General features: G+C 69.4%; 38 protein-coding genes. 23 read left to right on the forward strand and 15 right to left on the reverse strand.

The window, feature by feature from the left end; translation table 11 throughout:
* The coding region (gene hisF, locus ABSF49_RS02765) for an imidazole glycerol phosphate synthase subunit HisF (protein ID WP_424111099.1) at positions 1-765 on the forward strand (765 nt) is incomplete at its 5' end.
* A gap of 179 nt (positions 766-944) precedes the next feature.
* On the opposite strand, the gene ABSF49_RS02770 is transcribed toward hisF, so the two are convergent.
* Both ABSF49_RS02770 and ABSF49_RS02775 read right to left on the reverse strand, forming a co-directional pair.
* On the reverse strand, positions 945-1,553 hold the full coding sequence (locus ABSF49_RS02770; protein ID WP_424111100.1) for an SCO family protein: 609 nt from the start codon (positions 1,551-1,553) through the stop codon (positions 945-947).
* Between the two features lie 105 nt (positions 1,554-1,658).
* The gene (locus ABSF49_RS02775) at positions 1,659-2,144 is read right to left on the reverse strand and encodes a MarR family winged helix-turn-helix transcriptional regulator (protein WP_424111101.1); all 486 of its coding nucleotides are present in this window, start codon (positions 2,142-2,144) and stop codon (positions 1,659-1,661) included.
* A gap of 204 nt (positions 2,145-2,348) precedes the next feature.
* On the opposite strand from ABSF49_RS02775, the gene ABSF49_RS02780 reads away from it, so the two are divergent.
* The gene (locus ABSF49_RS02780; protein WP_424111102.1) at positions 2,349-3,974 is read left to right on the forward strand and encodes a long-chain-fatty-acid--CoA ligase; all 1,626 of its coding nucleotides are present in this window, start codon (positions 2,349-2,351) and stop codon (positions 3,972-3,974) included.
* A gap of 98 nt (positions 3,975-4,072) precedes the next feature.
* On the opposite strand, the gene ABSF49_RS02785 is transcribed toward ABSF49_RS02780, so the two are convergent.
* Positions 4,073-4,585, reverse strand: coding sequence for a hypothetical protein (locus ABSF49_RS02785; protein ID WP_424111103.1), 513 nt, complete (start codon positions 4,583-4,585; stop codon positions 4,073-4,075).
* A gap of 126 nt (positions 4,586-4,711) precedes the next feature.
* On the opposite strand from ABSF49_RS02785, the gene rimP reads away from it, so the two are divergent.
* From rimP to truB, 6 genes are all read left to right on the forward strand, one after another.
* Positions 4,712-5,470: a ribosome maturation factor RimP gene (rimP, locus tag ABSF49_RS02790; RefSeq protein WP_424111104.1), complete on the forward strand. Its 759-nt coding sequence runs from the start codon at positions 4,712-4,714 to the stop codon at positions 5,468-5,470.
* Positions 5,460-7,076, forward strand: coding sequence for a transcription termination factor NusA (gene nusA, locus ABSF49_RS02795; RefSeq protein ID WP_424111105.1), 1,617 nt, complete (start codon positions 5,460-5,462; stop codon positions 7,074-7,076). Before rimP ends, nusA begins: the two co-directional genes overlap by 11 nt.
* A 19-nt stretch (positions 7,077-7,095) precedes the next feature.
* Entirely contained in the window at positions 7,096-7,773 is a 678-nt protein-coding gene (locus tag ABSF49_RS02800; protein WP_424111106.1) for an RNA-binding protein, read from the forward strand.
* Between the two features lie 36 nt (positions 7,774-7,809).
* Positions 7,810-10,473: a translation initiation factor IF-2 gene (gene infB, locus ABSF49_RS02805; protein WP_424111107.1), complete on the forward strand. Its 2,664-nt coding sequence runs from the start codon at positions 7,810-7,812 to the stop codon at positions 10,471-10,473.
* 126 nt (positions 10,474-10,599) lie between these two features.
* Positions 10,600-11,010 (forward strand): 30S ribosome-binding factor RbfA, encoded by a 411-nt coding sequence (gene rbfA / locus ABSF49_RS02810; RefSeq protein ID WP_424111108.1) that lies wholly within the window; start codon positions 10,600-10,602, stop codon positions 11,008-11,010.
* Positions 11,007-11,960 (forward strand): tRNA pseudouridine(55) synthase TruB, encoded by a 954-nt coding sequence (truB, locus tag ABSF49_RS02815; protein WP_424111109.1) that lies wholly within the window; start codon positions 11,007-11,009, stop codon positions 11,958-11,960. The genes rbfA and truB overlap by 4 nt, the downstream gene beginning before the upstream one ends.
* Positions 11,961-11,966: 6 nt before the next feature.
* On the opposite strand, the gene ABSF49_RS02820 is transcribed toward truB, so the two are convergent.
* On the reverse strand, positions 11,967-13,589 hold the full coding sequence (locus ABSF49_RS02820; RefSeq protein ID WP_424111110.1) for a hypothetical protein: 1,623 nt from the start codon (positions 13,587-13,589) through the stop codon (positions 11,967-11,969).
* Between the two features lie 43 nt (positions 13,590-13,632).
* On the reverse strand, positions 13,633-14,928 hold the full coding sequence (locus ABSF49_RS02825) for an adenylosuccinate synthase (protein WP_424111111.1): 1,296 nt from the start codon (positions 14,926-14,928) through the stop codon (positions 13,633-13,635).
* Positions 14,929-15,139: 211 nt separating this feature from the next.
* On the opposite strand from ABSF49_RS02825, the gene ABSF49_RS02830 reads away from it, so the two are divergent.
* Positions 15,140-15,859 (forward strand): DUF2076 domain-containing protein, encoded by a 720-nt coding sequence (locus tag ABSF49_RS02830; protein ID WP_424111112.1) that lies wholly within the window; start codon positions 15,140-15,142, stop codon positions 15,857-15,859.
* A 20-nt stretch (positions 15,860-15,879) separates the two neighbouring features.
* On the opposite strand, the gene ABSF49_RS02835 is transcribed toward ABSF49_RS02830, so the two are convergent.
* The 3 genes from ABSF49_RS02835 to ABSF49_RS02845 all read right to left on the reverse strand — a co-directional run bounded on the left by ABSF49_RS02835 (position 15,880) and on the right by ABSF49_RS02845 (position 18,026).
* A complete protein-coding gene (locus tag ABSF49_RS02835) occupies positions 15,880-16,593 on the reverse strand; it encodes a L,D-transpeptidase (protein ID WP_424111113.1) in 714 nt (237 codons plus the stop codon).
* Between the two features lie 111 nt (positions 16,594-16,704).
* The gene (locus tag ABSF49_RS02840; protein ID WP_424111114.1) at positions 16,705-17,514 is read right to left on the reverse strand and encodes a HesA/MoeB/ThiF family protein; all 810 of its coding nucleotides are present in this window, start codon (positions 17,512-17,514) and stop codon (positions 16,705-16,707) included.
* A 47-nt stretch (positions 17,515-17,561) separates the two neighbouring features.
* Positions 17,562-18,026 (reverse strand): GNAT family N-acetyltransferase, encoded by a 465-nt coding sequence (locus tag ABSF49_RS02845; RefSeq protein WP_424111115.1) that lies wholly within the window; start codon positions 18,024-18,026, stop codon positions 17,562-17,564.
* 51 nt (positions 18,027-18,077) lie between these two features.
* Here ABSF49_RS02845 and ABSF49_RS02850 point away from each other — a divergent pair, with 51 nt between their 5' ends.
* The 14 genes from ABSF49_RS02850 (at position 18,078) to ABSF49_RS02915 (ending at position 33,453) form a co-directional block, all read left to right on the forward strand.
* Complete coding sequence (locus ABSF49_RS02850; protein ID WP_424111116.1) at positions 18,078-18,683, forward strand: RBBP9/YdeN family alpha/beta hydrolase; 606 nt, start codon at positions 18,078-18,080, stop codon at positions 18,681-18,683.
* A 68-nt stretch (positions 18,684-18,751) separates the two neighbouring features.
* The gene (locus ABSF49_RS02855; RefSeq protein WP_424111117.1) at positions 18,752-19,942 is read left to right on the forward strand and encodes an acetyl-CoA C-acyltransferase; all 1,191 of its coding nucleotides are present in this window, start codon (positions 18,752-18,754) and stop codon (positions 19,940-19,942) included.
* Between the two features lie 91 nt (positions 19,943-20,033).
* Positions 20,034-20,381, forward strand: a complete 348-nt coding sequence (locus ABSF49_RS02860; protein WP_424111118.1) for a YciI family protein — start codon at positions 20,034-20,036, stop codon at positions 20,379-20,381.
* Positions 20,369-21,622 (forward strand): RNA polymerase sigma factor, encoded by a 1,254-nt coding sequence (locus ABSF49_RS02865; RefSeq protein ID WP_424111119.1) that lies wholly within the window; start codon positions 20,369-20,371, stop codon positions 21,620-21,622. The genes ABSF49_RS02860 and ABSF49_RS02865 overlap by 13 nt, the downstream gene beginning before the upstream one ends.
* A 77-nt stretch (positions 21,623-21,699) precedes the next feature.
* On the forward strand, positions 21,700-22,641 hold the full coding sequence (locus tag ABSF49_RS02870) for a CehA/McbA family metallohydrolase (RefSeq protein WP_424111120.1): 942 nt from the start codon (positions 21,700-21,702) through the stop codon (positions 22,639-22,641).
* Positions 22,642-22,721: 80 nt separating this feature from the next.
* A complete protein-coding gene (hslV, locus tag ABSF49_RS02875; protein WP_424111121.1) occupies positions 22,722-23,288 on the forward strand; it encodes an ATP-dependent protease subunit HslV in 567 nt (188 codons plus the stop codon).
* A gap of 4 nt (positions 23,289-23,292) precedes the next feature.
* Positions 23,293-24,600 (forward strand): ATP-dependent protease ATPase subunit HslU, encoded by a 1,308-nt coding sequence (gene hslU, locus ABSF49_RS02880; protein WP_424111122.1) that lies wholly within the window; start codon positions 23,293-23,295, stop codon positions 24,598-24,600.
* A 21-nt stretch (positions 24,601-24,621) separates the two neighbouring features.
* A complete protein-coding gene (locus ABSF49_RS02885) occupies positions 24,622-25,155 on the forward strand; it encodes a glycine cleavage system transcriptional repressor (RefSeq protein ID WP_424111123.1) in 534 nt (177 codons plus the stop codon).
* A 114-nt stretch (positions 25,156-25,269) separates the two neighbouring features.
* Positions 25,270-26,658 carry a class II 3-deoxy-7-phosphoheptulonate synthase gene (locus ABSF49_RS02890; protein ID WP_424111124.1) on the forward strand — a complete coding sequence of 463 codons (1,389 nt, stop codon included), beginning with the start codon at positions 25,270-25,272 and terminating at the stop codon, positions 26,656-26,658.
* Between the two features lie 171 nt (positions 26,659-26,829).
* A complete protein-coding gene (locus ABSF49_RS02895) occupies positions 26,830-28,572 on the forward strand; it encodes an NAD+ synthase (protein WP_424111125.1) in 1,743 nt (580 codons plus the stop codon).
* A 79-nt stretch (positions 28,573-28,651) separates the two neighbouring features.
* Positions 28,652-30,274, forward strand: coding sequence for an ABC-F family ATP-binding cassette domain-containing protein (locus tag ABSF49_RS02900; protein ID WP_424111126.1), 1,623 nt, complete (start codon positions 28,652-28,654; stop codon positions 30,272-30,274).
* A gap of 29 nt (positions 30,275-30,303) precedes the next feature.
* Positions 30,304-31,593 (forward strand): amidohydrolase family protein, encoded by a 1,290-nt coding sequence (locus ABSF49_RS02905; protein WP_424111127.1) that lies wholly within the window; start codon positions 30,304-30,306, stop codon positions 31,591-31,593.
* 241 nt (positions 31,594-31,834) lie between these two features.
* Complete coding sequence (locus ABSF49_RS02910) at positions 31,835-32,656, forward strand: tetratricopeptide repeat protein (protein ID WP_424111128.1); 822 nt, start codon at positions 31,835-31,837, stop codon at positions 32,654-32,656.
* A gap of 29 nt (positions 32,657-32,685) precedes the next feature.
* Positions 32,686-33,453 carry a hypothetical protein gene (locus ABSF49_RS02915; RefSeq protein WP_424111129.1) on the forward strand — a complete coding sequence of 256 codons (768 nt, stop codon included), beginning with the start codon at positions 32,686-32,688 and terminating at the stop codon, positions 33,451-33,453.
* Positions 33,454-33,478: 25 nt separating this feature from the next.
* On the opposite strand, the gene eutC is transcribed toward ABSF49_RS02915, so the two are convergent.
* The 7 genes from eutC to ABSF49_RS02950 form a co-directional block, all read right to left on the reverse strand.
* Positions 33,479-34,294 (reverse strand): ethanolamine ammonia-lyase subunit EutC, encoded by an 816-nt coding sequence (gene eutC / locus ABSF49_RS02920; protein ID WP_424111130.1) that lies wholly within the window; start codon positions 34,292-34,294, stop codon positions 33,479-33,481.
* A 2-nt stretch (positions 34,295-34,296) separates the two neighbouring features.
* Positions 34,297-35,676, reverse strand: coding sequence for an ethanolamine ammonia-lyase subunit EutB (locus ABSF49_RS02925; protein WP_424111131.1), 1,380 nt, complete (start codon positions 35,674-35,676; stop codon positions 34,297-34,299).
* Between the two features lie 240 nt (positions 35,677-35,916).
* Entirely contained in the window at positions 35,917-37,989 is a 2,073-nt protein-coding gene (gene rpoD, locus ABSF49_RS02930; protein ID WP_424111132.1) for an RNA polymerase sigma factor RpoD, read from the reverse strand.
* 83 nt (positions 37,990-38,072) lie between these two features.
* Positions 38,073-39,986 (reverse strand): DNA primase, encoded by a 1,914-nt coding sequence (gene dnaG / locus ABSF49_RS02935; protein ID WP_424111133.1) that lies wholly within the window; start codon positions 39,984-39,986, stop codon positions 38,073-38,075.
* 98 nt (positions 39,987-40,084) lie between these two features.
* Positions 40,085-42,931 (reverse strand): EAL domain-containing protein, encoded by a 2,847-nt coding sequence (locus ABSF49_RS02940; protein ID WP_424111134.1) that lies wholly within the window; start codon positions 42,929-42,931, stop codon positions 40,085-40,087.
* A 73-nt stretch (positions 42,932-43,004) separates the two neighbouring features.
* Positions 43,005-43,598, reverse strand: a complete 594-nt coding sequence (locus ABSF49_RS02945) for a GNAT family N-acetyltransferase (protein ID WP_424111135.1) — start codon at positions 43,596-43,598, stop codon at positions 43,005-43,007.
* Positions 43,599-43,607: 9 nt separating this feature from the next.
* Positions 43,608-44,741 (reverse strand): M16 family metallopeptidase (locus ABSF49_RS02950; protein ID WP_424111136.1); only part of this gene is annotated, 1,134 nt, incomplete at its 5' end.

Raw genomic sequence — 44,741 nt, forward strand, 5'->3', positions numbered from 1 at the left:
CGCGTCATCCCCTGCCTCGACGTCAAGGACGGCCGCGTCGTCAAGGGCGTCCAGTTCGTCGACCTGCGCGACGCCGGCGACCCGGTCGAATGCGCCGTCGCCTACGACAAGGCCGGCGCCGATGAATTGTGCTTCCTCGACATCACCGCGAGCCACGAAAACCGCGGCACGCTGATCGACGTCGTCCGCCGCACCGCCGCAGTCTGCTTCATGCCGCTGACGGTCGGCGGCGGCGTGCGCAAGCTCGACGACATCCGCAACTTGCTGCTCGCCGGCGCCGACAAGACGTCGATCAATTCCGCCGCCGTCGCCGACCGGCGCTTCGTCCAGGCCGCAGCGGAGAAGTTCGGCAGCCAGTGCGTCGTCGTCGCCATCGACGCCAAGCAGGCGAAAACGCCGCCGGGCGCGCCGCCGCGCTGGGAAATCTTCACCCATGGCGGGCGCCGGCCGACCGGCATCGACGCGATCGACTACGCGCGCGAAGTCGCCGAACTCGGCGCCGGCGAAATCCTGCTGACCTCGATGGATCGCGACGGCTCCAAGCTCGGCTTCGACATCGCGCTGACCCGCGCCGTCGCCGACGCGGTGACCATTCCGGTCATCGCCTCCGGCGGCGTCGGCGACCTCGACGATCTCGTCGCCGGCGTCAAGGAAGGCCACGCTAGCGCCGTGCTGGCGGCGTCGATCTTCCATTTCGGCGAATTCACCATTCGCCAAGCCAAGGAACGCATGGCCGCGGCCGGCGTTCCGATGCGGATGGACTGAAGCGGCGCACTCACGAACGTCATGGCCGGGCTTGACCCGGCCATCCACCCCGAGATGCAGCCGCTCTCCGTCGGACGCACGCCGCAATTTCAGACCTCTTGGCGGCCTCCTACGGCTTCCGCGCCTGGATGGCCGGGTCAAGCCCGGCCATGACGCTGGTGATGGCGTTAACGCTAAGCCTAGAGATACGCCGACAGCTCCTTCGCCGTGTCCTCCGCCGGCCGCTGCAGGTCGAGCGATTCGACGAACAGGCCGCTCTTGTCCATCAGATAGACGACCGACGAGTGGTCCATGCTGTAGCCGCCGTCGCTCTGCGGCGGCCCTTTGCGCGCGTAGACGCGATAGGCCTTCTCCGCCGCTCCGATCTGTTCGGGCGAACCTGACAGGCCGACGAAGCGCTTGTCGAAACTGCTGACGTAATCGGCCATCGTCGCCGGGCTGTCGCGCTCGGGATCGACGGTGACGAACAGCACGGGGATCGGGGCGTCGGGGATCTCGCGTAGCGCGTCGGCGATGTCGGCGAGCGTCGAGGGGCAGACGTCGGGGCAGTGGGTGTAGCCGAAATAGACCAGGAACGGATGGCCCTTGAAATCGGCGTCGGTCACCGTCTTGCCGCCCGCGGTCTGCAACGCGAACGCGCCTCCGATCAGCGCCGTCGGGTTGCGCGCCGGCCTGGCGGCGAGATAGACGCCGGCGGCGACCAGCGCCACGATCGCGACGACGACCGCGATCACGCGCGGCGATCGTCCGTGTTTGCCGGGTCCGCCGCCCGCCTTGTCAGCGCTCAATCGCTCTCTCCTGTCGAGGGTCCCTGACGAACCCGACGCCGCGCGGCGGGCAAACCGCCTCCGACGACTCTTGCGGCGGCAATGGGGAAATCGTGTGGCGAGGATTCAGCCCGAGGCGACCGGCGTCCGCCCCGCCGTCTCGCGCTCGCGATAGGCGCGCACCAGATCGCGGGTGGCGATCAATAACGTCTCGAACTCGGCGATTTTCTCCGACGGCAGCCGACCGAGCGTCGCGGCGATCAGCGCGTGCTGGACGGCGATCGCCTGCCCCGCCGCCGCGCGCCCCTCCGGGGTGAGATAGATCGCGTATTGGCGGCGGTCGGCGGCGGTCGAGCGGCGTTCGACCAGACCCGCCCGTTCGAGTCGGTCGAGCAGCCCGGAAATGTTGCCCTTGGTGACGTAGAGTCGCTGCGCGAGCTCCTGCTGGCTGATCCCCTCCGCTTCGGTCAGCGTCGTCAACACGTCGCATTGCGGCACCGACAAGCCGATCGCGCGCAAGCGTTCGGCGACCGCCGACTGGATACGGCTTTCCAGCCTGAGGAAGCGAAACCAGACGCGGATCGCGCGGTCTTTCGATTCGTCGTCGGCCATGCGGCTCCATCTCCGGCGGCGTTTCGCCGGCTCTCGCGGCGGCAGACTACAGAGGCGCGCCTCGGCCGGCAATTTGGCGGGCGACCTCGACTTAAGTCGCGCCGGCGCGACTGGCGCGCCTCCAGCGGCCATGGTAATAGCATGGAAATTAAGGACAACCGCGCGCCGCCGGCTGCGAACGCGCGCCGAAAAGGGAGGACTGCGATGCTCGGGCTGATGCAAGATTGGCCGTTGCTGATTCACAAAATCATCGATTTCGCCGCCCTGCAGCACCCGCGTCGCGAGGTCGTCAGCCGCCTCGTCGAAGGCCCGATCCACCGCACCAACTACCGCGAGCTGCGTCGGCGCGCGCTCAAAGTCGCGCAGCGGCTCGAGCGCGACGGGATCAAGCTCGGCGACCGCGTCGCGACGCTCGCCTGGAACAACCACCGCCATCTTGAAGCCTGGTATGGGATCGCCGGACTCGGCGCGATCTACCACACCGTTAATCCGCGCCTGTTCCCCGACCAGATCGCCTGGATCATGAACCACGCCGAGGATCGGCTGGCGTTCGTCGATCTCACCTTCGTGCCGCTGATGGAAGCGCTGGCCCAGAGGCTGCCGACGATCGAGCGCTACGTCGTCTTCACCGACGCGGCGCACATGCCGGCGACCAAGCTCAAGAACGCCGTCGCCTACGAGGACTGGATCGGCGAAGTCGACGGCGACTTCCGCTGGGCCGAGTTCGACGAGAACACCGCCGCCGGCCTCTGCTACACCTCCGGCACCACCGGCAATCCCAAGGGCGTGCTCTATTCGCACCGCTCGAACCTGCTGCACTCGCTGATCAGCGCCGGCCTCGACTGCCTGCCGGTCGGGGCGAATTCGACGGTGATGCCGGTCGTGCCGATGTTCCACGCCAATTCCTGGGGCCTCGCCTTCACCGCGCCGATGCGCGGCGCGAAGCTGGTGATGCCGGGGGCGCGGCTCGACGGCGCCTCGGTCTACGAGCTCCTGGAGACCGAACAGGTCGACTTCACCGCCGCCGTGCCGACGGTGTGGCTGATGCTGCTCGCTTACCTGCAGAAGGAAGGCAAGAAACTCTCTTCGCTCAAGTCGGTGGTGATCGGCGGCGCGGCCTGCCCGCCGTCGATGATCCGCGCCTTCGAAGAGGACTACGGCGTCGAAGTGCGCCACGCCTGGGGCATGACCGAGATGAGCCCGCTCGGCTCGGTCGGATCGATCAAGCCGATGCCCGCCGGCGCGACTCCCGACGAGGTCTTCGCTTGCAAGGTCAAGCAGGGCTGGGCGCCGTTCGGCGTCGAGATGAAAATCGTCGACGGCGAGAACAACGAACTGCCGTGGGACGGCAAGCGCTTCGGCCGGCTCAAGGTCGCCGGCCCGGCGATCGCCAAGGCCTATTTCAAGGAGGAGCGCAGCATCCTCGACGACAGCGGCTTCTTCGACACCGGCGACGTCGCCACCATCGATCCCAACGGCTACATGCAGATCACCGACCGCGCCAAGGACGTGATCAAGTCGGGCGGCGAATGGATCTCGTCGATCGACATCGAGAACCTCGCCGTCGGCCACCCCGATGTCGCCGAAGCGGCGGTGATCGGCGTCGCCCATCCGAAATGGGACGAACGGCCGCTGCTGATCGTCGTGCCCAAGGAAGGCAAGCATCCCAATACCGCCGAAGTGCTCGGCTTTCTCGAAGGCCGCATCGCCAAATGGTGGATGCCCGACGACATGCAGACGGTCACGGAAATCCCCCACACCGCCACTGGCAAGATCAACAAGCTCAGGCTACGCGAGGCGTTCAAGGACTACAAGCTGCCGACGGGGTGAGCCGACGGCGGTCGCATGTGCAAGCGCAGGCCTTGTAGGCGCGGTCGGTGACCGCGCCCGGACGCGGCCAGCGGCCGCGTCTACAATCGACGACCGTTTCAGCGGCCGCGGCGCAGGACGATCGAGGCCGAAGCGAATCCGCCGCCGGCGGTGGTGATCGCCAGCGACTGGCGCGCGCCGCGGGTGACGACGGAGGCCTCAGCCGAGAAACCCTGGCCGCGCGCCGCGAGCTCGAATCGGCCAGGGCCGCCGGCGCCGGTGACCCCGCCCTGGACTTGGCGCGTGAGTTCCCGCCAGGCGCCGAGGATCGCGCCGTTGGTCTGGTCGAGTTCGATGCGGAAGGCGAACGCCTGCCGCGGGCTGGAGCAGTCGAGCGCCTGGTCGAGGTGGTCGCCGCCGCCGCTGACGGCGTAACTTGCGTGGCAGCGCAGCGGCGTGGACGAGCCGTCGCTGAACTTCGCCGCGCCTTCGCCGCGCCTTCGCCGCTCCAGGCGCCTTCGAGCCCGGCGAAGATTTCGCCGGCTTGGGCGAACCTCGCGCCCGCCGCCGTCGCCAGCAGGAACGCGACGACCGGAAGGACCGCCGCGCCTGACATCCGTTTCTTGTTGCATTCGCGCATGTCTTCGCCTATATGAAGCAGGCAAGAATTCTCATAGCTCCTGATCAGTGATGATGAGGAGAGATTTTGAGAGTGGGCCCCGGCCGGGACCCGCTCTTTTTTGTTGCCGCAAGGACCCATGGACCGAATCTCCGCGTCGAATGCGCCCGCGCCCGAGGAAGCGCTCGACGAGCCGCGGCTGATCGCCGAGAGCGGCCTCGCCCTCCGGATCGGCCGCCGCGCCGAGCCGACGCTGCGCACGCTGGGCCTGCGCCTGGTGCGGGTCAAAGTGTCGGCCGCCGAGAACGCGACGGTGCAGATCATGGCCGAACGACCGGACGGAACGATGACCATCGACGATTGCGAGCGCGCCAGCGACGCCCTGTCGCCGCTGTTCGACGTCGAGGAGCCGGTCGCCGGCGCCTATCGGCTGGAGATTTCCTCGCCGGGCATCGACCGGCCGCTGGTGCGCGTCTCGGATTTTCGCCGCGCCCTCGGGCACGAGGCGAAGATCGAAATGGCCGTCCCGGTCGACGGCCGCAAGCGCTTCCGCGGCGCTCTCGAGGCGGTCGAGACGCGCGAAGCGGGGCCGGTCGCGCGGCTCACCCTGCCGCCCGGCGAAAACGGCGAGGCGGCGAGCGTCGATCTCGCAATCGCCGACATCGGCGAAGCGCGGCTGACGCTCACCGAAGACCTGATCCGCGCCACGCTGCGGCGGGAGAAGGCGGCGAAGAAACAAGCCAAGGCGGCGCGTTCGGGCGCGGCGGCGAAAGCCGCGCCGAGAAGCGCGGCCAAAACCCCGCGCCCGAGCGGCGCGCCAACGAAACTGAAGGAATGCCGCGACCCGGCGGCCGATAGCGCCGCGGGCCGGACCGAAGGAGAAGACGATGGCCGTTAGCGCCAACAGACTCGAGCTCTTGCAGATCGTCGACGCCGTCGCGCGCGAGAAGTCGATCGACCGATCGATCGTGCTCGCCTCGATGGAAGACGCGATGCAGAAGGCGGCGCGCTCGCGCTACGGTCAGGAGACCGAGGTGCGCACCGAGATCAACCCCAAGACCGGCGAGATCCGTTTCTCGCGCCTGCTGCTGGTCGTCGATCAGGTCGAGAACGACTCGACCCAGATCACCCTTTCGGAAGCGCAAAAGAAGAACCCCTCGGCGCAGATCGGCGACTGGATCGCCGAATCGCTGCCGCCGTTCGACTTCGGCCGCATCCCCGCCCAGGCCTCCAAGCAGGTGCTGGTGCAGAAGATCCGCGAGGCCGAGCGCGACAAGCAGTACGAAGTGTTCAAGGACCGCATCGGCGAGATCATCAACGGTCAGGTCAAGCGGGTCGAATACGGCAATGTCGTCGTCGACCTCGGCGGGGCCGGCGGCGAAGCGGTGGTCCGGCGCGACGAATTGATCCCGCGCGAGATGTTCCGTCCCGGCGACCGGCTGCGCGCCTTCGTCTACGACGTGCGCCGCGAAGCGCGCGGGCCGCAGATCTTCCTGTCGCGCACCCACCCGCAGTTCACCGCCAAGCTGTTCGCGCAGGAAGTGCCGGAAATCTACGACGGCATCGTCGAGGTGAGGGCGGTGGCGCGCGACCCCGGCTCGCGCGCCAAGATCGCCGTCGTCTCCAACGATTCCTCGATCGATCCGGTCGGCGCTTGCGTCGGCATGCGCGGCTCGCGCGTGCAGGCGGTCGTCAACGAGCTGCAGGGCGAAAAGATCGACATCATCCCGTGGTCGCCCGACGCGGCGACCTTCATCGTCAACGCGCTGCAGCCGGCCGAGGTGATGAAGGTGGTGCTCGACGAGGATTCGACCCGTATCGAGGTCGTCGTGCCCGACGACCAGCTGTCGCTGGCGATCGGCCGCCGCGGCCAGAACGTCCGGCTCGCTTCGCAGCTCACCGGCTGGGATATCGACATCCTGACCGAGGCCGAGGAATCCGAGCGCCGGCAGAGGGAATTCAACGAGCGCACCAGCGCCTTCATGGCGGCGCTCGACGTCGACGAGACGGTGGCGCAGCTGCTCGCCTCCGAAGGCTTCCGCACCGTCGAGGAAATCGCCTATGTCGACGCGCGCGAGCTCGCCGGCATCGAGGGCTTCGACGCCGAGACTGCCGAAGAAATCCAGGCGCGCGCGCAGGGCTATCTGGCGCGCATCGAGGCCGAGCACGACGAGGCGCGCAAGGCGCTCGGCGTCGCCGACGACCTCAAGGAAATCGACGGCCTGACGACGCCGATGCTGGTCAAGCTCGGCCAGAACGGCGTCAAATCGATCGAGGACTTCGCCGGCTGCGCCAGCGACGACCTGATCGGCTGGAGCGAACGCACCGACGCCGGCGAGAAGAAGTTCGTCGGCTATTTGAGCGAATTCGGCCTGTCGCGCGAGCAGGCCGACGCGATGATCATGGCGGCGCGCGTCAGCGCCGGCTGGGTCGACGAAGCCGCCGTCGCTACGCCCGAAGCGCCCAAAGCGGGCGAGGCGGGCGACGAAGCGCCGGCGAACTGAGCTTAAGGCGAGGCGGCGATTGAGCAATCCCGACGCGATCGAAGACAGCGGACCGGAGCGCACCTGCGCGGCGACCGGCTGGAAAGGCCCGCCCGAGGCGATGCTGCGCTTCGCGCTGTCCGCCGACGGCGTCGTGACGCCCGACATCCGTCGGCGCTTGCCCGGCCGCGGCGTGTGGATCCGACTCGACGCGACGACGGTTCGCCAAGCGGCGGCCAGACAGGTGTTCGCCCGCGCTTTCCGCGCCAAGGCCGAGGCGGCGCCGGGGCTCGCCGACGACGTCGACCGCCTGCTCGAAGCCGACGCGTTGCAGTTTCTGTCGCTGGTCAACAAGGCGGGCCAGATCGTCGCCGGCGCGTTCAAGGTCGAGGCGGCGATCGCCTCGGGCAAGGTCGTCGGCCTTATTCACGCCAGCGACGGCTCGGTCGACGGGGCCCTGAAGCTCGATCGCCAGCTGCGGAGCCTCGAAGGCGAGGCGGCGGCGGCCCCGCGGATCAATATCTTTGCCTCGCGCCAATTGGATTTGGCGCTGGGGAGGACAAATGTGATACATGCAGCGCTCATTGCGGGCGAGGCCAGCATCGCCTTTCTCGCGAAGGCGGAGCGTTTGACGCAATTTCGGACGGGCGTCGCGACGCCTTCGGCGCCGGCGGCCGCTTCCGTCGACGCCGGCGCGGCCGCCGCCCCGTCCGCTTGACCAGACCGACGACGAGCCGGGATTTCGGGAACACGCATGAGTGAAACGAACAACAGCGGCGACAAGACTTTGAGCGCCAACGCGCCGCCGAAACCGACGCTTCACCTGAAGCGGCCGGTCGAGCAGGGGACGGTGCGCCAGAGCTTTTCCCACGGCCGCAGCAAGGCGGTGGTGGTCGAGAAGGTGAAGCGCCGCGTCGTCGGACCGGGCGAAGCCCCAGCGCAGGCCGCGCCGGCCGCCGCCAAGCCTGTAGCGGCGACCGCCGCGCCGGCGGCGGCGACGCCGGTCGTCGCGCCGCGCGGGCCGACCACCGCTGCGACGGTTGCGCCGCCCAAGACCGGCGTCGTCCTGCGCACCCTCACCGAGGAACAGGTCGAGGCGCGGGCGCGGGCGCTGCTCGACGCGCGGGCGCGCGAAGAGGAAGACCGCCGCCGCCAAGAGGGCGAGGCCGAAATCCGCCGCGAGCGCGAGACGCGCGAGCGCGCCGAGCGCGAGGCGGCCGAAGCGCGCCGCCGCGAGGAAGAAACACGCCGCGCCCAGGACGCCGCCTTCAAGCGCCAGTCCGAGGAAGAGGCGCGTCGTCGCCTCGGCGGCGGCGAGCCCGCCGCCACCCCCGCGACGGCGTTGCCGCGCAAAGTCGGCGTCGCCGCGCCAGCCGCTGCGCCCGTTGCAGCCGTCACGCCCGCCGCGCGCCCAGCCGTCGAGGAAGAGGAGACCCGCCGCGTCGTCGTCCGCCGTCCCGGCGTTCTGACCCCCGCCGCCAAGATCATGCTGCCGACCCCGCGGCCGAGCCGCGGCGGCGAACAGCGCAACCGCGGCCGTCTCACCGTCGCCAGCGCCACCTCGGGCGAGGAAGAGCGCATGCGTTCGGTTGCGGCGTTCCGTCGCCGCACCCAGCGCCTCAAAGGCCACGGCCAGCAGGAAGCGAAGGACAAGATCTCGCGCGAAATCGTGCTGCCCGAGACGATCACCGTTCAGGAGCTCGCCAACCGCATGTCCGAGCGCGCCGTCGACGTCATCAAGATGCTGATGCGTCAGGGCCGCATGGTGACCTTGACCGACACGCTCGACGCCGACAGCGCCGAGATCATCGCCGAGGATCTGGGCCACACGGTCAAGCGCGTCGCCGAGTCCGACGTCGAGGATGGTCTGTTCGACCGGCCCGACGACGACGGCGCCGCCGTGCCGCGGCCGCCGATCGTCACCATCATGGGCCACGTCGACCACGGCAAGACGTCGCTGCTCGACGCCATCCGCCACGCCAATGTCGTGGCCGGCGAAGCGGGCGGCATCACTCAGCACATCGGCGCCTACCAGGTGACTGCGCCCAACGGCGCAAAGATCACCTTCATCGACACGCCAGGCCACGCCGCCTTCACCGCGATGCGCGCCCGCGGCGCCAAGGTCACCGACATCGTCGTGCTGGTCGTCGCCGCCGACGACGGCGTGATGCCGCAGACGATCGAGGCGATCCGCCACGCCAAGGCCGCCAACGCGCCGATCATCGTCGCGATCAACAAGATCGACAAGCCGGAAGCCAATCCCGCGCGCGTGACGCAGGAGCTGCTGCAATACGACGTCCAGGTCGAGGCGTTCGGCGGCGAGACGCTCAGCGTCGAAGTGTCGGCGACCAAAGGCACGAACCTCGACAAGCTGCTCGAGGCGATCGCCCTGCAGGCGGAACTGCTCAACCTCGTCGCCGACCCCGACCGCAGCGCCGAGGGCACGGTGATCGAAGCGCGACTCGATCGCGGCCGTGGCCCGGTGGCGACCGTGCTGGTGCAGCGCGGCACGCTCAAGGTCGGCGCGCTCGTCGTCGCCGGCTCGCAATGGGGCCGTGTCCGGGCGCTGATGGACGACAAGGGCGAACCGGTCGAGGAGGCGGGGCCGTCGATGCCGGTCGAGGTGCTCGGCTTCTCGGGCGCGCCGGAAGCGGGCGACCGCGTCGCGGTGGTCGATTCGGAAGCGCGCGCCAGAGAGATCGCCGAATATCGCGAGCGTCAACGGCGCGAGAAGCTCGCCGCGCGCGGCCAGTCGGTGCGCACCTCGCTCAGCGACATGATGACCAACCTCAAGGCGCAGGGCCACAAAGAGGTGGCGCTGGTCGTCAAGGGCGACGTGCAGGGATCAGTCGAGGCGATCACCGCCGCGCTGGAGAAGCTCGGCACCGAAGAGGTCGTCGCGCGCGTCATCCACGCCGGCGTCGGCGGCGTGACCGAATCCGACGTCACCCTCGCCGCTGCGTCGCAGGCGGTCATCCTCGGCTTCAACGTCCGCGCCCACAAGGAGGCGCGCGAGCTCGCCGAGGCGCAGGGTATCGAAATCCGCTACTACAACATCATCTACAACCTGGTCGACGACGTGAAGGCGGCGATGTCGGGCCTGCTCGCGCCGACCCTGCGCGAGACGATGCTCGGCAATGCGCAGATTCTCGAGGTGTTCAACATCTCGAAGGTCGGCAACGTCGCCGGCTGCCGCGTCACCGACGGCGTCGTCCAGCGCGGCGCGCATGTCCGGCTGATCCGCGACAACGTCGTCGTCCACGAAGGCAAGCTGTCGACGCTCAAACGGTTCAAGGACGAAGTCGCTGTCGTCCAGGCCGGCCAGGAATGCGGCGTGGCGTTCGAGAACTACCAGGACATGCGGGTCGGCGACGTCGTTGAATGCTACAACGTCGAGGAGATCCGCCGCACGCTGTGATCGCCGCGCCGCGCCCTGGCGACGGGGCGCGCGCCGGACGCGCGAAGGCGATTCTCGCCTCTTTCGCGCCAGCCTGTCGCGGATGAGCGACAGGCGGGCGCCGCGATCCTGCATTTCAGGCCGCCCATGTCCCGCTCCGAACTCAAACACGCCGGTCCCTCGCACCGCCTCGAGCGAGTCGCCGAGGCGGTCCGTCACGCCGTCGCCGATATTCTGCAACGCGGCGAGATCGCCGATCCGGCGCTCGACCGCCAGGGGATCACCGTTCCCGCCGTGCGCATGTCGAACGATCTCAAGCACGCGACCGTCACGGTGATGCCGCTCGGCGGCAAGAACGCCGAGGCGACGATCGCCGCGCTCCGGGCCAACGCCAAGATGCTGCGCGCGATGGTCGCCCATCGCGTCAATCTCAAGTTCGCGCCCGAGCTGCGCTTCGAGCTCGACCGCACTTTCGCCGCCCATGATGCGATCGACGCGCTGTTGAGGTCGCCGCGCGTCGCGCGCGATCTGCGCCAAGACGACGAGGGCGATCGGTGAGCGAGGACGCCGAGGACGATTCGCCGGCGGTCGCGCCGCGTCCGCAACAATTCCGCCGCCCACCGCGGGTCGATGTCAACGGCTGGATCAATCTCGACAAGCCGGTCGGCGTCACCTCGACCCAGGCGGTGGCGCGGCTGAAGCGCCTGTTCAACGCCAAGAAGGTCGGTCACGCCGGCACGCTCGACCCGCTCGCTTCCGGCGTGCTGCCGGTCGCGTTCGGCGAGGCGACCAAGACGGTGCCCGTCGTCCAGGATGGCGCCAAGGCTTACGCGTTCGTGGTGCGCTGGGGCGTCGAGACCGACACCGACGACGCCGAGGGCCGAGCCGTCGCGGCGTCCGATGCGCGGCCGACGCCGGGCGAGATCGAAGCGGCGCTGCCGGGCTTCGTCGGCGTCATCTCTCAGACGCCGCCGACCTTCTCGGCGATCCGCATCGCCGGAGAGCGCGCTTACGATCTCGCGCGCGGCGGCGAAGCGTTCGAGATCGCGCCGCGGCCGGTCGTCATCCACCGCTTCGCGCTGGTCGCCGCCGAGCGCGACGAAGCGCGCTTCGAGGCCGAATGCGGCAAGGGCGCCTATGTGCGGGCGTTGGCGCGCGACCTCGGGCGGACGCTCGGCTGCCATGGCCATGTCGTCTTTCTGCGCCGCCTGCGCGTCGGGCCGTTCCACGTCGGGGCGGCGACCGGCCTCGAAGCGGCGGAGGCTTCGCCGGAGGCGCGCGCGGCGGCGTTGCAGCCGGTCGAAGCGGGGCTGGCCGAATTGCCGCGCCTCGCCGTCGACCGCAACGGCGCGGCGATCCTGCGGCGCGGGCAAAAGCTGCTGCTGCGCGGCGCGGCGCTGCCGTCGTCGGGCCCGGCTTACGCCTGCTGTTTCGGCGCGCCGATCGCATTCGGCGCAATCGAAGACGGCTATTTCGTCTCGACGCGCGTCTTCAACCTGCCGGCGTGAGCGCTCTCACTTCCACGCCGCCAGCGCGTCGTTGACGATGCGCTCGCCGTCGACGCCCTTCTCGAAGGTCAGCTTGGCGATGCGATCGTCGTTGAGCAGCATCGGGAAGTCGAACCAGCCGCGGTTGGCGATCAGATCGACGTTGTGCGCCAGCTCGGCGTCGCCGCGGTTGAGCCCGACCAGGAAGTAGCTGTCGGAGATCTTCACCCGCACGCCCGACAGCGCATCCTGCGACGGGGGATCGTCGCGGCGCATCATCGGCACCCGCATATCCTTGATTCCTTTGATCTCCGCGCCGTCGGCGAAGGTGACGCGCAGATCGATGGTGTGTGAGGCGGGCAGGCTCGGGTCGGTGTTCTTCCTGAGCGTCATCACCGCATGCATCTTCAGGTCGGGGACGTCCGCCTCGGCCTTGACCGCGACCGTCGCCGGCTGACCGGGCGCAGCCGGGATCGTGCTCCACACCACCGAGCCGAGGCTGACGGCCGGCTTCTGCGGATCGGAGGCGACCGCGACCAGCATCGCGGCGCGCGCGGCGACGGCGACGCCGGGGTTCGCCGCCGGGGGCGCCGCCGACGCGGCGGGAGTCGGCGCGGGCGTCACGGCGGGACTCGCGGCGGCCGAAGGCGTCGCGGCGGGCGTCGCCGCGGCGGCCGGGGTTTCGGTCGCGGGCGGCGATTCGCCCGCAGTCGGGGACGCCGCCGGCGTCGCGCCGCCGCCGCCGACCCGTTCGACGATCTTGGCGGGACTGGCGGTCGCTTCCGCCGTTGGCGTCGCGACGGGCTCCTTGATCGCCAAGTCTTGCGGATTCTGCCGCCACACGAAGGCGAAGACGGCGATCGCCAGCACGACGCAGACCACCAGCGCGGCGACGATCCACGCCGCCGCGCCGCCCCGGGGCCGGTCGAGGCGTCTGGGCGCGCTCGGCCGCAACCCCGCGTCGGCGACGCCGACCGCCTCCGCTCGCTCGAAGTCGCTTGCTTCGACCGGCGGCGCGTAGCCGTCGTCGACGAACTCGTCACCGGCGGGGGGGCCGAGCGGCGATTCGTCGGCTTCGTAGCGGGGCTCGGAGCGGCGGGCGGCGAGCGGCGGCGAATAACGCGCCGCCGGCGCCGGTCTCAGACCCGTCGGCGCCGCCGGCAGCGAACGGGCGGCGGCGGGCGAGGGCGCATAGGACGGCCGCTGCGGCGCGCCGGAGGCGGACAGGCGCTCGGACGACGGCGGCGGGAAGGCCGGACGGGGCGGCGGAATGGGGCGCGCGAGCGGCGTGTCGGGCATCGGAATGCGCACGCCTGGCGGCGGCGCGCCGGCCGACGGCGCCGGACGCGGCGGCGGCATGTAGCTTGACGGTCGCGGCGCGGCCGGGACCGGCGGCGGCGGGCGCGCGCCGGCCGAGGAAGGAGGCGTCGGCGCCGCCGGCGAGAACTGGCCTTCGAGCTTGCCGATCGCCGTCTCGAGCGCCGCCTCTTCGCGCGCGATGTCGGCCTCCGAAAGGGCCGGCCCGAGCGACCGCAACTGGCGCACCAAGGCCTTGCGGGCGCGATCGTAGATCGCCTTGCGCGCCGGCTCGGGCCCCGCCTTCGGCAGATTGGATACGGCCTTCGCCAACAGGGAATAGTAGTCAGCCATCCTTGGGTCCGGTCTTCGATCGCCCGCAGCGAATCGAGAAGGGTTAGTCTTGGAATGGATTGTGCACGAGAATCGTATCTTCCCGCTTAGGACTCGTCGAGAGCAAGGCGACCGGCGCGCCGATCAGTTCTTCGATTCGCCGCACGTATTTGACCGCCTGCGCCGGCAAGTCGGCCCATGACCGCGCCCCGCTGGTGACAGCCGACCAGCCTTCGATCGTCTCGTAGATCGGCTCGACCCGCGCCTGAGCGCCTTGCGACGCCGGCAGGTAGTCGATTTCTTCGCCGTCGAGACGGTAGCGCGAGCAGACCTTGAGCGTCTCGAAGCCGTCGAGGATATCGAGTTTGGTCAGCGCGACGCCGTCGATGCCCGACGTCTTAACCGTCTGGCGCGTCAGCACCGCATCGAACCAGCCGCAGCGCCGCGGCCGGCCGGTGTTGGTGCCGAACTCGGCCCCGCGCTTGCCGATCAGGCGGCCGACGTCGTCGTCGAGTTCGGTCGGGAACGGCCCGCCGCCGACCCGGGTCGTATAGGCCTTGGCGATGCCGAGCACGTAGCCGATGGCGCGCGGACCGAGGCCGGCGCCGGTCGCCGCAGCAGCGGCGACGGTGTTCGACGAGGTTACGTAGGGATAGGTTCCGTGGTCGACGTCGAGCAACGCGCCTTGCGCGCCTTCGAACAGGATGCGCTTGCCGGCGCGACGCAGCTTGTCCAACAGCTCGTAGGTCGGCGCCATGTAGGGCAGCACCTTCGGCGCCGCCGTCATCAATTCGTCCTTGATCGCCGCCGCCGTCGGGGCCGGAAGTCCCATGCCGCGCCGCAACGGCTCGTGGTGGGCGAGCAGGCGCGCGATCTTGCCGTCGAGCGATTCGGGCTCGGCGAGATCCATCAACCGAATGGCGCGCCGGCCGACCTTGTCTTCATAGGCCGGGCCGATGCCGCGCTTGGTGGTGCCGATCTTCACGCCGCCGAAGTCCGCCGATTCGCGAAACGCGTCGAGCTCCCGATGCAGCGCGAGAATGAGCGGAACGTTTTCGGCGATCTTGAGGTTATTTGGCGTCACTTCCACGCCAAGAGCGCGAATTTTGTCGATTTCGTCGATCAAATGGTACGGATCGAGCACGACGCCGTTGCCGATCACCGACAGCTTGCCGGGCCGCACGATGCCCGAAGGCAGAAGCGCAAGCTTGTAGGTTTGGCCGTCGACGACCAGGGTGTGGCCGGCGTTGTGGCCGCCCTGGAAACGCACCACCACGTCGGCGGCCACCGACAGCCAGTCGACGATCTTGCCCTTACCCTCGTCGCCCCATTGGGCGCCGACAACCACCACGTTCGCCATCGCCGAACGATTCCTCAAGTGCGCCGAAACGGAAAACCCCGGCCAGCGACAATGGGCTGGACCGGGGCTCATTGCGCGCATGGACTACGCGATTGCAACCGCTGAGTAAAGCGGCGCGACGCAATCGTCCTCCGCTTCGCCGCCACTTGGAACCCCTCGCGGCGACCCCATATCGTCGCCGCGGGCCGACAGGCTCGACACGGAGAAGTCGATGACCCCCCAAGAACGCCAAGTGCTCGCGGACCTGTTCGAGCGCATCCGCTCAGCCGCGGCCGCTCCGCGCGACGCGGAGGCGGAGTCTTTCATCGCCGAGGCGGTGCGCGCGCAACCCTACGCGCCCTACCTCCTGGCGCAGACGGCGCTGGTGCAGCAGCATGCGCTCGACGCCGCCGCCCAGCGCATCCAGGAGCTCGAGGCGAAGGCGGCGCAACCGGCGCAAGACTCCGGTTTCCTCGGCAATCTCGGCCGCTCCCTGTTCGGCGGCGGCCAGCCGGCCCCGCGGCCCGGCTATGACGCGAGCGCCGATCAGCGCGCCGCGCCGCCGCCTCCGGCCGCGCCCGCCTATGCGCCCCCGGCTGGCCCCTGGGGCGCGCCGCCGCCCGCAGCGCGCGGCGGCGGCTTCCTCGCCGGCGCGATGACTGCGGCGACCGGCGTCGCCGGCGGCCTGCTGGCGGCCAATGCGATCGAGAGCCTGCTCGGCGGCGGCCGCGGCGGCCTGTTCGGCGGCGGTTTCGGCGGCGCGGGGTTCGGCGGCGGCGAGACCGTGGTCAATAACTTCTACGACGCCCCACCGGACGCGGGCGCGGTCGGCGCTTCGCTGCCCGACGCCGGCCTCGATTCGGGCGGCTTCCAGGATGCGTCGGATACCGACGCCGGCCAGGACAGCGGCGGCTTCGACGACGGCGGCTCGGGCGGCGGCTTCGACGTCTAGCGCGCCCCGAGCCGGCGCCTTCAGATGACGATGACCGTCGTGCCGACCCGCACGCGGTTGTAGAGGTCAATCACATCCTCGTTCATCATCCGGATGCAGCCGGAAGAGACGTCGTGGCCGATTGTCTCCGGCTCGTTGGTGCCGTGAATGCGGTAGAGCGACGAGCCGAGATAGAGCGCGCGCGCGCCGAGCGGGTTGTCGGGCCCGCCGTCCATATGGGCGGGCAGGTCGGGCCGGCGCAGTATCATCTGCGACGGCGGCGTCCAGCCCGGCCATTCGGCCTTGCGGGTGATCGTCTTGACCCCCGACCACTCGAAGCCGGGCCGACCGACGCCGACGCCGTAGCGGATCGCGCGTCCGCCCGGCTCGACCAGGAACAGGAACTTCTGCGGCGTGTCGATGACGATCGTGCCGGGCGCCTCGCGGCCGGAATAATCGACCTCCTGGCGACGGTACTCTGCGGCCGGCTCCGACTCTGGCTCGCTCGGCGTCAGCGCCGCGACCTGCGGCGCAGGCTCAGGCGCCGCCGTTTGCTCCGGCGCCAGGACCGGTTCGATCGGCGAGGACATGGCCGGGCGCGCGGCGAACTGGGTCGGTCCGGTCGAACCGGTCAGCAGGAGTTCGATGAAACCGCCGCCAAGCTCGCCATTGGCCGCGGCGGCGGCGCCGGCCGAGAGCGCGAGGGCGGAAACGGCGAGGCAAGCGGCGACAGGCAAAGCAATAACGCGACGCATGACGAACTCCCCGCGCGGCGACGAACGGCGAACAGGGTTAATGTACGCGCGATTCGCGTCGGGCGCCGCGCCGGGCTCGCGCCATGGTTAGAGGAAAGCAACCAAACTTGCTTAACGGGGATTGACCAAGGACGCCGCTTGCGCGCCGTTCAGCGGGTTGGTCTCGTCCCAGCCGTAGGTCAGCGTCTCGAAGCGCATCGAGCGCGTGTCGATCATCAGCAGCCGCCCGACCAGGCCGCGATCGTCGTCGCCGAAGCCGCCGACAATTTCGCGGATCGCCTCCAGCGCCATCAGCGAGCCGAGCGCGCCGGCAAGCGCGCCGAGTACGCCAACCTGGGAGCACGTCGGCACCGTGCCCGGCGGCGGCGCTTCGGGAAAGAGGCAGCGATAGGTCGGATTGGGCTTGCCGTCGGGACCGTTTTGATAAGGCTTGAGCGTCGTCAGCGAACCGTCGTATTCACCGATCGCGGCGGTGACCAGCGGCTTGGCTTCGAAGAAGCAGGCGTCAGAAACCGCGTAGCGCGCAGCGAAATTGTCGCTGCCGTCGAGCACGACGTCCCAGTCGGCGACGAGCGCGCGCGCGTTGGCTTCGTCGAGACGCCGCTCGATCTTGACCACGTCGACATGCGGATTGAGGCGGGCGATCGCCTCCGCGGCGCTGTCGACCTTCTTGCGGCCGACGTTGGCGGTCGCGTGCAGCACCTGGCGATGCAGATTGGAGAGCGAGACGACGTCGTCGTCGACGATGCCCAAAGTCCCGACGCCGGCGCCGGCGAGATATTGCAGCGCCGGCGAGCCGAGCCCGCCGGCGCCGATCGCCAAAACGCGCGCCGCCTTGAGTCTGTTTTGCCCCGGCCCGCCGACGCCGCGCAGCACGATCTGCCGCGAATAGCGTTCGATCTCTTCCTTGCTGAGCTTCATTGCGCAAGTTTACCCGCTGGCGGGGCGGCCGGGCAAATGAGGGGGCCTCACGCCGCGCCGAGCCTCTTGCTCATGTGCGCGACCCGGCCGCCGAGATAAGGCGCCTCGCGCGTGATCGCGTAGCCGAGCCGCCGGTAGAACGCGACATTCTCGACGAAGCGGGCGTTCGTATAGAGCCGGATTTCGCCGTAGCCCATCGCCGCCGCGAGCCGCTCGGCGTGCGCCATCAGCCGCCGCCCGAGACCGCGCCCCTGCCAGGCCGGCGACACCGCGACGTTCTCGATCAGCAGCGCCTCGGGCTCGGCGACGGTTTCGATCAGCGCGACGACGCGCTCGCCGTCGCAGAGAAGGTCGACGCGATGGTCGCGGATCGCGGCGTCGAAGTCGGCGATCATCGGCTTCGGCTCGCGGCCGATGACGGGAACCCATTTCGCATAGGCTTCGCGGGTCAAAGCGCGCGCCGCCGCCGCGTCGGCGGCGGTTGCGCGCCGCAATTCAAAGGCTTCGCTCACGTCCGTTCCTTCGTCCGAGTCCATCCGATTGATAGCGGACCGGCGGCGCGCTTGATAACGTGCCGCGGCTATCTAAGCGAAGAGGGCGGCATGGGCCTCGACGAGCACGTTCTGCTGATCGCGCCCGGCCACGGCAATTCCGGCCCCGGGCACTGGCAGAGCTTACTCGAGCGCGCCCACCCGAACGCCGTGCGCGTCGACCAGTGGAGCTGGAACGCGCCGACCCGCCGCTTGTGGACCGCGGCGCTCGACCGCACGGTCCGACGCGTCGCGGCGCCGACGATTCTCGTCGGCCACAGCGCCGGCGTTGCGACCATCGTTCAATGGGCGGCGCGCTATCCCTCGCCCTCCCACGTCGTCGGCGCGCTGTTGGTCGCTCCGCCCGACATGGAGATTTCTTTGCCCGGCTACCCGCCAGCCTGGGTGCTGCGGCTCGCCGGCTGGGCGCCGATCCCGCGCCAGAAGCTGCCATGGAAGACGCTGGTCGTCGCCAGCCACAATGATCCCTTTTGCGCGATCGACCGCGCGCGCGATTTCGCACTCGCCTGGGGCGCGGAATTCCGCGACATCGGGCCGGCCGGCCACATCAATGCGGCGGCGGGCTACGGACCCTGGCCCGAACTTCCGACGCTGCTCAATTCGCTGATTTCTGGGTGACGCACGGGCCTTGATCCCGCCGCGCGGCGCGGGCAAGCTCCATTGCACTCCAGGCGAGGACGATGAAGATGGCCGCTTCCGACCCGATCGTCGTCGTTGGCGCAGCGCGCACGCCGATCGGCGGCTTTCTCGGCGAATTGAAGGACGCTGCTGCTCCGGCGCTCGGCGCGGCGGCGATCCGCTCCGCGCTGGCGCGCGCCGGTCTCGACGGCCAGGCGATCGACGAGACGCTGATGGGCTGCGTGCTGGCGGCCGGCCTCGGCCAGGCGCCGGCGCGGCAGGCGGCGCTCGCCGCGGGCCTTCCGGTTAGCGTCGGCGCAACCACCGTCAACAAGATGTGCGGCTCCGGCATGAAGGCGGCGATGCTCGCCTGCGACCTTATCGCCGCCAGCTCGGCGAATATCGTCGTCGCCGGCGGCATGGAGAGCATGAGCAACGCGCCCTATCTGCTCGAACGCGCGCGCTCAGGCTACCGCATGGGCCACGGCCGCGTCGTCGATTCCATGTTTCTCGACGGGCTCGAGGACGCCTACGACAAGGGCCGGCTGATGGGGACCTTCGCCGAGGATTGCGCTGAGGCGTATCAATTCACCCGCGAGGCGCAGGATTCCTACGCGCTGCGCTCGCTCGAGCGCGCGCAGGCCGCGATGCGCGCGGGCGTCTTCGCCGCCGAGATCGCGCCGGTCACGCTCAAGGCGGGCAAGAGCGAGACGATCGTCGCCGCCGACGAGCAGCCGCCGAAGGCCCAGCCGGAAAAGATCCTGACGCTGAAGCCGGCGTTCCGCGACGGCGGCACGGTGACCGCCGCCAATTCGAGCTCGATCTCCGACGGCGCGGCGGCGCTTGTGATGACGCGCGCCAGCGAAGCCGAGCGGCGCGGGATCACGCCGCTTGCCCGCATCGTCGCCCACGCGACCTACGCCGCCCAGCCGAAGGGCTTCCCCACCGCGCCGATCGGCGCGATCCGCCGGCTGTTCGACAAGACCGGCTGGAGCGCCGGCGCTGTCGACCTCTACGAGATCAACGAGGCCTTCGCGGTGGTGGCGATGGCGGCGATGCGCGATCTCGGCCTGCCCGCCGACAAGGTCAACGTCAACGGCGGCGCCTGCGCGCTCGGCCATCCGATCGGCGCCTCCGGCGCGCGCATCCTGGTCACGCTCATCGCCGCGCTGAAGGCGCGCGGCCTCAAGCGCGGCGTCGCCGCTTTGTGCATCGGCGGCGGCGAGGGCACGGCGATGGCGGTCGAGCTCGCGCAATGAAAATTTCCGTCGCGCCTGTCGAAACGCGGCGGGGCCGGTCGTCTTTGTCGTGAGCGCGGCGCCAGGGCCGCGCCGAACAGGAGCCATGCCGATGCAATACCTGCTGATGATCCACGGCGAAGAAGGCCGCTTGGCCACCATGCCGAAAGCGGACGTGGAAAAGATGATGGGCGCCTACGGCGCCTACACGAAGGCGCTGAAGGACGCCGGCGTGCTGCGCGCCGGCGAGCGTCTGCAGGCGTCGACGACCGCGACGGTGGTGCGGACAAAGAACGGCAAGACCTCGGTCCTCAACGGCCCCTACGCCGAGGTCAAGGAGCAGCTCGGCGGCTATTACGTCATCGAGGCGGCGGATCTCGACGCGGCGATCGGCTGGGCCGCGCGTTGCCCCGGCGCCGCGGACGGCGCGATCGAAGTGCGGCCGATTTGGCCGATGTAACGCCCGAGGCCGGAGACGCCGCCCGCGCGGCGGCGACGCGCGTCGCGCGCGAGAGCTACGGCAAGCTCGTCGCCTTTCTCGCCGCGCGCGACCGCGACATCGCCGCGGCCGAGGATGCGCTCTCCGACGCGCTCGCCGCGGCGCTGGCCGATTGGCCGCGCCGCGGCGTGCCCGCCAATCCTGAAGGCTGGCTGATTGTGACGGCGCGACGGCGAAGAATCGACGCGGCGCGGCGCGGCCGCGTCGCCGACGAAGCGAGCGAGACGCTCCGCCTCGCGGCGGAGGAGCTGCAGGCGGTCGAGGACGCCGGGCCGATCCCCGATCGCCGCCTCGCGCTGATGTTCGTCTGCGCTCATCCGGCGATCGACGAAGCCGTGCGCGCGCCGCTGATGCTGCAGACGATCCTCGGTCTCGACGCGGCGGCGATCGCCTCGGCCTTCCTCGTCTCGCCGGCGGCGATGGGCCAGCGCCTGTCGCGCGCCAAGGCGAAGATCCGCCTCGCCGGCGCGCCGTTCCGCATCCCCGAGCGCGACGAGCTGCCTGAGCGGCTCGGCGCGGTGCTGGAGGCGATCTACGCCGCCTTCGCCCACGGTTGGGAGCAGGCCTTCGCCGACGATCCGCGCGGGCGCAATCTGGCCGAAGAAGCAATCTGGCTCGGCCGGTTGGTCGCGTCGCTGGCGCTCGACGAGCCGGAGGCGTTCGGCCTGCTGGCGCTGATGCTCTACGCCGATTCGCGACGCGCGGCGCGCCGCGACGCCGCCGGCCGCTACGTTCCGCTCGCCGAGCAGGACGTGAGCCGATGGAACGCGGCGGCGATCGAGGAAGCCGAGCGGCTGCTGACCGTCGCCGGGGCCAGGCGCGCGCCTGGCCGCTTCCAGCTCGAGGCGGCGATCCAGTCGGCCCACGCCGCGCGCATTCATGGCGGCGCGACCGACTGGCCGGCGATCGCTGCGCTTTACGACGCGCTCTATGCCCTGACCGAATCGAAGGTCGTCGCCGTCAACCGCGCGGTGGCGGCGGCCGAGGCGCACGGCGCAACGGCGGGGCTGGCGCTGCTCGCGGCGGCGGCGGCCGACGGCGGCCTCGACGGCTACCAGTCCTATTGGGCGGCGCGCGCCGCGCTTTCCGCCCGCGCCGGGGGCAAAGACGAGGCGCGCGAGGCCTACCGCCGCGCGATCGGCCTCGAATTCGATCCGGCGACGCGCGCTTTCCTGATCGAGCGGCTGACGGCCTTGGGGTGACCGGCCGACGCGCGGCTGTCATGATCGCCGGCGAGGATTCGCGACCCCGCCGCCGCTGACAGGAGCCGCCCGCGCCCATGCTCTCGATCGCCCCGTTCTCGACCCCCGGACGTTTCTGGCGCGGCAACCTGCACACCCATTCGAACCTCTCCGACGGCGGGCTCGCGCCGGAAGCGGCAGTCGCCGCCTACAAACGCAACGGCTACGACTTCCTCCAGCTTTCCGAGCATTTCCTCGACCGTTACGGCTGGCCGATCGCCGACACCCGCGCCCTCCGCTCCAACGCCTTCACCACGTTGATCGGGGCCGAGCTGCACGCGATGGCGACGAGCGTCGGCGAGCTGTGGCACATCCTCGCCGTCGGACTGCCGCTCGACTTTCCGCCGCCGAGCGCCTCGGAGACCGGGCCCGAACTCGCGCGCCGCGCCCGTAAGGCCGGCGCCTTCGTCGCGATCGCCCATCCCGCGTGGTCGCAGCTCACCGAAGATGACGGACACGCCCTCGACGCCGCGCACGCAGTCGAGATCTACAATCACGGCTGCGCGGTCGAGACCGACCGCGGCGACGGCTTTTACCTGCTCGACCGACTCTGCAATCTCGGGCGGCGGCTGACGGCGATCGCCACCGACGACGCGCATTTCAACCACGGCGAGCGCGACGCCTTCGGCGGTTTCGTCGAAGTCAAGGCGGAAAGCCTCGATCCCGAGGCGCTACTCGCCGCGCTGAAGGCGGGCCATTTCTATGCCAGCCAGGGGCCGCGCCTGCACGACGTCCGCGTCGGCCGCGACGAGATCGTCGTCGAGACCTCGCCAGTCGACACGGTGGCGCTGTTGACCGGCGCGTCGCGCGCGCTGCACGTCCCCGGCAGCCATATGACCCGCGCGGTCTTCGATCTCGCCGGCGGGGGGAAAAAGACCTGGACCGAAACGGGTCCCGACGCGTGGTTTCGCGTCGTCGCGATCGACGCCGCCGGCCGCCGCGCCTGGACCAATCCGATCTGGCTCGACGCGCTCGGCTGACGCCTCCTCCTTGCGCCGGCGGCCTCAGGCTCATAAATCGGGGCCCTGACCGCCGACGGCGCGAGTAAAGAAGGCCATTTATGAGCGACCCGAACCCGACGCGCCTGCCCGGCTGGCATGCGACGACCATCCTGATGGTGCGTAAGGGCGGCAAAGTCGTCATCGGCGGCGACGGCCAGGTCAGCGTCGGCGAGACGATCATGAAGGGCAATGCGCGCAAGGTGCGCCGCCTCGCCAAGGGCGAGGTCGTCGCCGGCTTTGCCGGCTCGACGGCCGACGCTCTGACCCTGTTCGAGCGGCTGGAAAAGAAGATCGAGCAGTTTCCCGGCCAATTGCCGCGCGCCTGCGTCGAGCTCGGCAAGGACTGGCGCACCGACCGCTATCTGCGCCGCCTCGAGGCGATGCTGCTCGTCGCCGACAAGTCATCCGGCTTCGTGCTGACCGGCTCGGGCGACGTGCTCGAACCGGAAGCCGACGAGCATGGCTCGGCGACCGCGATCGGCTCAGGCGGCAATTATGCGCTCGCCGCGGCGCGGGCGCTGCTGCCGACCGAATTCGACGCCGAGGCGATCGTGCGCCGCGCGATGGCGATCGCCGCTACGATCTGCGTCTATACCAATTCCAATCTCGTTCTGGAAAGCCTGTGACCACATGACCGAGTTCTCGCCGCGCGAGATCGTCTCCGAGCTCGATCGCTTCATCGTCGGCCAGCACGCGGCCAAGCGCGCGGTCGCCATCGCTTTGCGCAACCGCTGGCGCCGGCTGCGGCTCACCTCGCCGATGCGCGAGGAGGTGATGCCGAAGAACATCCTGATGATCGGCCCGACCGGCTGCGGCAAGACCGAGATCGCGCGCCGCCTGGCGCGGCTCGCGGGCGCGCCCTTCCTCAAGGTCGAGGCGACCAAATTCACCGAGGTCGGCTATGTCGGCCGCGATGTCGAGCAGATCGTGCGCGACCTGGTCGAAACGGCGATCACGCAGGTCAAGCAGAAGAAGCGCAAGGACATCGAGGCCAAGGCGGAGCTCGCCGCCGAGGAGCGCATGCTCGACGCTTTGGTCGGCGTCAGCGCTTCGGCCGGGACGCGCGACGCGTTCCGCCGCAAGCTGCGCGCCGGCGAACTCGACGACAAGGAAGTCGACATCGAGCTGCCGCAGAGCGGCGGCGGCATGCCGATGTTCGAGCTGCCCAACATGCCCGGCGCTTCGGTCGGCGCGATCAACCTCGGCGACATTTTCGGCAAGGGTTTCGGTCAGCGCACCAAGCCGAAGCGCATGACGGTCGTCGACGCGCACGAGCCGTTGGTGTCCGCCGAAGCGGAGAAGATGCTTGACCAGGACCAGGTGGTGCGCGAGGCGATCGGCGAAGTCGAGAGCAACGGCATCGTCTTCCTCGACGAGATCGACAAGATCTGCGCCCGCGACGGGCGCGGCGGCGCCGACGTGTCGCGCGAGGGGGTGCAGCGCGACCTGTTGCCGCTGATCGAAGGCACGACGGTGGCGACCAAGCACGGCTCGGTCAAGACCGACCACATCCTGTTCATCGCTTCCGGCGCCTTCCACATCTCGCGGCCGAGCGACCTGCTGCCTGAGCTTCAGGGCCGCCTGCCGATCCGGGTCGAGCTCGCTTCGCTGACCGAAGATGATTTCAAGCGCATCCTCACCGAGACCGAGGCGAGCCTGATCAAGCAATATGTGGCGCTGATGGCGGCCGAGGGGGTGAGCTTGAGCTTCTCCGACGACGCGATCGCGGCGATCGCCCGCATCGCCGCGCAGGTCAACGCCAGCGTCGAGAACATCGGCGCGCGGCGGCTGCAGACGGTGATGGAGCGCGTGCTCGACGACGTCAGCTTCACCGCGCCCGACCGCTCCGGCGAGCATATCGCCATCGACGGCGCCTTCGTCGAAGCGCATGTCGGCGACCTCGCCGACAACGCCGACCTGAGCCGGTTCATACTCTAGGCGCGCGCGGGAGGACACGAGATGACGACGCCGCTGGTGCTCACGTTCGTCGGCCGCGACCGGCCGGGGCTGGTCAACGCGATCGCGGAGCGCGTCGCCAGCGCGGGCGGGACCTGGCTCGAGAGCCGCCTCGCCCGTCTCGCCGGCGAATTCGCCGGAATCGTGCTGGTCGCCGCGCCCGAGGAGAAGTTCGAGGCGCTCGCTGCAACGCTCGCCGGGCTCGAGACCGCCGGCCTCAGGGTGACGATTTCGCCGAGCGTCCCGGCCGCCGCTGCGCCGAGCGAGCGGCTGATTGCGCTCTCGCTCGTCGGCCATGAACGGCCGGGCATCGTGCGCGACGTCACCCAGGCGCTGACCCGCCTCGGCGTCAACATCGAGGAATTCGTGAGCGGCGTCGAGGGAGAACCGTTCACCGGGGCAGAGGTGTTCCGCGCCAACTTGCGCATTCGCCTGCCCGACGGCCTCGCCGTCGACGAACTGCGCAAGACGCTCGAGCGGCTCGCCGCCGAGATCATGGTCGACCTCAGCGTCGGCGGGGGCGAGGCGGTCGGCTGACCCGCCCGCCGGCGCCATATCGCCTTACGATCCGCCTTCCTGTATAGACGCGCCCGCGGGCGCCGGTTTTCGGCCGGTCCGCAAGCGAGAGTGGATCCGTCGAGGCGTTTCCCCATGGCCCAGAGCCGCTGGACACCCGATAGCTGGAGAGCGAAGCTGGTCGAGCAGTCGCCGGTCTACGCCGACGCCGCCGCGCTCGCCGAGGTCGAGCGCCAACTCGCCGGATATCCGCCGCTGGTCTTCGCCGGCGAAGCGCGCAAGCTGAAGAGCCTGCTCGGCAAGGCGCAGGCGGGCGAAGCCTTCCTGCTGCAGGGCGGCGACTGCGCCGAGAGCTTCGGCGAGCATTCGGCCGACAACATCCGCGACTTCTTCCGCGTCTTCCTGCAGATGGCGGTGGTGCTGACCTTCGCCGCCGCCTCGCCGGTGGTCAAGGTCGGGCGCATCGCCGGCCAGTTCGCCAAGCCGCGCTCGTCCGACGTCGAGACCAAGGACGGGGTGACGCTGCCCGCCTATCGCGGCGATATCGTCAACGACATCGAGTTCACGGCGGAAGCGCGCGAGCCCGACCCGCGCCGACAGCTCGAGGCCTTTCGCCAGTCGGCGGCGACGCTCAACCTGCTGCGCGCCTTCGCCACCGGCGGCTACGCCAATCTCGAGAACGTCCATCGCTGGATGCTCGGCTTCGTCAAGGACAGCCCGTTCTCCGAGCGCTACCAGGAGCTCGCCGATCGCATCACCGAGACGCTCGCCTTCATGCGGGCGATCGGCCTCAATCCGGAGGCCAGTCCCGAGCTGCGCGCGACCGAGTTCTACACCTCGCACGAGGCGCTGCTGCTCGGCTACGAGCAGGCGATGACCCGGCTCGACTCGACTTCGGGCGATTATTACGCGACCTCGGGCCACATGGTGTGGATCGGCGACCGCACCCGCGCGCTCGGCGGCGCCCATGTCGAATATTGCCGCGGGGTGAAGAACCCGATCGGCCTCAAATGCGGCCCGTCGATCCAGCCCGACGACCTCATCCGCCTGATCGACGCGCTCGATCCCGACGCGGAGCCGGGGCGGCTGTCGCTGATCTGCCGCTTCGGCGCCGACAAGGTCGAGGCGTCGCTGCCGCCTCTGGTTCGCGCCGTCCAGCGCGAGGGCCGGCGCGTCCTGTGGGTCTGCGACCCGATGCACGGCAACACGATCAAGACCGCGAGCGGCTACAAGACGCGGCCGACCGAGCGCATCGCCGCCGAGATCCGCTCGTTCTTCGCTATCTGCCGGGGCGAATCGGTTTATTCGGGCGGCGTCCATCTCGAGATGACGGGCAAGAACGTCACCGAATGCACCGGCGGCGCGCGCGCGATCTCCGAAGGCGATCTGCGCAACCGCTACCACACCTATTGCGACCCGCGGCTCAACGCCGAGCAGGCGATCGAGATCGCTTTCCTGGTCGCCGAGCTGCTCAAGACCGAGCGCCTCGCCGCGCCGGCGCGGCCGGTCCAGGCGGCGGAGTGACCCCTCTCCCGGAGGGGCAGAGGCAGGGGTGAGGGGACAACACTTCAGCGCGAAGCAGATGCGTCGCGCCTTGCGGCGCGACCCCTCATCCGGCGTTGCTTCGCAACGCCACCTTCCCCCGAACGGGGGAAGGGGTTTGCGCCGCGCGCCGTGGCGCCGCAAAATGCAGCCATGCCTGCTCCCGCCAATCGCCTCGTCATCGCGCTCGCGCAGATTCCCTCGATCGTCGGCGACATCGACGGCAATCTGAAGCGGCTGCGGGAAGCGCGCGCCGAAGCCGCCGCCTTCGGCGCCGATCTCGTCATGGCGCCGGAGCTCTATCTCTCCGGCTATCCGCCGGAAGACCTCGTGCTCAAGCCGGCGTTCCAGGAGGCGTGCCGGCGCGCCTGCGAACGAATGGCGCGCGAGACCGCCGACGGCGGCCCGGCGGTGCTGGTCGGCCTGCCGTGGGTGGAGAGCGGCGCGCTCTACAATTCCGCAGCGCTGCTCGCCGGCGGACGGATCGAATCGGTGCGGTTCAAGGTCGACCTGCCCAACTACGGCGTGTTCGACGAGAAGCGGGTGTTCCGTCCGGGGCCCGACCCCGGCCCGCTGGTCTTCTCCGGCGTGCGCATCGGCGTGCCGATCTGCGAGGACATCTGGACGCCGGATCCGATCGAATGCATCGTCGAGACCGGCGGCGAGATCGTGCTTGCGCCCAACGCCTCGCCCTACGAGCGCGACAAGCTCGGAATCCGGCTGGGGATCGCCAAGGCGCGCGTCGCCGAAAGCGGGCTGCCGCTCGTCTATCTCAACCAGGTCGGCGGCCAGGATGAGCTCGTCTTCGAGGGCGCCTCGTTCGTCGTCAATTCCGACGGTTCGCTCGCCGCCCAGCTTCCCGCCTTCCGACCCGTGGTCGCGCGCACAGTGTGGGAGCGCGGCGAACACGGCTGGCGCTGCGTCGAGGGGCCGCGCGAACCGGTCGAACAGGGCGATGAGGGCGACTACGCGGCCTGCGTCCTGGGCTTACGCGACTATGTCAACGACAATCGCTTCCCCGGAATCGTGCTCGGACTTTCCGGCGGCATCGACTCGGCTTTGTGCGCGGCGATGGCGGTCGACGCAATCGGGCCGGAGCGCGTGCATGCGGTGATGCTGCCCTATCGCTTCACCGCCGAGCAGTCGCTGCGCGACGCCGCCGCCTGCGCCAAGGCGCTGGGGATCCGTTACGACGTCGTGCCGATCGCCGAACCGGTCGAGGGCGTCGAACATGCCCTCGCGCCGATGTTCGCCGGCCGGCCGCGCGGCGTCGCCGAAGAGAACATCCAGAGCCGCGCTCGCGGCCTGATTCTGATGTCGATCTCCAACAAGTTCGGCGCGATGGTCGTCACCACCGGCAACAAGTCGGAAATGTCGGTCGGCTACGCGACGCTCTACGGCGACATGAACGGCGGCTTCAATCCGATCAAGGACGTCTACAAGACCGAAGTCTTTCGCCTCGCCGAATTGCGCAACCGCTGGAAGCCGGTCGGCGCCAAGGGGCCCGCAGGAATCGTCATTCCGCCCGAGATCATCGCCCGCCCGCCGACCGCCGAGCTGCGCGAGAACCAGAAAGACCAGGACTCGCTGCCGCCCTATCCGACCCTCGACGCGATCCTCTATCGCCTGGTGGAAAAGGAGATGCGGCTCTCCGACATCGTCGCCGAGGGCTTCGACCCCGAGACGGTGCGCCGGATCGAGGGGCTGCTCTATCTCGCCGAATACAAGCGCCGCCAGTCGGCGCCGGGGGTCAAGGTCGGCTCGAAGAACTTCGGCCGCGACCGGCGCTATCCGATCGTCAACCGTTTCCACGATTCCGTTCTGCCGGCGCAGACGCCCGACGCGTCGATCGCGCCGCGCGGCGCGCAAGGAACGAGCGAGCGGTTCGAAGATTAGCGTCCCGGCTCGGCCCCGCCTTCCTCGGCCACGCAACATCACTTAACAGCGAAACACGTTTCTGAGGTTCCGCGCGCGCATGATTCGTCTTGAAGCCATCAGCAAACAGAACGGCCATCACCTCCTCTTCGTCGAGGCCTCGGCGGCGCTGTGGAAGGGGGAGAAGGTCGGTCTGGTCGGACCCAACGGCGCTGGCAAGACGACTCTCTTTCGCATGATCGTCGGACAGGAGGCTCCCGACGAGGGCCAGGTGTCGGTCGATCGTGGCGTCACCATCGGCTATTTCAGCCAGGACGTCGGCGAAATGGCGGGCCGCAGCGCCGTCGCCGAAGTGATGGACGGCGCCGGCCCGGTCAGCGGCGTCGCCGCCGAGCTCAGCGAACTGGAAACGGCGATGGCCGACCCCGACCAGGCCGACGACCTCGAAGCGATCGTCGAACGCTACGGCGAGGCGCAGGGCCGGTTCGAGGACCTCGGCGGCTATGCGCTCGAGGCCAAGGCGCGCGAAGTGCTGGCCGGACTGAGCTTCAGCGAGGAAATGATCGAGGGCGACGTCGGCGCGCTCTCCGGCGGTTGGAAGATGCGGGTGGCGCTCGCCCGCATTCTGCTGATGCGCCCCGACGCCATGCTGCTCGACGAACCGAGCAACCATCTCGATCTCGAGAGCCTGATCTGGCTGGAGGCCTTCCTCAAGGGTTATGAGGGGGCGCTGCTGATGACCTCGCACGACCGCGCGTTCATGAACCGCGTCGTCACCAAAGTGGTGGAAATCGACGGCGGCGCGTTGACCACGTTTTCCGGCGATTACGAGTTCTACGAACAGCAGCGCGCGCAGAACGAAAAGCAGCAACAAGCCCAGTTCGACCGCCAGCAGGCGATGCTGGCCAAGGAAATCAAGTTCATCGAGCGCTTCAAGGCGCGCGCCTCGCATGCCGCGCAAGTCCAGAGTCGCGTCAAGAAACTGGATAAGATCGAGCGCGTCGAGCCGCCCCGACGCCGCCAGGCGATCCTGTTCGAATTTCCACCCGCGCCGCGCTCCGGCGACGACGTCGCGACGCTCAAGCGCGTCGACAAAGGTTATGGCGCGCGCAGCATTTACGAGAGACTGGACTTCCAGGTGCGCCGCCGCGAGCGCTGGGCGGTGCTGGGGGTCAACGGCGCCGGCAAGTCGACGCTGCTGAAACTGGTCGCGGGCGCGGCGCAGCCGGACGGAGGCGACGTCGCCATCGGCGCCAGCGTGAAGATGGGCTATTTCGCCCAGCACGCGATGGATCTGCTCGACGGCGACCGCAGCGTTTTCCAGTCGCTGGAGGACGCCTTCCCGCGGGCCGGACAGGGTTCGCTGCGTTCGCTCGCCGGCTGTTTCGGATTTTCCGGCGACGACATCGAGAAGAAGTGCCGGGTGCTGTCGGGCGGCGAGAAGGCGCGGCTGGTCATGGCGAAGATGCTTTACGATCCGCCGAATTTCCTCGTGCTCGACGAGCCGACCAACCACCTCGATCTGATGACGAAGGAAATGCTGATTACAGCGCTGTCGCAATACGAGGGCGCGATGCTGTTCGTCTCGCACGACCGGCGCTTCCTCGCCGCGCTGTCCAACCGCGTGCTGGAGCTGACGCCCGAGCGGGTCCATCAATACGGCGGCGGCTACACGGAATACGTGGCGCGCACCGGCCACGAGGCGCCGGGCTTGCATAGCTGAGCGGCGGGGGCCGACATAAGGGGGGCCAAATGACCTTCGACCTGATCGTCCGCGACGCGAACCTGCCCGACGGCCGCCGCGGCATCGACATCGCCGCGCGCGACGGCCGCATCGTCGCGATCGCGCCCGCCATCGCCGCCGAGGCGCGCGTCGTCGTCGAGGCCGAAGGGCGGCTGGTCGCGCCGCCGTTTATCGACAGCCATTTCCACATGGACGCGACGCTGTCGCTCGGCCTGCCGCGGCTCAACCAGTCGGGCACCCTGCTCGAGGGCATCGCACTTTGGGGCGAGCTGAAGCCGCTCTTGACCCATGAGGCGGTGATCGAGCGCGCGCTGCGCTATTGCGACCTCGCCGTCGCCCAGGGTCTGCTGGCGGTGCGCTCGCACGTCGACGTCTGCGACGACCGGCTGCTGGCGGTCGAGGCGCTTATTGAGGTGAGGAAGAAGGTCGCGCCCTACCTCGATCTGCAGCTCGTCGCGTTTCCGCAGGACGGCTATTTCCGCTCACCGACCGCCGCCGCCAATTTGAAGCGCGCGCTCGACCTCGGGGTCGACGTAGTCGGCGGCATCCCGCATTTCGAGCGCACGATGGCCGACGGCGCGGCTTCGGTGAAGGCTCTGTGCGAGATCGCCGCCGAGCGCGGGCTGATGGTCGACCTGCATTGCGACGAGAGCGACGACCCGCTGTCGCGCCACGTCGAAACGCTCGCCTATGAGGCCAGGCGTCTCGGCCTCGGCGCGCGCGCCACCGGCTCGCACCTGACGTCGATGCATTCGATGGACAATTACTACGTGTCGAAGCTGCTGCCGCTGATCGCCGAATCGGGGATCAACGCCATCGCCAATCCGCTGATCAACATTACCCTGCAAGGCCGGCACGATACGTATCCGCGCCGGCGCGGCCTGACCCGCATCGCCGAAATGCGCGCGCTCGGCGTCGCGGTGGCGCTCGGCCAGGATTGCGTGATGGACCCGTGGTACGGGCTCGGCGGCGCCGACATGCTCGATGTCGCCCACATGGCCGTTCACGCCGCGCCGATGACCAGCCGCGAAGCGATCCGCTGGAGCTTCGACGCCGTGACCGAGATCCCGGCGCGCATCCTCGGTCTCGACGGCTACGGCCTCGCCGTCGGCTGCAACGCCGACATGGTTGTTTTGCAGGCCGCCGACCCGATCGAGGCGGTGCGGCTGCGCGCGCCGCGCCTCGCCGTCATCCGCCGCGGCGAAGTCATCGCGCGGACGCCGCCGCAAACGACGACGCTTGCCCTCCCCGGCCGACCGGCGACGCTCGATCCGGCGGACTATGCGCCGCGGACGTGAGGCGCGGAAGGAAAACGACCCGGAAGCAAAACGCGTCGCCCTCGCTCCCGCACAAAGATAGGGGCGCGAAGCGTTCGCCGAAGCCTAGATTAACGAAAAGTTAATCCGACGATTCCACTCGCAAGTTAATTGAATTCCGGAATCTTAAGCCGTCGCTAAATTTTATACTGTATTCGCGGTAGTTACGTTAGGGCGGGCGCCTTATTGTTGTTTACCGAAATTCGCGCTTGTGGGCTCCGTCATGTGTGTTGCGTACAGGTTCAGCCCCGCCCGGGGTTGGCTGAGTCGGGTCGCGCTCATCGCCCTCGCCGCCGCCGCGGCGTCGCTGGGCGGCTGCGCCGAGCTGAGCGGCCTCGCGGCGCCGAACGTCGAGGCCGCACAGGCGCCGCCGGCGGGCAGCGACCAGTGGCGCGCCTATACCGACGAATGGGGCAAGCGATACAACCAAAATCCCGGCGACAAGACCGCCTCGATCAACTACGCGCGGGGCTTGCGCGCGCTGACCCGCTACAGCGAGGCGGCGGCGGTCATGCGCACGGCGGCGGTCGACGCCCCGCAGGATTACGAGGTTCTCGGCGAATACGGCAAGGCGCTCGCCGATTCTGGAGAATTGGCGCAGGCCAAGGACGTGCTGACGCGGGCCTATCCAGACGATCGGCCCGACTGGACGATCATGTCGGTGCAAGGCGCGGTCGAGGACGAACTCGGCGACCATGACGGCGCGCGCAAGTTCTACGCCGACGCGCTCAAGATCGCGCCGAGCGAACCCTTCCTGCTCAACAATCTCGGATTGTCCTACGCGCTGACCAAGCAGCTGCCCCAAGCCGAGGCGACATTGCGCGAAGCGAGCGCCAGCCCGCACGCCGACGTTCGGGTGCGTAACAATCTCGCCTTGGTCCTCTCGCTCGAAGGCAAATATGCCCAGGCCGAGGACGTCAGCCGCCAGGACATGTCGGATGACGCCGCGCGCGCCAATGTCAAGGCGATCCGGCAAATGATCGCCAGCCGCGGCGTCGCGAGCGCGGTGCGCTCGTCGCCGCAACCGACTGTCGCCACCGAATAAAGCGCCCAAACACGCAGATGATGATCGCCATGGCCCTTCAGACCCCGATCAACCCGACGCCGCCAGCGTCGCAGCCGCTCCTGCAATGGGCGGAATACTGGTATCCGATCTCCTGGCAATGCGTGCTCGCCGCCGGCGTGGTCACGGCGCTCGGCGCCTGCGTCATGGTCGCCTTCCTCGTGCTGCAGTGGCGCACGGCGAGCATTCGCGAGATGCAGGCCGCATGGCTGGCCACGAATCTCGAGGCGCAAACCGCTCAGGCGCGAAAGGACACCGCCGAGGCGCTCGAGCGCGCCGCCGACCTCGACCGGGAAGCCGCGTCGCTGCATCGCCGCAACCTGTCGCTGGCGGAGCTGGTCCAGCCCCGGCAATTGACCGGCGAGCAGGCCCACGCGTTCACGCAGGCGCTGTCGCCCTATTCGGGGCGCTCCGTGATCCTGTGGTCCTATGGGCTCGATCTGGAGGGCGGCGCGCTGGCCGAGCAGATCCGCGAAACGCTCATCGGCGCGCATGTCGTCGTCGTCAACAATATCGGACAATTGAGTTCGGCCGAGCGCCCGCGCGTCGGCGTCCTGATCGCCGGCGCCGACAAGCATCTCGTCGGCGCGCTGCACGACAATCTCCACGCGATCGGCGGAATGGACGCCGCCGTCGTCGAGCTCGCCAGCGCGGAAGCGGCCGAGGCGGTCCCGGCGGAGATCTTCATCGGCGTGAAGCCGCCGCCGCAGCAGAAGGAAGTCGCCGAGCGCGCGGCGTTCGTCGACCGTGCAGCGGTCGCCGCGCTCCCCATCCCGTGAGCCGAACCTCCTGAGCGTCAGACGCTCAGGCGCTTCGCGCCGATCCCGGCGGCGCGAGCGTCGGGGCTGGTCCTGCTACAGGCAGAGCGGCCTGCGATTCGTCCTTGAGCCCGACCCCGGTCAGCCTCAGCCGTCGCGCTTCGCGACACAGATGGACGAGGCGGCGCGCCGCTTCGGCGTAGGGCAGGCCTTCGGGGCGGATGTTGGAGAGGCAGTTGCGTTCGGCGTCGCTGCGGCCGAGGCGCGGCGCCCAGGTCAGATAGACGCCGAGGCTATCGGGCGTGGTGAGGCCCGGCCGCTCGCCGATCAGCATCGCGACCAGCGCCGCGCCCAACCCAGCGCCGATCTCGTCTCCGATCGCCACCCGTCCGCGTTCGACGATCGCCGCCGGGCCGACCCGCCAGCCCTCGGCGACGAGCGCCGGCAGCGCCGCTTCGATCAGCGGCGGGGCGTGCGTCGTCGTCGCGCGCGCCGACAGGCCGTCCGCAAGCACAAAGACGAGATCGAACCCCTTCGCCGCCGCCGCCAGCCGCGCGCGCGAGGCGTCGTCGAGCGCGCGGCCGAGATCGGGCCGGGCGAGATAGGCGGTCCGATCGTCGGCGCGGCTCTTCAGCCGCAGCGGCTTCAAACCGTGCGCCGCGATCGCTGCTTCGAGGCCGTCGGCGTCGAACGGCGCCTCCACCGCATCGCGAGCGCGCGCATGCGCGGCCTGGAAGGCGAGCGTCTCGCGCGTCGTCGTCGCCGCGCCGGCCCGCTGAAGACCGATGCGCGCCGGCGTGACGGCGCGCAGCCTCGCCCACAGGCGGTCGAGTTCGCTCGCAACGACCGGCGGCGTCGCCATCGTCAAGCCCCCGCCAGCAGCGGCGCGATCTGCGCCGGCAGCGCGCCCGGCCGCACGCGGCCTTTCGCGTCGCTCAGCCCCATGCCCTTGAGCCAGTCGGCGAATTCGGGCGCCGGCTTCAGTCCGAACAGCTCTCGCGCGGCGAGGACGTCGTGGAACGAGGTGCTCTGGTAATTGAGCATGACGTCGTCGGCCCCCGGCACCCCCATCACGTAGGTGACGCCCGCCGCGGCGAGCAGCAGCAGCAGGCAGTCCATGTCGTTCTGGTCGGCGTCGGCGTGGTTGGTGTAGCAGACGTCGCAGCCCATCGGCAGGCCGAGCAGCTTGCCGCAGAAATGGTCCTCGAGCCCGGCGCGGACGATCTCGCGTCCGTCGTAGAGATATTCGGGGCCGATGAAGCCGACGACCGAATTGACCAGCAGCGGCTTGAACGCGCGCGCGACGGCGTAGGCGCGCGCCTCCAGCGTCTGCTGGTCGCAGCCGTGATGCGCGCCCGCCGACAGCGCGCTGCCCTGGCCGGTCTCGAAATACATCACGTCGTCGCCGAGCGTTCCGCGCTTCAGCGACAGCGCCGCCTCGCGCGCCTCGCGCAGGTGCGCGAGCGTGAAGCCGAAGCTGGAATTGGTCGCTTGCGTGCCGCCGATCGACTGGAAGACGAGGTCGACCGGCGCGCTCGCTTCGATCAGGCCGATCGTCGTCGTGACGTGGGTCAGCACGCACGACTGGGTCGGGATGTCGAGCTTGAGCCGCACGTCGTCGATCAGCTCGAGCAGCTCGGCGCAGCGCTGCGGGCTGTCGCTCGCCGGATTGATCCCAATCACCGCGTCGCCGCAGCCGAGCAGCAAGCCGTCGATCATGCTGGCGAGGATGCCTTTGGGATCGTCGGTCGGGTGGTTGGGCTGCAGCCGCGCCGACAGCCGTCCCTTGAGGCCGATGGTGTCGCGGAAACGCGTCACGACCTCGCGCTTGGCGGCGATCGCGATCAGGTCCTGGTTGCGGCAGAGCTTCGAGACGGCGGCGACCATCTCCGGCGTCAGGCCGGGCGACAGCGCCGCCAGCGCCGCGCCCGTCGCCGCGTCGGACAGCAGCCAGTCGCGCAATTCGCCGACGGTGAGGGAGGCGACCGGCGCCAGCGCGTCGCAATCGACCCCGTCGACGATGAGGCGGGTGACGTCGTCGTCTTCGTAGGGGACGATCGCCTCGCTGAGGAAGACTTTCAGCGGCAGGTCGGCGAGCGCGCTCTGCGCCGCGACCCGCTCGGCGGCGCTCTCAGCCGCGACGCCGGCGAGCGCGTCGCCCGACCGCTTCGGCGACGCTCTGGCCAGCAGGGTCTTGAGGTCGGGAAAGCCGTACCGCGTCCCGCCCAGCTTCGCCGAATACACCCGCGCTTGCTCCTCGCCGCCAACAGCGAAACCCTAGCCCCATCGGCGCGGAGGTCAAAGAGCGGCAGGCTTAGCCAGCGGGCGTGGGTTTCGCGCCCGTTCGCCTCCGCCGCCACGGCGGAATGCGACCGCTCACAACGAGCGGGCTGGCGCGCCTCGCTCAATTATCCAGGAAGCTCCTCAGCTTCCGGCTGCGGCTCGGGTGCTTGATCCCCGGGTCAAGCTCGGGGACTAACGGCTTCAATTGTCCAGAAAACTCCGCAGTTTTCTGGAGCGCGAAGGATGTTTGAGTTTGCGCAGCGCCTTGGCCTCGATCTGACGGATGCGCTCGCGCGTGACCGAGAATTGCTGGCCGACCTCCTCGAGCGTGTGGTCGGTGTTCATGCCGATGCCGAAGCGCATGCGCAGCACGCGCTCCTCGCGCGGCGTCAGCGAGGCGAGCACGCGCGTCGTCGTCTCGCGCAGGTTCGACTGGATCGCCGCGTCGATCGGCAGCACCGCGTTCTTGTCCTCGATGAAATCGCCGAGGTGGCTGTCCTCCTCGTCGCCGATCGGCGTCTCGAGGCTGATCGGCTCCTTGGCGATCTTGAGCACCTTGCGCACCTTCTCGAGCGGCATGGCGAGCTTTTCGCTGAGTTCTTCGGGCGTCGGTTCGCGGCCGATCTCGTGCAGCATCTGCCGACTGGTGCGGACGATCTTGTTGATCGTCTCGATCATGTGGACGGGAATGCGGATCGTGCGCGCCTGGTCGGCGATCGAACGGGTGATCGCCTGGCGAATCCACCAGGTGGCGTAGGTCGAGAACTTGTAGCCGCGGCGGTACTCGAACTTGTCGACCGCCTTCATCAGGCCGATGTTGCCTTCCTGGATCAGGTCGAGGAACTGCAGGCCGCGGTTGGTGTATTTCTTGGCGATCGAGATGACGAGCCGGAGGTTCGCTTCGACCATCTCCTTTTTCGCCTGCCGCGCCTCGCGCTCGCCCTTCTGCACCATCTGCACGAGCTTGCGGAATTCCTGAATCTCGAGGCCGGTCTCGGTGGCGAGCGCCTGGATCTCGGCGCGGATTTCCTTGATCTGCGTCTTGTCCTTGGCGACGAAATCCTTCCAGCCGCGCGTGCCAAGCTTGGAGACGCGCAACAGCCACTTCGGATCGAGCTCCGAGTTCTGGTAGATCTTGAGGAAGTCCTCGCGCCCGACGCGGTGCGATTCGGCCAGCCGCATCAGCTTCACGTCGAGGCCGATCAGCCGCTTGTTGATGTCGTAGAGCTGCTCGACCAGCGCGTCGATGCGGTTCTGGTTCAGCGACAGCGACTTGACGTCGGCGACGATTTCCTTCTTCAGCGCCTTGTACTTGCGCTCCTGCGCCGGCGACAGCGATTCGTTCTGCAGCTTGTTGGCGACGTTCTGGTCCTGCAGGCGGCGCAGCTTCTTGTAGGCGTCGGCGATGCGGTCGAAGGTCTCGAGCACCTTCGGCTTGAGCTCGGCCTCCATCGCCGACAGCGACACCGAATTCTCGAGATCGTCGTCGTCGTCGAAGCCTTCGGCCGGCGGCGCGGCTTCGCCGTCAAAACCGGCCGGCGGGGTCTGCGGCGCGGTGGCGGGCGCGACGCGCTCGCGCGGGGGCGCAGCCGCCAGCGCGGCGGCGGCCGCGGCTTCGGCGGCGCCGGGCGCGGTCATGTCGATCTTCGGCTGTTTCTTGCCGTCGGGGCCGGCGTAGGTCGCCTCGAGGTCGATGATGTCGCGCAGCAGGATCTTGCCGTCGTTGAGCTCGTCGCGCCAGATGATGATCGCCTGGAAGGTCAGCGGGCTTTCGCACAGGCCGGCGATCATCGCCTCGCGGCCGGCTTCGATGCGCTTGGCGATGGCGATCTCGCCCTCGCGCGACAGCAGCTCGACCGAGCCCATCTCGCGCAGATACATGCGCACCGGATCGTCGGTGCGTTCGACCGGCTCGGTGCTGCGGGCGGCGACCGCGGTCGAGCGCGACGTCTCGACCAGCTCGCCGGGCTCGGGCTCCTCCTCGTCGGCGGCGACCTCGGCGGCGGGCTCCTTCTCCGCTTCTTCAGCGTCCTCGCTGTCGACGACGTTGATGCCCATCTCGCTGAGCATCGCGTTCATGTCTTCGATCTGATCGGAGGAGATCTCCTCCGAAGGCAGCACCGCGTTCAGTTCTTCCTGGGTGACCCAGCCGCGCTTCTTGGCGATCTTGATCATCCGCTTGACGGCGGCGTCGGTGAGGTCGAGCAACGGACCATCGGCGGCTTCTGCGACGACCGCTTCGCCTTCGGTCTTCTGCTCGTCGTTTCTCGCCATTTCGGCCTCTCCTAAACCGCGCGCCGACGCGCCCGTATCATGTTTGCCGACCGCCAGCACGAGGGATCGGCCCCAGCGCAGCTCTAGAGCGGCGGCGAACCGCGTCCCGAGAGGCTGCCGAAGCCCTCAATCGCCGCCTCGGCGTTCGCCAAATCGGCCAGATTCGCTTTGATGTCCCGCAGTCTCGCCAGGTTCTGCTCGGTCGGATCGGCGGCGAGCGCCTGTTCAGCCAACTTCAGCTCCCTATTTAACGCCCCCGAACTCCGTTGCAAGGCCAGAGTCTGGCGCAAAACGTGTTCGGCGTCCGAGACTTCCGCCCCGGGACCGACGCACCACCAATTGGCCGTGCCGGCGGCCTGCGACAGGATGTGCTCGCGACTCTCGGCCAACCCCGCCGCTGCGAGCGCCGCGGCCAGCGCCTCTGCCCCGGCGAAGGCCTCCGCGGGCAGGGCGAGAAGCCGGTCGCGGAAGGCGGCGAGGGCGGGGCTCGCGAACGCGATGCCGGCCACCTCCTCGACGCGCTTTTCGAGCAGGCCGGGGTGGCAGACGAGGATCGCCAGAATGGCGATCTCGCGCGCCGCCTCGCGGGGCTTGGCGACCAGGCGGCGCGGCGCGGCCGGCAGCGCGGCGCCGGCGAGGCCGAGCCGCGGCCCGGGGTCCGGACGACCGAACCGTCCGCCGCGCGGGTAGCGCTCGCGCCGGCCGGCGCCGGCGGGGGCGGGCGCGCCGGCGCCGAGAAAATCGCCGAGCCGGCGCGCCATGTCGGCCGCGTAATGACGGCGAAGGGTGTCGTCGGCGATCTGGCCGACAAGTTCGCGCAGCCGCCGCTCGAGGCCGGCGCGTTTCTCCGGCGTGTCGAAAGCGTGGCCTTCTGTTTCGCGCGCGAACAGCAGCTCGGCGAGCGGCGCAGCGGCGCGAAGCGCCTCGGCGATCGCCGCCGCGCCGCCCGAACGGACGAGATCGTCGGGGTCCTGCCCCTCCGGCAGCATGGCGAAGCGCAGGCTCTTGCCCGGCCCGACCAGCGGCAGCGCGACGTCGACGGCCCGGTAGGCCGCCTTGCGTCCCGCCTTGTCGCCGTCGAAGCACAGGATCGGCTCGTCGGCGATCGTCCACAGCAACGCGCATTGCTCGCTGGTCAGCGCGGTGCCGAGCGGCGCGACCGTGTGGGCGAAGCCCGCCTGGGTCATGGCGATGACGTCGACATAGCCCTCGACGACGATCACCGCGCCGCGCTCGTGCGCCGCCTTGCGGGCGCGGTGGTGGTTGTAGAGCAGCTCGCCTTTGTGAAAGAGTTCGCTCTCCGGCGAGTTGAGGTATTTCGCTTTCGCCGAAGGATCGAGCGCGCGACCGCCGAAGGCGACGAGCTTTCCGCCGCGGTCGTGGATCGGGAAGATCACCCGGTCGCGGAAGCGGTCGTAGGCGACGGCGACGTCGTCGCCGTGGGCGAGCAGTCCGGCGGCGATCATTTCCGCCAGGTCGACGCCTCGCGCCGCCAGCGCCTCGCGCAGGGCGAAACGGTCAGGCGCGGCGTAGCCGAGGCCGAACAGGCGCTGGGCGGCCGGATCGACGCCGCGATCGGAAAGATAGCCTCGCGCCTTGGCCCCGACCGGAGCGTTGAGCGTCGATTCGAAGATCTCGGCGGCGAGAACCAGCGCGTCGCGCAGGACGGCGCGGCGCTGGTCGCGCGCCTCGCCCTCGCGGCTCTTGGCCGGCATCGGCAGGCCCGCCATCGCCGCCACCTTCTCCACCGCCTCGGGAAAACCGAGCCCCTCGGTCTCCATCAGGAAGGTGAAGACGTCACCGTGCTTGCCGGACGAGAAGTCGTGGTAGAAGCCCTTCTGGTCGTTGACGAAAAACGACGGCGTCTTCTCGGCGTTGAACGGCGACAGGCCGGCCCATTCGCGCCCCGACTTCCTCAGCTTCACCCGCGCGCCGACGACCTGCGACACCGGCACCCGGGCGCGGATTTCGTCGAGAAAATCGGTCGAGAACTTCATGCCGATCCCGAGATTGGCGCGCCGAGGCGGATTGGCAAGGCGGGGAGACGTTTCTCCCCGGTTTTCACAAGCTGCGCCCCTCGCAGCGCCGCCTTAAGCTACAGCGCTTCGGCGCCCATCAATTTGCGCGCCGAGGCCGCGCTCATCGGCTCGCCGAAGGCGTACCCTTGAGCGAATTCGCAGCCGAGCTGCGACAACTCGACCGCATCCGATTCGGTCTCCGCCCCCTCGGTGATGACGTCCATGCCGAGATCATGGGCCATGGCGATCACCGAGCGCAGGATTGCCGGCCGCCCGCCGGCGCCGTTGGGCCTCACCAGCGACGGATCGACCTTCAGGGTGTCGAAGCGATAGCGCTGCAGGTGGCTGAGCGAGGTGAAGCCGGCGCCGAAATCGTCGAGCGCCAGGCCGGCGCCGAGCTCGCGCACGCGGCGCAGCAGCTGCAGCGCGTATTCGGGGTTCTCCATCACCAGCGCCTCGGCGAGTTCGAGCTTCAGCGTGCCGCGCAGCACGTAGTGGCGGTTGAGCGCGGTGCGTACGTCGCTGAGCAGGTCGTGGGCGAGCAGCTGGCGCGCCGACACGTTGATGCTGGCGAAGATCGGCGGCGTGACTTCGAGCGCCTTCTGCCAGGCGGCGAGTTCGCGCGCCGTCGTCTCGATGGCGAAGACGCCGATTTCGACCAGGGCGTCGTTGGCGTCGGCGAGCGAATAGAAATCGGCCGGCCCGAGCAGGCCCAATCGCGGATGGCGCCAGCGCGGCAGCGCCTCGAAGCCGGCGACGGTGCGGTCCTCGAGCCGCACGATCGGCTGGAACATCACGTTGATCTGGCCGCGGTCGAGCGCGTGGCGCAGATCGTGGGCGAGCGACTGCCGGTCCGAGCGCGTCGCCCGCATGCGCACGGCGAAGGTCTCGGCGCAGTCGCCGCCCGCCTTCTTGGCGTTGGCGAGCGCGACCTCGGCGTCAGCGAGTAGGTCGGCGCCCTTCTTGTGCAGGACGGGATCGAAGGCGACGACGCCGATCGACACCGTCAGCGCGACCTCGCGGTCGCCGAAGCTGATCGGCGACGCCATCATCCCCTTGAGCGAAGCGACGAAGCGTTCGAGCTCGGCGTCGATGTCGTCGAACAGGACGATGACGCCGAACTGGTCGCCGCCGATGCGCGCCAGGGTGTCGCCCGGCTTGAGCTCGCGGCCGAGCCGACGCGCCACGGCGAGCAGCGCCGAATCGCCAAACGCCATGCCGAGCGCGTCGTTGACCTCCTTGAAGCGGTCGACGTCGATCGCCAGCGCCGCCGGGGTCGGCGCGCCGGACCGCCCCGCCTGGACGATCGCCGCCCCCAGCCGGTCGAGGAACAATTCGCGATTGGGCAGGCCGGTGAGATTGTCGTGGATCGCGTCGTGAAGGATGCGCTCTTCCGCGGTCTTGATCTCGGTGACGTCGGACAGGGCGCCGATGACCCTGACCACCTCGCCGGCGGCGTTGACGACCGGGCGCGCCTTGAGGGTGAAGCTGTGATAGCGGCTGTCGGCGCCGCGCAGCCGGATATCGTGGCCGATGCGGCCCGAGCGCTGCTGCAGCACGCCTTCGAGCGCCGCCGAAAAGCGGTCGCGATCGAGCGGATGGAGAATATCGAGCCAAGTCGCGGCGGGCCCTTCCAGCGAGCCGCGCTTGAGGCCGAGCTGGGACTCGATCTCGCCGCTGACGTAGATCTGGTCGGCGGGCACGTTCCAGTCGAAGATCGCGTCGCCGCAGCCGGTCATCGCCAGCGCGCGGCGCTCGGCGTCGGCGCCGCTCGGCCCCGCCGCGCCGGTATTGGCGAAGGCGCTCTGCATGATGGTGAAGCCGATCAGCATGACGATCAGCACCAGACCGCCGATCAGTCCCGGCGCCGTGATGTCGTTGGTCAGCCCGCCGAGCGCCGCCGCGCCGGCGGCGACCACCCAGACGACCAGCAGGAACCACGTCGGGATCAGCATCACCGCGCGGTCCGAGCCGCGCGCCGCCATCGACAGAATGAGCAGGAAGCCGATCGCCGTCACGGTGGCGATCGAAATGCGCGCGACGCCGGCGGCGACCGGCGCGTTGTAGATCGACAGGCCGACCACCGCCGCCATCACCAGCAGCCAGACCAGGCCGATGTGGAGGAAGCGGACGTGCCAGCGGCGCAGGTTGAGATAGGCGAACAGAAAGATGATCAGCGTCGCGCCGATCGTCGCCTCGACCCCGGCGCGCCACACCCGCTCGGCTTCGTCCTCGAAGCCGAAGATCTTTCGCCAGAAGCCGAAGTCGATGCAGACATAGGCGAACACCGACCAGGCGAGCGCTGCGGCGGCGGGGAAGACCAGCGCCCCGCGGACGACGAAGACGATGGTCAGGAACAGCGCCAGCAGGCCGGCGACGCCGATCAGGATGCCTTGGTAGAGCGTCAGGCTCGCGCCCTTGTCCTTGAATGCGTCGGGCTCCCACAGATAGAGCTGCGGCAGCGACGACGTACGCAGCTCGGCGACATAGGTGACGGTCGCGCCGGGATCGAGGGTGACGCGGAACACATCGGCGTCGAGCTGGTCTTCGCGCTCGGGCGGGCTGCCCTGACTGGCGGTGATGGCGGTGATTCGCGACGAGCCGAGGTCGGGCCATACCACGCCCGAGCCGACGAAGCGGAAATGCGGGGCGACGACGAGGCGGGTGAGCTGCTCGTCGGAATCGTTGGTCAGGGCGAAGACGATCCACGACGGCTGCGCGCCCGCCTCCAGCGCGCTGACCTCGATGCGGCGGACGATGCCGTCGGCGCCGGGCGCGGTCGACACCTGGATGCGGTCGCCCTGGGCGCCGTAATGCTCGACCGCGTTGGTCAGGTCGATCGCGTCGGCCTCGACCGGCACGCGCACCGACTGCACCGCCTGCGCCGCCCCGATTCCGAGGCCGAGCCAAGCGAGCGCCGCCATCAGCGCCAGCGCGCGGCGCGACCGGCGACCCGTCGTGGGCCGCGACAGGGCGGTCCGAGAGCGCGCTAGGACCTCAATCAAGACGCTTGGCCTCGCCCTCGAGCAGCGCGAGCAGGATGTGGTCCCGCCAGGCGTCGTCGATCTTGAGATAGGCGCGCGCGAATCCTTCGCGCTGGAAGCCGTTGCGTTCGAGCAGGGCGATCGACGGCGCGTTGTCGGGAATGCAGGCCGCCTCGATGCGGTGCAGTCTGAGCGAGTCGAAGCCGAAGCGGGCCACGGCGGCGACGGCGCGGGTCATGCGGCCCTTGCCGGCGTGGGGGGCGCCCATCCAATAGCCGAGCGTCGCCGCCTGGGCGACGCCGCGGCGGATGCCCCCGAGGGTCAAACCGCCGAGCAGCTCGTCCGAGGTCGAATCGAAGATCAGGAAGGCGAAGCTTTCGTCGCCGGCGATGTCTTCCGCCTGGCGGCGCAACCGGCGGCGAAACGCCGCCCGCGTCAGATCGTCGGACAGCCAGGTCGGCTCCCACGGCGTGAGAAAGGCGCGACTCTGCTCGCGCAGCCTCGCCCACGCCGAATAGTCCGCGGCGATCGCCGGGCGCAGATAGAGCCCGTCGCCGCGCACCAGCGGTTGCGGGTCGGCCGATCTGGCGAGACCGAAGAGCGCCATGTCCGCCCGTCACCCTCCCTTCAGGCGCTCGGCGACCGCGGCCGCGTCGAGCGCCTTGCCGACGCCGCCGATCGCGGCGACGGTCGGCGGCGATCTAAGCATGGCCGCGCCCGCTTGGCGAACGTCGTCGACGCCGATCGCCGCGATACGCGCCAGCATGGCGTCGAGCGACAGCGGCGCGCCATAGACGAGGGTCTGGCGCGCGAGCTGCTGCGCGCGCGACGACGGCGATTCGAGCGCGGTCAGGGTCGAAACTTTGAATTGCGCCTTGGCGCGGTCGACCTCCTCGGCGTCAAGGCGCACGGAAGCCTCAGCGAGGCAGTCGAGCGCGGCGCGCGCGACCTCGCCAGCGTCCTTGGGGGCCGAACCGGCATAGAAACCGAACAAGCCGCAGTCGGAAAATCCCCAGTGGAACGAATAGATCGAATAGGCGAGGCCGCGCTTCTCCCGCACTTCCTGGAACAGGCGCGACGACATGCCGCCGCCCGCCGCCGCGGCGAAGATATGGGCGGCGTCGTGGTCGGCGGCGGTGATCGCGCGGCCCTCGAATCCGACGACGATATGCGTCTGCTCGAGCCGCTTCTTCACGATCGACTCGCCGCCGCGATAGGCAGCCGGCGGCGGCGGTTCGGCTTTGTCGGCGCCGAACGGCGCGAGCAGCGATTCGGCGCGCGCGACGATCCGGTCGTGGTCGACCGCGCCCGCCGCGGCGACGATCGCCGCGCCGGACCGATAGTGGCGACGCAGATAGGCGGCGATCGCGGCGCGGTCGAAGCCGCCGACGCTCTCGCGGGTGCCGAGAATCGGCCGGCCGATCGGCTGACGCGGCCAAGCGGCGGCGGTGAAGAGATCGAAGACGAAATCGTCGGGCGCGTCCTCGACCGAGCCGATCTCCTGCAGAATGACGTTCTTCTCCCGCGCGAGCTCTTCAGGGTCGAACCGGCTGTCGGTGAGGATGTCGGCGATGACGTCGAGCGCGAGGTCGACGTCCTCGCCCAGCACGCGGGCGAAATAGGCGGTCTGCTCGACGCTGGTCTCGGCGTTGAGGTCGCCGCCGACGTTCTCGATCGTCTCGGCGATCGCCCGCGCGTTGCGCTTGGCCGTGCCCTTGAACGCCATGTGCTCGAGCAGATGCGACAGCCC

It is taken from the genome of Roseiarcus sp., assembly GCF_049514155.1.
GTDB lineage: Bacteria > Pseudomonadota > Alphaproteobacteria > Rhizobiales > Beijerinckiaceae > Roseiarcus.

What these genes read in the sequence shown, in the direction of transcription:
- ABSF49_RS02775 (WP_424111101.1), bottom strand. Translation starts at nt 2,144, where the DNA reads ATGGCCGACGACGAATCGAAAGACCGCGCGATCCGCGTCTGGTTTCGC.
- ABSF49_RS02780 (WP_424111102.1), top strand. Translation starts at nt 2,349, where the DNA reads ATGCTCGGGCTGATGCAAGATTGGCCGTTGCTGATTCACAAAATCATC.
- ABSF49_RS02785 (WP_424111103.1), bottom strand. Translation starts at nt 4,585, where the DNA reads ATGCAACAAGAAACGGATGTCAGGCGCGGCGGTCCTTCCGGTCGTCGC.
- rimP (WP_424111104.1), top strand. Translation starts at nt 4,712, where the DNA reads ATGGACCGAATCTCCGCGTCGAATGCGCCCGCGCCCGAGGAAGCGCTC.
- nusA (WP_424111105.1), top strand. Translation starts at nt 5,460, where the DNA reads ATGGCCGTTAGCGCCAACAGACTCGAGCTCTTGCAGATCGTCGACGCC.
- infB (WP_424111107.1), top strand. Translation starts at nt 7,810, where the DNA reads ATGAGTGAAACGAACAACAGCGGCGACAAGACTTTGAGCGCCAACGCG.
- rbfA (WP_424111108.1), top strand. Translation starts at nt 10,600, where the DNA reads ATGTCCCGCTCCGAACTCAAACACGCCGGTCCCTCGCACCGCCTCGAG.
- ABSF49_RS02820 (WP_424111110.1), bottom strand. Translation starts at nt 13,589, where the DNA reads ATGGCTGACTACTATTCCCTGTTGGCGAAGGCCGTATCCAATCTGCCG.
- ABSF49_RS02825 (WP_424111111.1), bottom strand. Translation starts at nt 14,928, where the DNA reads ATGGCGAACGTGGTGGTTGTCGGCGCCCAATGGGGCGACGAGGGTAAG.
- ABSF49_RS02830 (WP_424111112.1), top strand. Translation starts at nt 15,140, where the DNA reads ATGACCCCCCAAGAACGCCAAGTGCTCGCGGACCTGTTCGAGCGCATC.
- ABSF49_RS02835 (WP_424111113.1), bottom strand. Translation starts at nt 16,593, where the DNA reads ATGCGTCGCGTTATTGCTTTGCCTGTCGCCGCTTGCCTCGCCGTTTCC.
- ABSF49_RS02840 (WP_424111114.1), bottom strand. Translation starts at nt 17,514, where the DNA reads ATGAAGCTCAGCAAGGAAGAGATCGAACGCTATTCGCGGCAGATCGTG.
- ABSF49_RS02855 (WP_424111117.1), top strand. Translation starts at nt 18,752, where the DNA reads ATGGCCGCTTCCGACCCGATCGTCGTCGTTGGCGCAGCGCGCACGCCG.
- ABSF49_RS02860 (WP_424111118.1), top strand. Translation starts at nt 20,034, where the DNA reads ATGCAATACCTGCTGATGATCCACGGCGAAGAAGGCCGCTTGGCCACC.
- ABSF49_RS02870 (WP_424111120.1), top strand. Translation starts at nt 21,700, where the DNA reads ATGCTCTCGATCGCCCCGTTCTCGACCCCCGGACGTTTCTGGCGCGGC.
- hslV (WP_424111121.1), top strand. Translation starts at nt 22,722, where the DNA reads ATGAGCGACCCGAACCCGACGCGCCTGCCCGGCTGGCATGCGACGACC.
- hslU (WP_424111122.1), top strand. Translation starts at nt 23,293, where the DNA reads ATGACCGAGTTCTCGCCGCGCGAGATCGTCTCCGAGCTCGATCGCTTC.
- ABSF49_RS02885 (WP_424111123.1), top strand. Translation starts at nt 24,622, where the DNA reads ATGACGACGCCGCTGGTGCTCACGTTCGTCGGCCGCGACCGGCCGGGG.
- ABSF49_RS02890 (WP_424111124.1), top strand. Translation starts at nt 25,270, where the DNA reads ATGGCCCAGAGCCGCTGGACACCCGATAGCTGGAGAGCGAAGCTGGTC.
- ABSF49_RS02895 (WP_424111125.1), top strand. Translation starts at nt 26,830, where the DNA reads ATGCCTGCTCCCGCCAATCGCCTCGTCATCGCGCTCGCGCAGATTCCC.
- ABSF49_RS02900 (WP_424111126.1), top strand. Translation starts at nt 28,652, where the DNA reads ATGATTCGTCTTGAAGCCATCAGCAAACAGAACGGCCATCACCTCCTC.
- ABSF49_RS02905 (WP_424111127.1), top strand. Translation starts at nt 30,304, where the DNA reads ATGACCTTCGACCTGATCGTCCGCGACGCGAACCTGCCCGACGGCCGC.
- ABSF49_RS02910 (WP_424111128.1), top strand. Translation starts at nt 31,835, where the DNA reads ATGTGTGTTGCGTACAGGTTCAGCCCCGCCCGGGGTTGGCTGAGTCGG.
- ABSF49_RS02915 (WP_424111129.1), top strand. Translation starts at nt 32,686, where the DNA reads ATGGCCCTTCAGACCCCGATCAACCCGACGCCGCCAGCGTCGCAGCCG.
- eutC (WP_424111130.1), bottom strand. Translation starts at nt 34,294, where the DNA reads ATGGCGACGCCGCCGGTCGTTGCGAGCGAACTCGACCGCCTGTGGGCG.
- rpoD (WP_424111132.1), bottom strand. Translation starts at nt 37,989, where the DNA reads ATGGCGAGAAACGACGAGCAGAAGACCGAAGGCGAAGCGGTCGTCGCA.
- dnaG (WP_424111133.1), bottom strand. Translation starts at nt 39,986, where the DNA reads ATGAAGTTCTCGACCGATTTTCTCGACGAAATCCGCGCCCGGGTGCCG.
- ABSF49_RS02940 (WP_424111134.1), bottom strand. Translation starts at nt 42,931, where the DNA reads ATGGCGGCGCTCGCTTGGCTCGGCCTCGGAATCGGGGCGGCGCAGGCG.
- ABSF49_RS02945 (WP_424111135.1), bottom strand. Translation starts at nt 43,598, where the DNA reads ATGGCGCTCTTCGGTCTCGCCAGATCGGCCGACCCGCAACCGCTGGTG.